43 protein-coding genes, 1 pseudogene and 1 riboswitch are annotated in these 44,466 nt (G+C 49.4%); of the genes and pseudogenes, 13 read left to right on the top strand and 31 right to left on the bottom strand.

All coding sequences use genetic code 11. From position 1 onward, the window contains the following. Positions 1-31: 31 nt before the first annotated feature. Positions 32-493 carry a hypothetical protein gene (locus ACKTSF_RS11940; protein ID WP_407889723.1) on the bottom strand — a complete coding sequence of 154 codons (462 nt, stop codon included), beginning with the start codon at positions 491-493 and terminating at the stop codon, positions 32-34. 269 nt (positions 494-762) lie between these two features. Here ACKTSF_RS11940 and ACKTSF_RS11935 point away from each other — a divergent pair, with 269 nt between their 5' ends. After that, positions 763-2,010 (top strand): DUF5776 domain-containing protein, encoded by a 1,248-nt coding sequence (locus tag ACKTSF_RS11935; RefSeq protein WP_407889721.1) that lies wholly within the window; start codon positions 763-765, stop codon positions 2,008-2,010. Between the two features lie 402 nt (positions 2,011-2,412). On the opposite strand, the gene ACKTSF_RS11930 is transcribed toward ACKTSF_RS11935, so the two are convergent. From ACKTSF_RS11930 to ACKTSF_RS11915, 4 genes are all read right to left on the bottom strand, one after another. After that, on the bottom strand, positions 2,413-2,823 hold the full coding sequence (locus tag ACKTSF_RS11930) for a protein-export chaperone SecB (protein ID WP_407889719.1): 411 nt from the start codon (positions 2,821-2,823) through the stop codon (positions 2,413-2,415). Continuing rightward, the gene (locus tag ACKTSF_RS11925; protein ID WP_407889717.1) at positions 2,823-3,374 is read right to left on the bottom strand and encodes a helix-turn-helix domain-containing protein; all 552 of its coding nucleotides are present in this window, start codon (positions 3,372-3,374) and stop codon (positions 2,823-2,825) included. Before ACKTSF_RS11925 ends, ACKTSF_RS11930 begins: the two co-directional genes overlap by 1 nt. 145 nt (positions 3,375-3,519) lie before the next feature. Next, on the bottom strand, positions 3,520-3,657 hold the full coding sequence (locus tag ACKTSF_RS11920; protein WP_407889715.1) for a hypothetical protein: 138 nt from the start codon (positions 3,655-3,657) through the stop codon (positions 3,520-3,522). 299 nt (positions 3,658-3,956) lie between these two features. After that, positions 3,957-5,171: an aminotransferase-like domain-containing protein gene (locus ACKTSF_RS11915; protein WP_407889713.1), complete on the bottom strand. Its 1,215-nt coding sequence runs from the start codon at positions 5,169-5,171 to the stop codon at positions 3,957-3,959. 600 nt (positions 5,172-5,771) lie between these two features. Here ACKTSF_RS11915 and ACKTSF_RS11910 point away from each other — a divergent pair. Then, the gene (locus tag ACKTSF_RS11910; RefSeq protein ID WP_407889711.1) at positions 5,772-6,680 is read left to right on the top strand and encodes a LysR family transcriptional regulator; all 909 of its coding nucleotides are present in this window, start codon (positions 5,772-5,774) and stop codon (positions 6,678-6,680) included. Between the two features lie 172 nt (positions 6,681-6,852). Here the strand turns inward: ACKTSF_RS11910 and ACKTSF_RS11905 are convergent, their stop codons facing one another. The 5 genes from ACKTSF_RS11905 to ACKTSF_RS11885 all read right to left on the bottom strand — a co-directional run bounded on the left by ACKTSF_RS11905 (position 6,853) and on the right by ACKTSF_RS11885 (position 10,153). Then, a complete protein-coding gene (locus tag ACKTSF_RS11905; RefSeq protein WP_407889709.1) occupies positions 6,853-7,548 on the bottom strand; it encodes an RloB family protein in 696 nt (231 codons plus the stop codon). After that, a complete protein-coding gene (locus ACKTSF_RS11900) occupies positions 7,541-8,797 on the bottom strand; it encodes an AAA family ATPase (RefSeq protein WP_407889707.1) in 1,257 nt (418 codons plus the stop codon). The genes ACKTSF_RS11905 and ACKTSF_RS11900 overlap by 8 nt, the downstream gene beginning before the upstream one ends. A gap of 221 nt (positions 8,798-9,018) precedes the next feature. Continuing rightward, positions 9,019-9,258: a DUF2922 domain-containing protein gene (locus ACKTSF_RS11895; protein WP_407889706.1), complete on the bottom strand. Its 240-nt coding sequence runs from the start codon at positions 9,256-9,258 to the stop codon at positions 9,019-9,021. Positions 9,259-9,291: 33 nt separating this feature from the next. Next, positions 9,292-9,489: a hypothetical protein gene (locus ACKTSF_RS11890; RefSeq protein WP_407889704.1), complete on the bottom strand. Its 198-nt coding sequence runs from the start codon at positions 9,487-9,489 to the stop codon at positions 9,292-9,294. Between the two features lie 103 nt (positions 9,490-9,592). Continuing rightward, a complete protein-coding gene (locus tag ACKTSF_RS11885) occupies positions 9,593-10,153 on the bottom strand; it encodes a sigma-70 RNA polymerase sigma factor region 4 domain-containing protein (protein WP_407889702.1) in 561 nt (186 codons plus the stop codon). 428 nt (positions 10,154-10,581) lie between these two features. Here ACKTSF_RS11885 and ACKTSF_RS11880 point away from each other — a divergent pair, with 428 nt between their 5' ends. After that, positions 10,582-11,685, top strand: a complete 1,104-nt coding sequence (locus ACKTSF_RS11880) for a hypothetical protein (RefSeq protein ID WP_407889700.1) — start codon at positions 10,582-10,584, stop codon at positions 11,683-11,685. A 67-nt stretch (positions 11,686-11,752) separates the two neighbouring features. Here the strand turns inward: ACKTSF_RS11880 and ACKTSF_RS11875 are convergent, their stop codons facing one another. The 13 genes and pseudogenes from ACKTSF_RS11875 to ACKTSF_RS11815 form a co-directional block, all read right to left on the bottom strand. After that, positions 11,753-12,049: a hypothetical protein gene (locus tag ACKTSF_RS11875; protein WP_407889698.1), complete on the bottom strand. Its 297-nt coding sequence runs from the start codon at positions 12,047-12,049 to the stop codon at positions 11,753-11,755. Next, positions 12,042-12,662: a hypothetical protein gene (locus ACKTSF_RS11870; protein WP_407889696.1), complete on the bottom strand. Its 621-nt coding sequence runs from the start codon at positions 12,660-12,662 to the stop codon at positions 12,042-12,044. The genes ACKTSF_RS11875 and ACKTSF_RS11870 overlap by 8 nt, the downstream gene beginning before the upstream one ends. Positions 12,663-12,929: 267 nt before the next feature. Next, on the bottom strand, positions 12,930-13,055 hold the full coding sequence (locus tag ACKTSF_RS11865; protein ID WP_407889694.1) for a hypothetical protein: 126 nt from the start codon (positions 13,053-13,055) through the stop codon (positions 12,930-12,932). Between the two features lie 27 nt (positions 13,056-13,082). Next, entirely contained in the window at positions 13,083-13,466 is a 384-nt protein-coding gene (locus tag ACKTSF_RS11860) for a hypothetical protein (protein WP_407889692.1), read from the bottom strand. A gap of 351 nt (positions 13,467-13,817) precedes the next feature. Further along, positions 13,818-14,198 (bottom strand): hypothetical protein, encoded by a 381-nt coding sequence (locus tag ACKTSF_RS11855; protein WP_407889690.1) that lies wholly within the window; start codon positions 14,196-14,198, stop codon positions 13,818-13,820. A 13-nt stretch (positions 14,199-14,211) separates the two neighbouring features. Then, a complete protein-coding gene (locus ACKTSF_RS11850) occupies positions 14,212-14,511 on the bottom strand; it encodes a hypothetical protein (protein WP_407889725.1) in 300 nt (99 codons plus the stop codon). Between the two features lies 1 nt (position 14,512). Next, positions 14,513-15,811, bottom strand: a complete 1,299-nt coding sequence (locus tag ACKTSF_RS11845; RefSeq protein WP_407889688.1) for a Y-family DNA polymerase — start codon at positions 15,809-15,811, stop codon at positions 14,513-14,515. A gap of 759 nt (positions 15,812-16,570) precedes the next feature. Further along, on the bottom strand, positions 16,571-17,227 hold the full coding sequence (thiE, locus tag ACKTSF_RS11840) for a thiamine phosphate synthase (protein ID WP_407889686.1): 657 nt from the start codon (positions 17,225-17,227) through the stop codon (positions 16,571-16,573). After that, entirely contained in the window at positions 17,227-18,042 is an 816-nt protein-coding gene (thiD, locus tag ACKTSF_RS11835; RefSeq protein ID WP_407889684.1) for a bifunctional hydroxymethylpyrimidine kinase/phosphomethylpyrimidine kinase, read from the bottom strand. Before thiD ends, thiE begins: the two co-directional genes overlap by 1 nt. Positions 18,043-18,059: 17 nt before the next feature. Further along, a complete protein-coding gene (gene thiM / locus ACKTSF_RS11830) occupies positions 18,060-18,848 on the bottom strand; it encodes a hydroxyethylthiazole kinase (protein WP_407889682.1) in 789 nt (262 codons plus the stop codon). 607 nt (positions 18,849-19,455) lie between these two features. Continuing rightward, positions 19,456-20,676 carry an RNA-guided endonuclease InsQ/TnpB family protein gene (locus tag ACKTSF_RS11825; RefSeq protein WP_407889680.1) on the bottom strand — a complete coding sequence of 407 codons (1,221 nt, stop codon included), beginning with the start codon at positions 20,674-20,676 and terminating at the stop codon, positions 19,456-19,458. Positions 20,677-20,856: 180 nt separating this feature from the next. Beyond that, positions 20,857-20,962, bottom strand: a riboswitch (TPP riboswitch). Between the two features lie 47 nt (positions 20,963-21,009). After that, positions 21,010-21,846, bottom strand: a complete 837-nt coding sequence (locus ACKTSF_RS11820) for an oxidoreductase (RefSeq protein ID WP_407889678.1) — start codon at positions 21,844-21,846, stop codon at positions 21,010-21,012. 11 nt (positions 21,847-21,857) lie between these two features. Then, positions 21,858-22,124 (bottom strand): annotated as a pseudogene (locus tag ACKTSF_RS11815) (ABC transporter permease); the annotation flags it as partial. A gap of 334 nt (positions 22,125-22,458) precedes the next feature. Between ACKTSF_RS11815 and rlmD the strand changes: the two are divergent. Both rlmD and ACKTSF_RS11805 read left to right on the top strand, forming a co-directional pair. Then, positions 22,459-23,982 (top strand): 23S rRNA (uracil(1939)-C(5))-methyltransferase RlmD, encoded by a 1,524-nt coding sequence (rlmD, locus tag ACKTSF_RS11810; protein ID WP_407889676.1) that lies wholly within the window; start codon positions 22,459-22,461, stop codon positions 23,980-23,982. A gap of 209 nt (positions 23,983-24,191) precedes the next feature. Continuing rightward, positions 24,192-24,647, top strand: a complete 456-nt coding sequence (locus tag ACKTSF_RS11805) for a hypothetical protein (RefSeq protein ID WP_407889674.1) — start codon at positions 24,192-24,194, stop codon at positions 24,645-24,647. A gap of 120 nt (positions 24,648-24,767) precedes the next feature. Here the strand turns inward: ACKTSF_RS11805 and ACKTSF_RS11800 are convergent, their stop codons facing one another. Continuing rightward, a complete protein-coding gene (locus ACKTSF_RS11800; protein ID WP_407889672.1) occupies positions 24,768-25,511 on the bottom strand; it encodes an SDR family oxidoreductase in 744 nt (247 codons plus the stop codon). A 197-nt stretch (positions 25,512-25,708) separates the two neighbouring features. On the opposite strand from ACKTSF_RS11800, the gene ACKTSF_RS11795 reads away from it, so the two are divergent. After that, positions 25,709-26,566 (top strand): DUF368 domain-containing protein, encoded by an 858-nt coding sequence (locus tag ACKTSF_RS11795; RefSeq protein ID WP_407889670.1) that lies wholly within the window; start codon positions 25,709-25,711, stop codon positions 26,564-26,566. A 233-nt stretch (positions 26,567-26,799) separates the two neighbouring features. Here the strand turns inward: ACKTSF_RS11795 and glpK are convergent, their stop codons facing one another. The 3 genes from glpK to ACKTSF_RS11780 form a co-directional block, all read right to left on the bottom strand. Further along, entirely contained in the window at positions 26,800-28,317 is a 1,518-nt protein-coding gene (gene glpK / locus ACKTSF_RS11790) for a glycerol kinase GlpK (RefSeq protein WP_407889668.1), read from the bottom strand. 198 nt (positions 28,318-28,515) lie between these two features. After that, positions 28,516-29,169 carry an endonuclease III domain-containing protein gene (locus ACKTSF_RS11785; protein WP_407889666.1) on the bottom strand — a complete coding sequence of 218 codons (654 nt, stop codon included), beginning with the start codon at positions 29,167-29,169 and terminating at the stop codon, positions 28,516-28,518. 175 nt (positions 29,170-29,344) lie between these two features. Next, entirely contained in the window at positions 29,345-29,590 is a 246-nt protein-coding gene (locus ACKTSF_RS11780; protein WP_407889664.1) for a hypothetical protein, read from the bottom strand. A gap of 976 nt (positions 29,591-30,566) precedes the next feature. Between ACKTSF_RS11780 and ACKTSF_RS11775 the strand changes: the two genes are divergently transcribed. The 3 genes from ACKTSF_RS11775 (at position 30,567) to ACKTSF_RS11765 (ending at position 34,265) form a co-directional block, all read left to right on the top strand. Then, a complete protein-coding gene (locus ACKTSF_RS11775; RefSeq protein ID WP_407889662.1) occupies positions 30,567-31,301 on the top strand; it encodes a gamma-glutamyl-gamma-aminobutyrate hydrolase family protein in 735 nt (244 codons plus the stop codon). Positions 31,302-31,370: 69 nt separating this feature from the next. Beyond that, positions 31,371-32,027: a YczE/YyaS/YitT family protein gene (locus ACKTSF_RS11770; protein ID WP_407889660.1), complete on the top strand. Its 657-nt coding sequence runs from the start codon at positions 31,371-31,373 to the stop codon at positions 32,025-32,027. Between the two features lie 420 nt (positions 32,028-32,447). Further along, on the top strand, positions 32,448-34,265 hold the full coding sequence (locus ACKTSF_RS11765; RefSeq protein WP_407889658.1) for a DUF5776 domain-containing protein: 1,818 nt from the start codon (positions 32,448-32,450) through the stop codon (positions 34,263-34,265). A gap of 389 nt (positions 34,266-34,654) precedes the next feature. Here the strand turns inward: ACKTSF_RS11765 and ACKTSF_RS11760 are convergent, their stop codons facing one another. Further along, positions 34,655-36,502 carry a S53 family peptidase gene (locus ACKTSF_RS11760; protein ID WP_407889656.1) on the bottom strand — a complete coding sequence of 616 codons (1,848 nt, stop codon included), beginning with the start codon at positions 36,500-36,502 and terminating at the stop codon, positions 34,655-34,657. 221 nt (positions 36,503-36,723) lie between these two features. Further along, complete coding sequence (locus tag ACKTSF_RS11755; protein WP_407889655.1) at positions 36,724-37,611, bottom strand: alpha/beta hydrolase fold domain-containing protein; 888 nt, start codon at positions 37,609-37,611, stop codon at positions 36,724-36,726. A gap of 163 nt (positions 37,612-37,774) precedes the next feature. Between ACKTSF_RS11755 and ACKTSF_RS11750 the strand changes: the two genes are divergently transcribed. Continuing rightward, positions 37,775-38,569: a tyrosine-protein phosphatase gene (locus ACKTSF_RS11750; protein WP_407889653.1), complete on the top strand. Its 795-nt coding sequence runs from the start codon at positions 37,775-37,777 to the stop codon at positions 38,567-38,569. A gap of 302 nt (positions 38,570-38,871) precedes the next feature. Further along, positions 38,872-39,816 (top strand): alpha/beta hydrolase, encoded by a 945-nt coding sequence (locus ACKTSF_RS11745; RefSeq protein WP_407889651.1) that lies wholly within the window; start codon positions 38,872-38,874, stop codon positions 39,814-39,816. Between the two features lie 313 nt (positions 39,817-40,129). On the opposite strand, the gene ACKTSF_RS11740 is transcribed toward ACKTSF_RS11745, so the two are convergent. Together ACKTSF_RS11740 and purB are read right to left on the bottom strand one after the other, a co-directional pair. Further along, positions 40,130-40,360, bottom strand: coding sequence for a hypothetical protein (locus ACKTSF_RS11740; RefSeq protein ID WP_407889649.1), 231 nt, complete (start codon positions 40,358-40,360; stop codon positions 40,130-40,132). Positions 40,361-40,386: 26 nt separating this feature from the next. Beyond that, on the bottom strand, positions 40,387-41,682 hold the full coding sequence (gene purB / locus ACKTSF_RS11735; protein WP_407889647.1) for an adenylosuccinate lyase: 1,296 nt from the start codon (positions 41,680-41,682) through the stop codon (positions 40,387-40,389). Positions 41,683-41,954: 272 nt separating this feature from the next. On the opposite strand from purB, the gene ACKTSF_RS11730 reads away from it, so the two are divergent. Both ACKTSF_RS11730 and ACKTSF_RS11725 read left to right on the top strand, forming a co-directional pair. Then, positions 41,955-43,241 carry an adenylosuccinate synthase gene (locus ACKTSF_RS11730; RefSeq protein WP_407889645.1) on the top strand — a complete coding sequence of 429 codons (1,287 nt, stop codon included), beginning with the start codon at positions 41,955-41,957 and terminating at the stop codon, positions 43,239-43,241. A 24-nt stretch (positions 43,242-43,265) separates the two neighbouring features. Then, positions 43,266-44,252: a GMP reductase gene (locus ACKTSF_RS11725; protein WP_407889643.1), complete on the top strand. Its 987-nt coding sequence runs from the start codon at positions 43,266-43,268 to the stop codon at positions 44,250-44,252. Positions 44,253-44,466 lie beyond the last annotated feature (214 nt).

Below are 44,466 nucleotides of genomic sequence, written 5' to 3'. Positions count from 1 at the left end.
AAAAGCCTTACCTAATAATCTGACCAGATTATTAGGTAAGGCTCGATGATGCCAAATGACTAAATTTACTAACTCCAGTCCAAGCGTCCCAAGGGCTGAAGGCTATTTGAGTACTTTCAACCTTTAGGTCTACATCAGATGTATCAACATATTCAGTGTTCGTAATGCGATAATACGTTTTTTCAGTCGCCAAATTGATTAGAACTTGATTTGTATACCACGCTGACCCTTTTGCGATTCTACGCGTTGGTGCAATCGCGCCAGTTTCATCAAACAATGGCACAGTCTCCGTTAACTCAATTCCCTCACCAGTCGGTGCAGTCCCTGGAACCGCCACTTTAATACCATCAGTAGTATTATCTAGTGACGTCCAAGCCGTATTCCCACTCGCACCGGAATCAGCGTTAGCTATCGGTGGCGCACTCATCAGTCCCAAACCAATCACTAAACTTCCCAGTCCCAGTAACCATTTCAACCTTTTTCGTAATCCCATAAAACCGCCTCCGGTAGTAACCATGTTGGTCCTTACACTTTCCATCATAACACTATTTCAGAAAGCGGTTGCACACGTATTGTCCCTATACAAAACCTGGCAATTCAGAGATCGTCCGCTTGTTCACGTTAGCCTAACCTATATAGCCCTTTCCAAAGGGGGCGGAACAACTACTGACGTTTATCGTATTGGCCACAAACATATATTGCCATTATCTATTTTTCGCCTTATACTTTAGCTATCAAATAAATGTTCTAGGGGTATAAACTATGAAAGCTAAACTTTGGGCAATCCCGTTCCTGCTGTTTTCAACGGTTTTAATCACAGCCGTTAGCCAACCGGCTACGAATGTGAGTGCTGATACTGAAAATTCATCCACTACCACTGCGGATAGTTCCACAAATCAGGCAGTATTCACTGGCAATGTCGTTACTTTAGCACCTTATGATACGATAAAACTGAATGACTTTTTCATTGGTGGTACGGCTAAAGATCAATATCCCCTATATGACGCAACTACCGGCAAGCCATTTGATGGCGCTCTTGGAGGCGGCGACGCTGAATCAGGTATCAAACGTTCGATTGATAATATCCTAATTAATGCAGATAATGGGAATGTTTACTATGGTATTCATGCCCTCACTCATGCCGAAAATGACACATTCTACGTTCAATACGATTCAACCACGATGCGTCTTAATGGCTCTACTGATCCTGTTATCGTCACCTTAAATTTCCACGACTCAGCAACGGGGAAGATTATTCAAGCTCGCACAATTAAATCTGGAATTGGTGCAAGCGATCACTTATTTGATCCCGAGATTGCCGGTTTGTCCGGGCTGAGCATTAAAATCCCCGGCTACACGGCCAACCCTAATTCCACAACGTCTGAAGTCAACACAACTGATAACACAGCAACTATTAATTACTTTTACACCAGCGACAAAGATACCAGTACGCCAAGCAATCCGACGACCGGTACCAGCACCCCAGCCACGACAGCAAGCAGTGCGTCCGAAACAACATCCACCAGTGGCGACAAGGTTAATGCTACGACGAAACCAGTAGCCGCTAAGCACTCTGCCATCTACGCCACCAAGAAGATTGGGTTCTACAGTAACCCGACCTTCTCTAAAGCTACGCGCCTTCATTGGTACACGAAGCAAAGTCGCCCAAATCGGCCACAATTTGTCGTCACCGGCTATGCGCGCTCCAAGGCAGGTACCCTTCGTTACCACGTCCGGGCGGCTAACGGCAAGACGGGATACATCACAACTAAGAGCCAATACGTCAGCAACACCTACTACCAGTCTCAGCCGAAGTCCATCCGGGTTATCGGTAAGCACGGAATTAACGCCTACACCAAGGTGACCTTAAACGGTAAGGTCGTTCGCCACTATAAGCGTGGCACCACGCTGAAAATCAACCGGATTCAGAAACATAATCTGACAACGCGTTTGATCCTATCCAATGGGACTTACATCACTGGGAATAAGACACTGGTGATTCAGAAGTAAATTTAGTTAACTCATCGTTTTACGAAACAGCTGGCACCCGGGACAATTACGTCTCTGGTACCAGCTGTTTTTCGTATGGACCACGCCGTAGTGCCCCATCAACTCACGTTAAGTTCCCTACCAATTGTTGCTGACTAATCCGAGCTACCATCCAATCAATTTAACACGCTTAGCGATACACCTAGTCAATTGTCCCTGAATGAATTCAGAGGCTTGTCGCTCACGTGTCTTACGACACAGTAGTCCAATGAATATACATGAGTACCATTGCCTTTTTATCCTCTGTCACCTGCAAATAATCTAGATTATTTAAATACGCTAGTGTCTTGCTTATCTCAGATTGATTTTGAGAAAGCGCCATTTTCTTATGATGAAATAAATTTGTTATCCCATTCATATTTACTACTTCTCTTGACTCGCCAATACTTTGCTAACGTTTATTGTAGGCATGATATAGCTTGGGTATTCGTTTGACGTAGCTGTGAGCATCGTAATAATTGAACGAACATAAGGGTACAATATAGCCACTGCATTAACTCTAACTAATTGATCTAGTCCTGTCTCTGCTCCATCCTCCTTTGGCCGATAGTCAAAAGTGCCAATTACTGAACAGGTAACTTGAAAGGGTGATTTTTCATCCGCAATTGATCCAACCACTACGTTTAGTGTCACATATATTCTATTTTTATCCACGTTAATTTCCCTAGATATTTGGGGATTCATTACTATCTTCTCATCACTTATCTTATATTTTTCATTTCTTTGATAATCCATATTTTTGACCCTATAACTAGCAAACTCCAATACAGCCACTACGCAACATCTCCCAATTTGCTATTTTTATTAAACGATTTCACTTCTATGCGATGTGATTCGAATGACTCATATACAAAATCCCGAATATCAGTTTCATACAAAACATTTGCTAACCCATCTTCAATATTAGATGCCCATCCATCCGGCAAGCGTCCATTTTTTTCGTAATTATCTCTAGCTGCCTCAAATAAGTTTTCCTGATATTTTGCCTGTACTCTCTGATTGTTCTCAATCTGTGTAAGTGAAGATGACGCAATTCCAAGCGTATCTGCAAATTTTCTAACAGACATATGCAGATCTTCTCTTAGTTTTCGTATTTCATCCGGACGCATGTACCCCTTTACAACTCTATATGCCTTAAAAGCGCGATATGTGTTCTCCATCGGACAATCAAAATCCACCCATAATTCATTATCACTATCCCGCCAGTAATGATTTCTGACTAGCAAATCTTCTTCCTCTCTCACTTTAACTAATTCTAATTTCCATATTTCTGTATATTGTTCTGTCGTTTCCGTCTCAGCATTATAAAAAGTTTTTTTACTCATTTCCATCTCCACCTTCATCTTCACCGTTTAATCTATTGCTTATACGGAAAATTCATTGGAAAAGCAGCAATGTGCAACGAAATCCACATGACCATACCACTTGGTCTGTCCTGAATTTTTAGATAGCAAGGTTCTCCTTCAATTGTTAAACCAAATACCAGACATCCCCACGAACTGGATTGGCCCGATTGTCCGGGGAAGGCCCCGAAATATAATCCTGCCAGCTCAACTCATGATCGATAATATCAAAAGCCATGTCAGCAGAAATTGCTAATTCTGTCAAAGTCTGAAAGTTTTTGGCTCTCCTGCTAAGAACCCACCGATCGCGCCGAGCATGGATGTCTTTGATTATTCTTTTTATATCGTCAACACTTGCCAAAGCTTACACATCCAAACTAACTTGTCTTTTCTAGGGCTCATTATAGCATGCTTGTATCTCTAAAAATACATTTATACCTCAACATCCGATTCTTAAACTTATTATGTCTACTTTCATTATTCCAATTCATAATTAATAAGCATCCACAGCTAGAGCAACATACGCCAGTTGTGGATGCTTACCCGCTCAATTTCAATTCGCCCTCACACCACCGGTTTCACACCCCGCACGGCCCCTTTCACCGCGTTCCCCAGCCGGTGCATGCCGGCATCGATCACGTCTGGCGTCAAGCCGGTAAAGCATAGCCGCAAGCTATTATGCACGTCACGGTTCGGATAGAAGTTAGTGCCCGGCACGTAACTCACGTGAGCCTGCGGAATCACCGTATCTCGTAACAAGGCCGCCGCGTCGATTTCCTCCGGCAAGGTTACCCAGTCGAAGAAGCCCCCGGCCGGCTGCGTGTAGCTGACGTCATCCGGAAAGTAGGCCGCCAACGCCCGAACCATCGCCGCACATTGCTGACAGTAACTGGCCTTCAGTGCCGTAATGTGGGCATCCAAGTCATTAGCGTCCATATAGGCATCAATGGCCGCGTGCACCACGTTACTGGTCTCCAAGTCACTGGCTAGACGCACCCGCATAATCGCCGCCAACAGGTCATGATCGGCCACCAGCCACCCCGTTCGTAGCCCTGGCATCAGAATCTTCGACAGACTCGATACGAAGACCACACGACCCTCGGTATCAAAGCTTTTAATCGCTGGAAGTGGCGCGTGCACGTATCCCAAGTCCCGGTACGGCGAGTCCTCTAAAATGATGAAATTGTAGCGGTTCGCAAGGGCCACGAGCTGTTGTCGCTTGGCCACACTCATGGTAATGCCAGTTGGATTGTGATAGTCCGGCACGGTGTAGAGTAACTTGATCCCGGGGTGGCGTTTTAACGTCGCCTCTAGGACGTCGAGATCCAGCCCATCTGCTTGAAGCGGCACCGCGTGATAAGTTGGCTGATACAGGTCGAACGCTGCCAGTGCGCCTACGTAAGTCGGTACTTCCACGGCTACCTCATCGCCCACGTTCAGCAGGGCCTTGGCCACGAGTTCGATGGCTTGTTGCCCACCAACCGTCAAGACGACGTTGTCGGCGGTCGTCGTGACCTGGCCCCATTTGCCGATCCGGGCCGCTAACTTCGCCCGCAATGCTGGATTGCCCTGCGCCGTTTGGTACTGAAAGAGGTGGGCCCCGGCCTGTGCAATAGCCGTGTCAAACGCCGTCTGCATGGCCGCCACTGGGAAAAGGCTCTCGTTCGGGCTCCCGGCCGCAAAGAAAATCGCGCGCGGATCGTCGTCCTGCGGGAAGAGACCACTGAGTGCGGAGGGAACATCAGGATTAACGCGTTGTGCAAACAAGTCATTTAACATGGAGCTCACACCTTTCTGGGAATTCTTGGAAACTGATTTCGAACTGACTACATTCATGTGCAATTCGCCTTGCCAGATATCGTGACAATCGTCTGAGGCGTGGTGGCGGTCATTCAGAGCTACAGGGCGGCCTCTGAACTTGTTCAATACACATAACCGCCCGCTGACCGTTCAAGCAGGGCCGGTAACATCGCAGTCACGGTTACATCCAGCGCGCAATCCGATGTTGGGTCACCACCATGTCAGCCGCAGGGCTGGTGAAAATGGGGGTAGCCGTGGGAGTTGTCTTAGCGGCGGGTTATGCCGGTTAGACAACTGATGGCGGGGAGACTTGCTTCTCAGAGACTCCCCGCCAAGCCGGAAGACCGCCCTATGGCTTCCGGCGTCCGCCCACAGCGCCCTGCCCATTTTCACCAGTCCGGAGGCGCTGCCGACGTGCTCTGACCCAACAACTAATTGCCACCCCGAATTAACCCAACCACGAATTACCACTACCTGCTTGTCACGGAGTATGATAGAATACCGTTGACAGAAAAACTATTTCAACTATCTAGAAATAGCGTGAATGTAATTCATCTTAACCAATCGGAGGTGCCCACGATGCTACCATTTGCCTACCGCGTCTTTCAAACCATTGTCCAAGAGCGAACCTTTTACCGGGCCGCTCAAACGCTGAACGTGACGCCCTCAGCTATCAGTCACTCGGTCAACCAACTTGAAAAAGAGCTGGGCTTTCCACTATTCATCCGTAACCGGACCGGTGTCGAATTGACCCCCGACGGCCAAACCATTCTGCCCCTGATCCAAGCCATCATTAACGCCGAGGATCGTCTGCAACAAGCCGCCGCGAACATTAACGGTCTGAATGCCGGTTCCGTGCGCATGGGGGCCTTCTCCTCCGTGTGCATCAGCTGGCTGCCCCCTATTATTCGCCAGTTCAAGCAAGATTATCCGCAAATCGCCATTAACATTGAGCAAGCTGACTTTAGCAGTATCGCCTCATCGGTGAAGACCGGTCGGCTAGATCTCGGCTTGTCGGCCCTGCCCGTCGCGGAGAAGTTGACCGTCCTGCCACTGGTCAAGGACGAGATCTACTGCATCACACCCAGCGACTTCATCCCCGCCAACCGCACCACGGTGACGACCGCCGATCTCGCCGATCAGAATTTCATCCTCCAACGGGGCGACTACGATAAGGACACCAAGGCGGCGCTGGATCACTATCAGATTCGGCCCAACGCGCTACGATTCTCCATCGACGACCAGTCCATTCTCGCCATGGTCGAGGCCGGTATGGGCATGGGCATCTTGCCAGAGCTGGCGCTGGAACGGGTCAGCGGAAATGTTAACGTCTACCCGTTCGACACCAAGTTCTTCCGGACCATCTGCCTGGTGGTCAACTCGGAACAGGCCAAGGCCCCCTCAACCGCCAAGATGATTGCGGCCATTACCGCCTACGTCACGGCGAAGTATCCGGATAAGGTGTTGGTTCACCCACATGTGGGGTAATATGCTGGATTGGCCGGCTGCCAGGACGACCACTGCCGGAGCCGCCATTACCAGTGAGTTATATCTTACGGTTTTTTCAAGTCAGCCGATACCATCGCACTTGAGCTGTTCAAAGCAAAAGGTCGCCAGTCGAATCGCCATTAATTTGGCGACTTGACTGGCAACCTTTTAGTCAATTTTTTCCAAACTTTTTTTGCAAAGTGTCTGCCCGCTGTCCCAACATGGTCAGTTCCGCAACCAATTGATACACAGCCGTTCCGGGGTTTCGCTGATGATATGGCGTACTTGTCTGATAATATCCAGCCAATTTCTTTGCGAACCGGATAGCCCGTTGACGCTTCTCCGGTGTAAAAAGTTGAAGAATCCGCGCTGAGTTTTTTTCATACTTGTCTTGAATACCATTTGCCTGCATATGCTGCGTTAACTTCATCTTATATTCTTCACGGTCAATCGCTGCATTGAGAAATTCAAAGTGAAGGAGGTACCACAGTTCGAACGAATCATTACTCCACGCCGCATGCCATCCTAGTTGTTCGGCCGACTTAATCGCATTATCGAATTTGTCTAGCGGAATATCGTCCTTATCGAATACAATCCACACATGTTCAAACAAGTTGGGACTGAGTTGAATAACCTCTGCCACACGCGCAATCAGTGTCAAATTACTAACACCCGTCCCTTTAACAGTTAGACTGGGCACGGTTACTTCAATCCGATTAGCCAAACCGGCATATTTCTGCTTAAGTTCTTCTGCGAGACCTCTAAAGTAAAGAACCTCGGTTTGAATCCCCTCTGTCGCAATCAGATAGCTTCCCGGCAATGGCAATGACCGTTTGTGTTTCTGCTTTTTGCCAATTCGCTTAGACATTCGCATCCCCCAGACGTTTTAGGATCGGTGTTGCCCTGAATTTTCCAAGAATATAGTCTTTTCTATAACTCGCATCGTTACGCACCTTTTTGCCTTCGTCCAGTCGAATCGTATCCAACGAGTACAGGTCAGAACGTCCATTCTCATCCTTATTCACAAACCATACTTCGTCACGCCGGAAATTATCCTTGTCCAACGTAAACAGTTCTTGCGTAGTGAAAATTAACTGCGCGCCCTTAGGGTTAAGGGCCGGATCATGAAACATAATCAGAATGTAGCGGAGTAGTAACGGATGCAATTTAGCATCTAGCTCATCAATCAAGATGGTATTCCCCTGTTCTAAGGCTTGCTTCAGGTCCACGTAAAGCATCAACATTTTTCGTGTACCACTAGATTCCGCCGCAATCGGTGTTTGCATAAGTTTACCAGTTTGCGGATGCCGATGAAACGCGACTACCTGTTGGTGAGACTCGGTATCACTAGCCAAGTTATGATCATCACTCACTACGCCCAACCCCGCGATTCCAACATCGACAGCGCGGATGAACGTTTCAAACCGCGCCTTTTCCGTCTCATCTGTTAGCAAATCAATCAATGGACTCCGGGGGCGACGGGCCTGTAATCGCTGGTTCTTGTTGACCTCGCCTCGTGGGTCCCCGTAATCCAGGACCTGCACACTCCGAAACCAGGCCATGACTTCCTTAATCATCGACAAATTCAATCGAGCCAGTGCCGATAATAGGAGAGTCCCTGGTTCAATCAGTTTTTCTAACGTTTGAACTTCGGCTTGTGTCGTAATCTGCCCTGTAATTCCAGTTGTCGTTCGGTCAAAAATTTCCAGATACTGTTCACCAACGCGCTGTTTATCGCGTTGATACAGATATTCTGCTGTAATCGTCCCCTGCACACAGGAAAATCCATATTGATAGATATTAGTTGCCGTTGAGAAAAGGACACTGAATTCTGTGGGCATCGTCGGATCTTCAAACCAAAAAGGTTTCACCTTACGCAAAGCATCTTCATCGGAAAATGAAGCCAATACAACGTAAGACATTGTTTGAAACGCTTTAAGAACATTACTCTTTCCGGAAGCATTGGCCCCATAGAGTGCTGCTAACTTCAACACGGGTTCGTGCAGGACATCCATCACCACATCTACTGGCAGATCTTTGATGGCAGATGCCGTCAAATCTAGCGTTGCCTCGTCTTGAAAAGATTTAAAGTTTTTAAACGTAAATTGATGGAGCATCGTCATCACCTCTATGTGAAGAATACCTGATATAATAGTGATTTACAAGTAATTGAGACTTTTTCTCAAATATAATATTAATTGTGACTTAACGGTGATTTTTGAGCATGGCTGAACCCACTTTAATCTTATTATGTACCCTAGCCACCAACCACACCTCACAAGGAAGTGGCGGCCGCTGGGGTGTTGCGTTACAGGTGACTAACTACGGGTGGGACGGGCTAGACGGCGGGAACGGGCTGTGGTCCACCCAATAAGGCCGTCTTGGTCGTCTCGACAACTTCGGCACGTAAGGGTTCCGCGTACAGCTCGACATCTCCCTTGGCAAACAGCTTAGCGGCGGCGACTTGTCCCATCAACGCTTCGACCTCCGTTGGGGTGAGGTCGGCGTTGACGTACTTGAGGCGCAGGTGCTTGACGCGTTTGTCGGAACCTTTAAAACTCAATTCTAATGTCTTCATAGAGAGACTTCCTTTCTATTCTGCGAGAGGGACTTAGGCGACAGCACTTTGGCTGGACACGACGGCGTTACGGAACGGTAAGCCGGTCAAACCGGAGAGGACAGCGCCGAAATCTTCGACTTGCTTGGCGGCTGGCGCGTTGACTGCATTCTGTAGCACAATCTTAACGGGCTTGGCGTCGATGGCGCCGAAGATGAAGGTGATCGTTGTTTTCTTCCAATTCGTTTGCATGGGTGGTGCTCCTTCCGTGGTGCGAAATTTTATAAGTGGCTGGCCAACCCTTACACTTATTACTAATGTAAAAAATCGGAAATCAGTCTCACTTATTTTCAAATTATTCCAAAAAACTTTCTGGCGGGGCCAAATGATGGACCAGCCGACGCAGTAACGACCTGCGCCAGCGAAAGACAGTTGCCCGGCCAACGCCATGCTTGGTAGCAATCTCCTCCGGTGTGAGCTGGTCGATCAACGTACCGACCAAGAACCGCCACTCGCCAGTATTCCCGGCGCCACCAATCAACTTGATGAGATACGTTCGAAAGTCATTGAGGCCAATCGCATTCAAAATATCTTCATCACTAACCGCCTCCTCAATAATTGGCGTGTGGTCACCTGCCACCATGGGAATATCCTGACGGCGATTGTTTCGCAGCTGATTGCCCACGTGCCAAGTTATGGCTTGTTGGGTGAATGCCAGTAGCTGATGTGGCTGGCTCTCCGGATCACCGGGAAAGTCCGCGTAGGCCTGGGGAAAGTACAGCCGGGCCTCTTGCAAGTAATCTTCGTAGTCGTCCTGATCCGGTCGTAACCGAAGGCGTTTCAGGGCGGCGTAAATAATGGTCTCGTGATCGCCGGTGTACAAGAAGCGGTACGCGGCGGCATTATCAGTGGTCAATATGGATCATCCCTTCACTTGTGGTGATCCATAGCGCTATGGTCAGCCCCTACTTTACCGGAGTTCGGTAGCAGCGCCTAAGGCGGATTATTTCGCAAAACGGGTGAAAAATTTGGTCGATTTTTACACGATTTTTCCGAAAAATGATCAAAAGGCTGACAGACCGCGATCGGTGCTTTACCCCATTATTTCGGGAATCAGGGCGATTTTTTGATTTCGCAGGCAAAATAAATTTCGGAATTTGTTTCCTCACACTGATTATATTGTGGTATAAATAGTTATGTAATACGAATTTAGTGGGTCTAGCCGGTTTGGGACTGACACGACTGTTTTGGTTGAAAGCGTATTCATCAGCTGATAACGTTCACGACCGGTCGGCTGCCGAGGTCCCCAACCAGACTCACAATTTCAGGAGGAGATTTGTACATATGAAGAAAGCAGTTTTATTGACCACTGTCGCAGCGGCAGCCCTATTATTTGGCGGATCAACCACGCTGGCACAGGCCAAGACGTATAACCAAAAGGGTAACGCGCTGGCAAACTACAACGTCAAGAAGTATAAGACGGTCGCGAATAAGAATTTATTCGTGAAACGCTATACGTTTAAGACCAGCTACAGCGACATTTTCCAGACCAAACCAACCCGTATCACAACGACCAAGGGGAAGAAGGCCACTTTCAAGTCCAACGTCTTCCTACCAGTGACCTACAAGACATCCGCTGATTGGGGCAATCCTCAAGCCGAGGCGCTGTCTAAGGATGGCAACACGCTGTACGAACTGATCACGAAGAACGGCAGTAACCGTGGCTGGATCGTCAAATACAACCTGGGGAAGCTCCGCAGTAAATTTGGTGTCAGCAGCAGTCACATGGACGCCCTGCGTCGGGCTTCTTACGACCATTCCGTGGGTAAGATGACCAGTAAAGACAAGCAGATCATGAAATACGTCAAGGTCGGGCCAACCTTTAATACGGGTCATGGCCAATCACTGGCTATGAATCCGAAGAATGGCCAACTCTGGTTCGTCGGTAAGCCCGTTGCCGTTAACACCAACGTCCAGCGCGTCAGCACCAGCAGCTTGAAGCCCATCACCAAGATCAACTTTAAGCTGAAGAGTACCGTCACGATGGGCTCTAACCTGACATTTGATAAGAGTGGGAACGCCTACTTCTTCACTTACTCAAATGGTGGTTGGGCGCCTAAGGGAGCCGTTAAGATCTACAAGGGGAAGATTGGCAGCACCTCCGTCAAGTTCCACTTGGTCATGCAAGGGCTGCGCAACCGTCCTGGGACCAAGCCACAGTCAATGGCTTACAATGCCAAGCGTAACCGGCTATACTTCGTCTCCGACAGCAGTATCTCATCCGTCCCCGCTTCTAAGCTGGGCAAGCTCAAGGCTAGTCAAGTCGAAGGGTCTAATTTCAGCGGTAAGCGTGAGTTCGAAGGCATTCAATTTGCCAAAAATGGTGCCAGCTACTTATTAGTCAATAAGGGTGCCGAACTGATGCAGGCAACCAATAACAACTTCTAAATTCCCAAATTAAAAAGCCAGTGTCCCATGCGACGGTTAAGTCGTGAGACACTGGCTTTTGTGGGTCTTAGATAGTATTGGATTGTTGGGCGAGGTGGCAGACGACGTCGAGAAATTCATCGAGATCTTCAAAGACTTCGAAATCGTCAAAATAGGGGTCACGCTCTTGTACTGCCTTGAAATCGGAACGCGCCGTTCTTAACACGTGAACGCCATATAAGTAACCTGGAACCCTCGTTTGATCATTGAGAACCCTTTTATGCAAACGAACATCATCAGCATCCTTACTAGCATAATGATAGGCCACCAACTGGTCATCAAACTTAGCGATGGCTACAAAATGAACATATTCATATTCAAACATTCTGACTACCTACCTTCTGCGTTTTCCGCTCTTGAACATGGCGAACGTGCTCAAATTGATTTTGCTTTTCCCGACTTTTATCCCGAATTGGAAGTTCCCAAGGAAAATAGCGATTGTCACTTTGAAAATAACAGTGAGTTGCTCTGTAATTTCCATCACTTCTTGTATAGTATCTGGAAACGATCCGCTTCTCGGACAAACTTCTGAGTAATTCATTCAACTCTGATTGCTCATTTTCAATTTTCGGTAGAATAACCCGACTACCAAAGAAATTATTCAATACTTTAGACACGTACCGATGTCTTCCAATATTATAATTAATCTTAGAAAATACAGTTTCCCGCAATTTAACACGATAACGAAAATCATAACGCATCTCTAACTGGCTAAATACTTCCTTATCTAGCTGACTATCATCTCCCAAGGTCGCCACATAACTTGGAATAATGGTCTCAATAAACTGCCAATGTAAATTTTCCGAGTCCATTTTAATTCTCTTAATGTTTTTTAAGTTCCCTAGCTCCTCGAGATTTGAGTAAAACTCAGCATTAAAGGTATCATACACATCTTTGATCGTAATAGCCACTTCTTCAATTATCACAAGATTATCCATCAGCACCATCATTTCCGGAGTATTTAGGTTACGCTACCTAACTCCGTAAAATATGGCCGAATATTTTTATATTGCGCTACTTTGCCTTTTCTCCAGCATAAATACTGCTCAAACTTGTTCCACAATGTTATACTGAGCCCGAGACGGACCGGCACTTTGATCGGTTCCGCCTGGAATAACTACCATAACTCAATCTCCAACAAAGGGAACATCGACGCCTGCCCGGCGCTGACGTTCCCTTTGCTAACTTCTATTGGGAAACTTTGACTACAATAAAGCGAAAATAACACCAATCATCAATAAGACGGCTAGGCCAATGCCGGCCTCATACTTTCCCCGGCGCGGTGTGCGCTCCAGGCATAAGGTGAGGTGGGGTCCGTCGACTAATTTCATGATGGTTCTCCTTTCACGAGTCCAGAGTTACTGCCATCTGCCTAAATAGTGAAAGTCTGGATCACGACCGACCGTATAACAGGCAAATGCCTTGGTCAATTCGTTGTGAAATGTGACCAGGATTGCGGGGGTGGCCCATGTCGATGCCGCCCAGAAGACAGTGTCGTCGGGTTCCCGCGGATCATTGGGATACCGATAATAGCCCTGCTGCTCATCCCAAATCGTCCCTTGCGTATTCAACCAATCCTCGGCAAGCCCCGCTTGCACCACCGCCATGACATCGTGATTATCACGAATCAGGGCCGCCAACGTTGCCCAGTCCAATTGCCAGTCATGTTGTTTCGGCAACTGCGCACGGGTTCCCAGCGGCGTGTGACGGAGCGCAATCGGTGTTAAATCAATAAAGTCCATGATTGCGACCTCCTAGCTTCTACCCTTATCATAACGCATCGCTAGGTAATTGGCCGGTAACGGGGTTGGGTGATCCCAACCCTACAGGAGTTTGTCGAAAATAGCGATCTTTATCGTACCCATCGGCTTACTGAGTAATGCCCTGTGCAATCCAGTCGGTTGTTCATCCAGCTTCACAATCGTTAGAATCAAACGGACCTCAGATAATCAGTTATCTGGGGTCCATTTTTCACTGCCTATCATACATGAAAGCGCTTAAAAATGCGACACTTATCACATAGATACATTAAGTCGGTTAACCATCAGCCTATCTTTCTCATTAGCTAGCTGCCGTGAGGTTCAACCTATCTGTCATGCCCACGCCACCCAACGAATTTCAGCTAAAGCTAAATAACGGAACCGGTCACTCGCCAATTGCAACACAATTTGGTCTTCGTTGACCCCAGCAACGATACCATCCACCGTCGTTAAAACCTGATCATCATCCAAAATATTTAATTGCAGGTGAACCGGCTGTTGCGCGTGCCACGCTGCCGCCAACTCACGGCTGATCTCCGGCAGCGGTTGTTGCGGGCGGGCCTGTTCGACCTGCTCCGCAGCGTGCATTTTAGCCAATGCACTGGTATGGTCGGACAGGTAAAAACCGCCCCACTTCAGCATCCCCCGGTCGTGATAGTCCCGGTGGAAAAATTCAGTTGCTAACTTATCATCAGGGGCCTGGTGTAAGATCATGACCCATCACTTCCTAGTGCACCCAGTGCTGGCTCTCCGGCCAACGCACGTGCCCAAAGTTAATAAAGTTCAGGGACAACTGGGTCTGCGCCTTGAGTGCCCCAATAACTTGTTCCAAAGTTGCGAGATCGGTCGTTTGCAGCGTGTGTAGCGGAATTGACCGTTCTCGGTGTCCCTTACGCTGAATGTCTATGAAAAAATTGGTCGTCTGTGCATACTGGTCATGAACAACATCAATACGATACCGACAGTGCCATTGCGCCGCAAACAGCTTGTCTGCTCGCGCATAGATCAGGTTGGCTTCCTTCTGCACATCAATCAAAGCTATTTCCTCCGTTATGACCCCCAACCAGCGCCGCGCGCCGGAGCATCGTTCCCCCAGGCATCAAGCTACTAGCTGGAATAACCGCGGTCTTGCCGAACCTATCCCGAAGTTCGTCAATGACCCGGTCGAAACGCTCATCCTTAATTTGACGATGTGGGTCCTGAAAAATATCGAGTTGCAACCCACGACTCGTATTTAGCCGCGATAGGCCCACACCGATGTTGCGAATAGATTGGCCCTCCCAATGTTGGCGAAACAACCGTAATAATGTAGCGATAATCGTCTGCGCGTTATCGGATGGATCAATGCGACAACTGTGATGGAAACCGCTCCGTCCATCATCCGCCTCACCCGCACGGGCAAACCCAATAGACAAGCTGACGCAACCGGCCTGCTGCCGGTGGTGGCGCATCCGCGAAGTCGTCTGCTGGCCGATCTCCCGGATCACCAGCTCAATCTCCTGCTGCACCTTGTAATCACGTGGCAAAACTTGCGAGTTACTCCAGCTCTTTTCCTTAGCTGGTCGAAGCTCGTGTAGGTGACTGCGGTCAATTCCCCAGGCCAATGCAAACAACTGAGCACCAATCATCCCCATTTCCGCGCGTAACTCATAAGGATTGACCATGGCCAAGTCATGCATGCTATGAATCCCCAGATGTTGCAGATGGGCCGCCGTGCGATGACCAATGCTCCAGACCTTCTCGAGGTCGGTGATTGGCCATATTTTCTGCGGAAAGGTCTCGTAAGTCAGCCGACCAATCAGTTCGTGGTCGTGTTTGGCCTGCAGGTCAAGGGCCAGCTTGGCCTGTACCGGATTCTCACCAATCCCTACAGTCGTGTAGAGTCCCAGCTCCCGGCGAATGCGAAGTTGAATCCGCCGTGCCACGATCTCGGGGGTCGGTCCAAACAACCGCCAGGACTTGGTCATATCCAGGATAGATTCATCAATCGAGTATGGAAAGAGGTCGTTATCGGCCACATACTCCCGGAAAATTTTATTGATTTTCAAATTCTCCTGAATATACAGGTTCATCCGTGGCGGCACGACCAGAATTCGGGGGTCATCGGGCACCTCATATTGGCGTGAAACGTTGCTGATGCCGAAGAGTTTCTTAGCCATAGGCGAAGCAGCCAACACCAAGCCACTTCCCGTATTGTCGGCCTCAGACATCACCACAATCACCGAACGCAATGGATTCAGTCCTCGCGCAGCGCTCTCGACACTGGCATAGAAGGACTTATTGTCAATCATAAAAAACAAGCCATGTGGTTCATTCTGATAATCCATCACCGCAACCCCCTCTGCTGATGTTTTTATTATACGAACATTTGTTCGGCAATGCAAGCTTGATTTTAAAAAAATTAAGTCTTCTACCTAAGGGTTGAAAGATCTAAAATACCCATTATGATTGTTGCAACAACGATAGTGATCCTAACATTAGGTAGCGTCGTCTAAACCAGCCGACTTACCGTTCGCTAAATTCAGGCTGGAACGCTGTGGGCAGGACGCTGTCAGCCTGAGAAGCGATAAGGGGAATTTTCTGATAGTCGATGCCTATTCTAATTGTCCAACTTCAAAACCAATCTCACTATTTTCCGGTATACTTAGTGTACGGTTTAAACGCAAAAATGTGTTATTTAGTAAACTAGTTCACCTAACAAATCGCCATCTACCAACATTAGTTATGTCAATTAACCCCTTATATGACAAATTAATAAAGTTCGCCATTTAGGTAGCTTTTCTTAAATATCCGTGTTATTATGTACTTGTGAAGTTAGCCCTAGTCAACTAGCTTCCTCAACTTTAAATGCGAAATCAGCCTTACCGTCACTTAAACGCGGTTAGACTGATTTTGTTTTTTATGGCTAAATTTATGTCTTTTGACGATGTTACATCATCAATAAATCGTTACAAACCGGTCGGAAGCGTTTTCACAAGCCACTGACTGGCCACATTAAACTATTAAATAAGCTGCTGACGCAGGTGGGTGTTCCCTCGCTGTGTCAGCAGCTTTTGTGATTCTTCGATATTAGACTTTTAATAGCTCTACACTGCCGCAAAAGCCATCCGCATGGCTGTGGTATCCGCTTCTGGGTCGCTACTCTGCGTCAACAACGTAATCACTGCAACCCCGGCCGCACCAGTACCCGCGATGGCCGGTAAGCTTGCCACCGTCACACCGCCAATCGCGACGATGGGTACGGTCGCCTGTTCAACGAGTGCCTTCAAACCACTCACGCCCATGACGGGATCAGCATCGTCCTTAGACGTTGTCGGGTAGATTGGGCCACTTCCAATGTAGGAAATACCCTTGATCTGATTTGCCTTGGCCACCTGTTCCGCAGTGTTGCAGGACAAGCCCACGAACATATCGCGATCAGCGACCACGTTAAGGACCTTTGTGATCTTTTCGTCACTCTGACCGACGTGAATGCCATCAGCCTGTAGCAACACTGCCAAGTCCACATCGTCATCCACGATAAACGGCACACTGGCCTCGTGACACTGATCGCGCAAATCGCTGCCCAATGTCACCCGCTGTTCGGGTGTTAATTGGCTAGTGCCCTTGTCTCTGAACTGAAACGCGGTAATACCGGCCTTTAACATGGTCGCCAATACATCTCGCAAGTCCTGACCGGGAACATCTTGGCTCCCCGCTACAAAGTATGCCCGTAATAGACCGGGCTCAAAAGTTACTGACATTAGTGCGCACCTCCCTGGCCGTAAGCCCAATGATTCAGCGGGCCGTGGCCGTTTCCAACTGCAATGGGATTGGCAATGGCTGCCGTCACGTAGTCCTTACCAATGCGAATGGCCGACTCGAAGTCCTGGCCCTTCGCCAATTCTGCTGTGATACATGATGATAACGTATCCCCCGTGCCATGAGTTCGCACGGTGTCAACGCGCGGTGCCGACAGCCAGAATGACCGGCCGTCCGCTAACAAGACAAAGTCGCTGGCCTTGTCCGGCGTCGCCTCGTGACCCCCTTTGATGATCACGTTCTTGGCGCCCAAGTCCTGTAAGACGACTGCAGCCGACTCCATGTCCTTGGCATCGGTGATCGTAACGTTAGTCAGTCGCTCAGCCTCAGGTAAATTAGGGGTTAACACGTCAGCCAACGGGACCAATTCATCCCGCACCGTTGCCACGGCATCGTCAGCCAGCAACGCAGCCCCACCCTTGGCAATCATTACCGGATCCACTGTAAGTGGGCCAAAATCAACTTTCTTCAAATTCTCTACCACACCGTGGACGTGTTCCGCATCCGCTAGCATCCCCGTCTTGCAAGCCCGAATTTTAAAATCAGCTGCCAACGAGGCAAATTGTTCATCGACCAGTTTCTGTGGTAAGGCCATGAAGTCCTGAACGCCCAACGTGTTCTGCGCGGTGACTGCGACAACCACCGCCGTCCCAAAGACATTACGTTCCTGCATCGTCTTCAAGTCGGCCATGACCCCGGCGCCGCCACCGCTATCAGTCCCCGCGATCGTTAACGTTTGTGGAAATTCATTTGCCATCCTTACTCATCCCTTCTCTACTGATAGACCGCGATTGCATTGATCTGAGCAGTCGTCGTCAATTGTAAGCCGTCCATTAACTGGACGCTGAAGCTGCCAGCACCGAGGTTCGGCGTGGCCTGCGCCACCCGTTCACCGATTGCCGCAAAGACCAGACAAGCTGTCTGGGCCGCTTCAAAATAATCCGTTTCAACGGCGCAAAATGCCGCCACGATACTTGATAACATGTCACCCGACCCAACGTGGACCTGGAATAGCGGTGTGCCATTCATCACCTTGACGACTCGGGTGCCATCAGTGATGACATCAGTCGGTCCGGATAAGATAACAACACAGTTTAATTTTTGGGCACACGCCTGGGCAATCGCAACTAGGTCGCCGGTCCCCTCACCGGCATCGATGCCCTTCGCTTGCCAATCCACATCGGCCAATGCCGCAATTTCGCCAGCATTTCCGCGGATCACATCCGGGTGAAAATGGGTTAGGAGGTCGGTCGCAACCGTCTTACGGTAGGCCACTGCCCCAACAGCCACGGGATCGATCACTAGCGGCTTATGTTGCTGGTTAGCGACCTCGCCGACCTTGCGAATCTGGACAACCTGCGTCTGGGTAAATGCGCCCAGGTTGAGGCACACGGCGCTGGATAAGCCGACCATTTCCTCGGCCTCAGCGACTTCCTCGGACATGATGGGTGACGCACCCAACGCGTTGAGCCCATTTGCCACATCCTGGACCGTGACAAAGTTGGAGATGTTAAAGACGATTGGGTTCTGGTGGCGCAAGGTATCTAACAAGTCTACTTTCATTTTTCTTCCCCCTTAGGAATATCCGATGCATTCGCTCAGTCTGTTTTAGGGTAGAGCACCAACCTCGCCTTACCGGGCGGTCAAAATAGACTGGTTCGCGGTGGGCGGACGCCCGGAGCCACAGAGCGGTCTCCGAGCTTGGATTTAAGCCGCTGAGAATCGCGTCTCAAATCCACCAATATTCTAAGTGGTAAACCACTAAGAATATTCCCACAGCTGAGTCTATTTTAACCGCCCTCACGACTAATATTGGAAGCTCCTAAACCAAGACTGCTCCCCCAAAACACACTAATTTCTAATACATCGCTTTCACTGCAACTGAAACTTCACACTTACTCTTTACCAAAATGTCATAGCAACTCGATTAAGCTACCATTATTTACCAACCCTACACTAAAGTCATGTTCCCCAACGTTTCGCGTGTCTTGACCGATCAGATTGGCTATTCATCCAACATTACAACGCCCAAGTCAATTGCCCTGAATGAATTCAGAGGCTTGTCGCTCACGTGTCTGGCGACACAGTAGTCCAACATGCCTATTAGACACTCCTACTCGTAGTGGCAACATCGTCGGGTAATTGACGGCTACCCGTTTAACTACCAGGTTTACCCGGTAGTTGTTAGCTTTTGAATCTTGGGTCGTTTGACACCGCTCAACCATTCATGTCCAAGCATCTCAATATTCATTGCGCCCAATCGATCATCATTGCAACGATACTGGCACTGCACACACCAATACTCGTGCGTGTCATGATGGCGATTAGTCTTCACAATCAGCCCACACTTTGGACAGCGTTGCGAGGTATATGCTGGTGATACCTTCACGACGGCACTCTGAACCGCTTGCGCTTTATACGTTAGGAATGCTTCCAGTTGGAAAAAAGCCCAAGAACGATGGCTGTTACGTGAGGATTTTGGTAAGTCTTCGGTATTGAAGGTCACGTTGGTTAAGTCTTCCAAAACAAAAACCGTATGTGAACCGTATAATGCAACGAGTGTCTTAGCCAACCGATGATTCACATCGGCCATCCAGCGGTTCTCTCGTTGGGCCAGTTGCTTCAGCTTCTTCTTGGCTGACTTGGACCCTTTACTTTGGAGACGGCGCCGATTCTCCAAGAACTTCTTCCGCCGAAGTAGGATCTTCTGACCATCGAAAAAAGTAGTCTTTCCCAGATGGTCATATGCGGTGGCCAAGAAGCGCACGCCACGGTCAATACCGACAATCTGAGGACTATTTCCTTTGTCAAAATCAGTGATATCCTTAGTGATGCCAATATGTAGGAACCATTTTCCTTGGTTGTGGACCAGTTTGCCAGTCCCTAACTTCCAGTCGCCCTGAAAGTAGTCTTCAAAACCTTTATTGGTAAAAGCTAGCTTCGTTCGCTTCCCAAGAGTGGTGATGGAGATCTGGGTCATGCCATTGACGAAAGAATAATTACTCTGACGAACCAAATCGGCTTGAGGCCGGCGAAAATAAATCGGTTTTTCCAGCCACGTCAAGTCTCGCGGAATTTGAATCCACTTATTATCGGTTGCCTTGTAGCGATAAGCATGTTGTTTCATTTGTTCCTGAACCGTCTTGTAACGAGCGACAACCGTGCGAAAGACCGATTGCACCATTTGACTATTGAGCGCCGATTCTTGTCTAAACTTTTTATACAGATGGTTATTTATTTTCAACCAACTCAGTGGAAAGTCGTGGTCAAAGACCCACTGGCTGACAATGTTCGCTAATCGCTGATATTCTTGGGTCATAGCTAGAAATTCACCGGCTTGAATCGTGTCTAGATAGAGTCGCAACTTAATCGTACGTCCTAGTTTAACCATCGGCTACCTCCCCTGTAGGTTGGACTTAGTATACCATATCCGGTAGTCCAATAGGGGAACGTATGTTTAAGGAGGGTTTAAGTTCTGACATTCATCCAGCGATTGAAATCGTGGGTTTTCTGCCTTAGTTTTAATAAAAACGGGCCGCTAGCTCACAAAGTTAGTGAACTGGCGGCCCGTTGCCGTGCCACGACACATTCCCTTCGCAAGTTTGAGCTTGACAGGTTCCAAGGGATTGCGGAGTTCGCCGCATCTCAGCCCGTCGTGGACACCCCTAGTGTACTGGTTAATTTAAGCATAACAGGTTTTACCGCCACGTCAACGGTTCTCGCGTTACCGGGTAATCTGTTCAGCCGCTTTACCAATGACTTGCCACATGCGGTCAATCATCTTATCGGACAGGAAACGCCGCACCCACAAGATTTGACTCCCCGCGCCCGCCGAGTAACGGGTCTTGGGCCGCCGAGACAGTGCCGCCTTGTCCACCAACCGGGCAACGACCTTGGGCTTACTGGAGAACTTCTTGACAGCCTTTAGAATCGCCGCTGCTCGGCCAGCATCCTTCTCATACGGGCCATTCGCGGACAGTTCCTGCAAATGGTCAGCCGCAATATCTGCCCATTCTGATTGGATTGCTCCCGGTTCAATCACCGCCACGTGGATGCCCTGAGGGTCGAGTTCCAAGCGTAGCGCATCTGATAGCCCTTCCAAGGCAAATTTAGAGGCCACATACCACGCGCCAAAGGGCTGGGCCACCTTGCCATCGACCGATGTCACGTTGATGATCCGACCGGCGTGCTGTTGGCGCATCATGGGCAGAACCGACTGAATCAGCCGTGCCGCCCCAAAGAGGTTCACGTTGAATTGGTCCTCTGCCTGTGCCATGGGAACGTCTTCGACCGCACCCATCAAGCCATACCCGGCATTGTTGACCAAGATATCCACCCGACCAGTCTCGTTGACGATCCGGTCGACCGCGCTTTCCACGCTAGCCGGATCGGTAATATCAAGTGCCAGCGTCGTGATGCCTAGGTCGTCGAGATCATTCATCCGGCCGACCCGCCGCGCCCCGGCGTACACCGTAACCCCGTTTCGATGTAAACTCCGTGCAATCGCATTGCCAATTCCTGACGATGCACCTGTAACCAACGCAACTTTTCGATGTGCCATATATTTTCCTCCTAATTTGACGAACCAACTAATTGTTTACGTTCATTATAGAACTCTCGGTAGGCCCAGTAACAGGCCAATACCGAGCCAATACTCGTCGCCGACATTAACATGAAGGTGACCATGATCTGATACTTAATTGCTCGAACCGGGTCCACACCAGCAAAAATCACCCCGGACATCATTCCCGGCAGACTCACAATCCCCACGGTCTTGGCGGAGTCGATGGTTGGCTGCATGCCCGTCTTGATACTGGCCCGGATCATGTCGCGAGAAGCGTCCTTCGTCGCTTAGAGAATTGGTGCCTTTGAAACTCGGTTCTCAGAGGTTCAAAGCAAGCTTCGAGACCGCCCTTTGGCTCGGAGCGTCCGCCCGCAGCGCCACAGCCAATTTGCGACCCGCGATAAGGCGCAATCAACCGCCGGTGTGAGCGATAAACGCATATAAGCTTATTGTACCCAAACGGGGCCACCTTGCCTATGGAAACGGCTTCAATTTGGTAAAAAAAGCTCACGGCCCCGGTATGCTCTAAAGTTTGGTATACTATTCAAGACCGTAACTGTTCGGAATTAAGAATTTAACTTAACTAACGTCAACCTAGTAGGAGAAAATATGCCAAATTATGAGTCAAAGAATCACCGCGGCTATAACGACCGCAATGACCGCAATGACCGCAACGACCGGCGCCAACACGGTGCTGGAAACCATTACCAGCCCAACACTAACCACCGGCCAACGAACCGGCGACCACGCCAAGAAACGCCCCAAATTCAAGTCGAAGTTGGCCAGCGTTTCCCACTAACCATCAAGCGCATGGGCATCAACGGTGAAGGTATCGGCTACTACAAGCGGATGGCCGTGTTCATCCCCGGTGCCTTAACGGATGAAGAAGTCGTTGCCGAGGTCACCAGTGTGGCAACGCGTTACCTGCGGGCCAAGATTCACCGCGTCCGTAAGACCAGTCCTCACCGCGTGGAACCCCGCGACAGCTACGCCGATCAAGTCGGTGGTTTTGAGCTGGAACATTTAGACTATCCTGGTCAATTGGCCTTCAAGCGAGATGTCGTTGCCCAATCTCTCGAACGCTACAAGCCCGAGGGCTACCGCCACTACGATTTACGACCAACCTTGGGGATGGACGACCCTTACGGCTACCGGAACAAGGCCCAATTCCAGGTTCGTCGCAATGCAGAGGGGAAGGTCGAAGCCGGCCTTTACGCTGAGCGCAGCCACGACCTGGTTGACCTAGAGACCTGTTCCGTCCAGATGCCCGTGACCATGACTGTCATGCGTGCCGTAGTGCAGATGCTCCAGGATTTAGATATGCCGATCTACGACGAAGAAGCTGAATCCGGTATCGTTAAAACGCTGGTAGTTCGCGCCGCAGCTCATACTGACGATGTCCAACTGGTAGTCATCACCAATTCGCCAAAATTACCACACAAGCATGACCTGTTGACGCGGATTGCAGATGAACTGCCCCAAGTCACTTCCGTCATGCAAAACATCAACCCTGGCAAGACTTCCCTCATCTGGGGTGACGAAACGGTTCATCTGGCAGGCGCTGAAGCCATTACGGAAAAGCTCGACGGTCTTGCCTTCAAGCTCTCCGCACGGGCCTTTCTCCAGCTGAACCCGTCACAAATGGAAGTTCTCTACGGTGAAGCCAAGAAGGCACTGAACTTACAGCCCGGCGAGACCGTTGTCGATGCTTACTCTGGTATCGGAACAATTGGTCTCTCCCTAGCAGATGTTGCCGAGGAAGTACGTGGTATGGATGTGATCCCAGAAGCTGTGGCGGATTCCAATGAGAACGCCGCTGCTAATGGTATCACCAACACCCACTATGAACTTGGTACGGCCGAAGAACTCCTACCAAAGTGGATTATGACTGGTTTCCATCCGGATGCCATTGTGGTCGATCCACCCCGTACTGGCTTGGATGACACGTTGATTGAAACCTTGTTAGCGGTGCGACCACCAAAATTGGTCTACATCTCCTGCAACCCCTCAACGTTGGCCAAGGACTTGGTTGAATTGACGCACGACTATCAAGTTGACTACATTCAGTCCGTGGACATGATGCCCCAGACGGCCCGGTGTGAAGCCGTCGTTAAATTAAGTCGCCGTCATTAATTAGCACTTCTCAGATCTTTTGAGGGATTCAATCGTCGTTTAACGTGGTGCTTGTTATCCGGTAGGTACTCTGTCTTGGTGACGTGTAGTCACCACTTAACCCGCACCAAATAATCGCAACCAATAGATTAATAGGCAGACACGTCTTTTCGTGTTAGACTTTTATTTAACGTAATAACACTGAATTCTGTAGAAAGTTGGCAAATGACATGCAAGATCCTTTCAAGGGCTTTAACAACGACGATGATCCTGATAACCAAAATGGTGACGGCCCTCAAGGTCTGCCGTTACCGCCAAACTACGCTACCGTTGTTAATCCCGAAACGGGGAATATGCGTATCGCCAAGGTCGGATTTTCCTGGACGATGTTTCTTTTCCCCCCGTTTCCAACCCTTTTCCGGGCTGACTGGTACAATTTATTTTGTATCATGGGTGTGGAATTAAGTCTCATGATGGTACTCTCCATGATGGTTCCCGTCAATCAGCTCGCCCAGTTCTTCGCGGTCGGCGGCTGGGAAATGTTACGCGGCTTCCTGTGGGGATTCCTCTACAACATGATGTACTTCAAGCATCTGTTCACCAAGGGCTTCGTCCCAGCAGATGACCGGTCTAAGGAAATTCTGACCCACGCCCGCTACTGGTCTCAACCTAAGGACAACGACTAACTGAAACGTGGCCTGTTTGGTCAGGACGTGTTTCGACAATAACTATTAAGCGCATAAAAAGCGTTCAGAACAGGTTATGTTCTGAACGTTTTTTGATAGGGATTGTAGCTGACTCTCGTCTTATGCCTGCTTCGTTGGGTAAATGGTGAACTCGTTAACGTTAACTTCGGCGGGTTGGTCAATAGCGAAGTTGACGACCCGTGCGATAGCGTCCGGCGTGATACCGACTGCATCGTAGAGTTGATCCATCCCCTGCTTGGCCCCCTCATCGGTAATCGTGTGGAGTAACTCCGTGTTGATGGCGGCTGGATACAACGTGGCCGTCCGAATATTGGTCCCCTCCTGAGCGCTTTCTGTCCGGATAACTTCCATCAGATTTCGTACGGCAAATTTCGTGGCGCCGTAGACACCGGAACCTGGGAAACTCTTGATACCAGCAACGGAGGAGGTCGTGACGATTTGACCATGCTTTTGCTTGGTAAAGTCGGGCATGACCGCAGCCACCCCGTTCAGCACACCATACAGGTTGATGTCAATCATGTCCCGCCACTCCTTCACGTGCAACGCACTGATGGGCGACGTTGGCATGATACCTGCGTTATTGAAGATAACGTCGATACCGCCAAATTGCGACTTAGCCAAGTCAACCAGGCCTTGGACCTCGGCGGCTTCCCGGACATCAGTCACTTGGTAAGCGGCCTGACCGCCAGCAGCCTTGATCTCACCGACGAGTTCTTGGAGACGAGACTCACGCCGAGCACCCAACACAACCTTCGCGCCATTGCTGGCTAATAACTTTGCGGTGGCAGCACCGATACCGGAAGAGGCCCCCGTAATCACAACAACTTTATCTTTAACCGTCATATTGAATCGCTCCTATACATTATTTGATGAAGCAAGCATACCCGGTTAGAGTAACTCGAAGTCAAGGCCACAGTTGAACTTTTTTAAATTAATTCCTAAGATAGCTCACGCTTAGCCGGTTTTAGTTGCGCCACTGCGTGGGATTTGGTAAATTGAGGACTACGACTATGACGGTTAAGCAAAAAAAGGAGAAACGCATGCAAACGACGCGATCCGATGGCCCACTGAAACGCTTTTTCAAAGGCGTGATCATTGCACTAGGCTTCATTCTTCCAGGTGTCTCCGGCGGGGTTCTTGCCGCCATTCTGGGCATCTACGAACGACTACTGGGCTTCATGGCCCATTTCCGACAGAACTTTAAACGCGACTTCTGGTACTTTGTGCCGGTCGGCCTCGGAGGCATCGTGGGGATTGCCCTGCTTTCGGCCCCCTTGGAATACCTGTTGGCCCACTGGCAAGTTGTCGTCCTGTGGGGCTTTGCTGGCGCAATCGTGGGAACACTGCCCGCGCTGATGCAGACGGCCAGCTCTCAAACACCCCGTGACGCTGCGGACTACGGCTGGTTCTTCGGCACCCTATTGATCAGTAGTGGTCTGTTGTACTTCATGAGCGATATTTTCGGCACCCTTCCCGCCAACTTCTGGGGATTCATGGTGGCCGGTATCCTGATCGCTCTGGGTGTGCTGGTACCCGGCTTAAGCCCGTCCAACCTCCTATTGATTCTGGGGCTATTCACGCCCATGCTGACCGGCTTTAAGAACTTTGATTTGCTAGGTGTCTACCTGCCAATTGCGCTGGGGGGGCTATTATCCATGATTCTCTTCTCCAAGGGAATGGACTACCTGATTCACCGTTTCCACTCGCGCGTGTACCACTTCATCTTGGGGATTGTGGTCGCCAGTACCGTCTTGATTCTGGTGCCGAATTCTCACGCCGCCGAAAGCATTTCTTACGCCGGAGCGACCTGGAGCACCCTATTATTCAGTGCACTGGCGCTGGTCGTTGGGGTGGGCCTAGGCTATTGGATGAGCCGACTCGAAATTAAATACAAGTAAATTCTAAACGCCGCGAAAAACTAGCTTTTTTTCGCGGCGTTAGTCTATAAGTGGCGTCGGTTGAGAGAATTCGACATTTCACTGCCGAACGGGTTAACCCAATTGTTCGTTTCTCTTTGCAAAAAAAGTGAGACTAAAACCGCAATTTTTACATTAGTTATAAATAGGGGGGCCATTCCATCCGGAACGGTCCCCCCTTAGAAATTCAATGATTTAATGACAGCACAAATCGGCTACAGATTATTTGGCTTGAACGCCCGCGTCGCCTTCACCGCTTGTTTCCACCCAGCATAGAGGTGCTCGCGACGATCCGGCAACATGTTGGGCGTAAATAACCGCCCGGCGGTCCGAATTTGTTTGATCTCATCCAGATCCTTCCAGTACCCCACGGCCAGTCCCGCCGTAATGGCCGCCCCCATCGCTGTAGTCTCTTCATCAGCCGCCCGTTGCACCGGCGTGTCGAGAATATCAGCCTGGAACTGCATCAGGTAGCGATTCCGGGAGGCCCCACCATCGGCCATTAGTTCGGAAATATCGATGCCAGTATCCTGCTTCATGGTTCGCAAGACATCACGGGTCTGGTAGGCAATTGACTGTAGCGTCGCCTTCACGAAGTCGTTACGATTCGTCCCCCGTGACAGGCCAAAGACGGCCCCCTTTGCATCGGGATCCCAGTACGGTGCCCCCAATCCGTTAAAGGCCGGCACCACGTAGACTTCATCCTCATCTGTCGAGGCCATGGCAGCCTGACGGGATTCGGGGACGTTGTCAATAATCTTCATACTCTCATGAAGCCAAGCCAGCGCGGTTCCAGCCACTAGGATCGACCCTTCGAGCGCGTAGGTCACCTTACCATCCATTTTATACGCAATCGTCGTCAGTAGATTGTGCTCGGATGTCTGCGGTTCATCACCGGTATTCATCATGACGAAGGCCCCATCGCCATACGTGTTCTTGACGGTACCGGGTGCCAAGGCCAGTTGCCCCAGCAAGGCGGCCGATTGGTCCCCAATCAGACCAGCAATTGGGACTTCCACCCCATAAAATTGGAAATTTTGCGTGACGCCGTAGACTTCGGAACTCGACTTCACCTCAGGCAGCATCGCTGAAGGAATGTTGAGCCAGCTGAGAATGTCCTGATCCCATTTGAGCTCGTGAATGTTGAAGAGCATGGTCCGACTGGCGTTACTGTAGTCGGTCACGTGAATCTTCCCACCAGAGAGCTTCCAGGCCAGCCAACTGTCGACCGTCCCAAAGAGCAGATCACCATTCTCGGCGCGCTCTTGGGCGCCCGGCACGTGATCCAAAATCCAGCGAATCTTGGTTGCACTGAAGTAGGCATCCAGCACCAGTCCGGTTTTATCCTTAATGGCCTTGGTTCGGCCATCTGCAGCCAACTTTTTCGCCAAGCTCGCCGTTTGTTGACTTTGCCAACCGATGGCGTGATAAATCGGTTCGCCAGTAATTTTATCCCACACAATGGTGGTTTCTCGTTGACTACTGATACCAATGGCTTGAATGTTTTCTGGATGAATCGAGGCATCGATGAGCGCACTGGCGATCACCGAGAGCACACTGTTCCAAATCTCGTTGGCGTCGGATTCGACCCAGCCCGCATGCGGGTAATACTGGGGAACATCCTTGAAGCCCTCGATAACCTTGCGCCCGGTGTGATCAAAAATCATGGCCCGGGTACTACTGGTCCCTTGATCGACCGCCAAAATATAATCTTCCGGTTGTTTAAGTGCCATATGTATTTACTCCCTCCATAACTGCTTTCAAATCGGAAGCGGTTCCAATTTCACTTCACTCATCATAGCACGACCCCGGTTGAAAACACCAGATTTTGTATCGGGTTCCAATCACTTTGCCACTTCCTTAAGCTTTTAAATCCATGTCGGTTTCGCCTTACCGGCCGGCAGAATCCCTAGCAGTCGCGAATGACAATCTTAGTCTGTAACCTTCAGTTGTTTCCCCGCTAAGAATGATTGCGCAAAATCAGTGTCATTTTTGACCTGCTTGCCGAACTCATCGATCAAGGCATGGAATTCTTGGTAGTCAGTCAAACCAAAATCGAGTTGGCGCATGACCGTTTTCTGAAAAGCCGGATACGTCTTGGGCATAGTTGCACCTAGCCAGCTGAATAACCGCCGCGCATAGGTGTCGACCATGAAGGTGCCGTGATCCAGCGTGTACATTAAGATATAGTCGGCAGTTTCGTTGCCAATGCCCGTAATGCCGAGCAATTCTGCGCGTAGACTAGCCCCATCACGTTGCTTCAACGCGGCCAAATCATCGTTGGCCTCGCCCAACCAAGTCGCCAGCGCAAGAATAGCCGCACTCTTGCGTTGGTAGAAGCCACTGCTGCGAATTACTGGAATCAGCGTATCTTGTGTGTAGTCCCGCAACTTGGCTGGGTCAAAGCCAGTTTGTGCCTTGAGCGCGATCAGTGACGGCTCCACGTTGCGCCAATTAGTGTTCTGAACCAGGATCGCCCCTAGCATGATTTCCACGGGTGTTTCGGCCCACGGTGTGCCGGGCTTTAACCAGGGCTGCGGCCCCATCTCCTTCGCCATCGTGTGATACAGTTCATCTAGCGTCACCTTGCTTGCCTCCATTTCGAAAAAATCAGTCCCATCTATTTTACCGAAATCGCCAAAAATCCGCCAGCGAACGCACTTTAATGACACTAAAAAGAGCCCGAGGTCAGCCCCAAGCTCCAGTAAGTCTAAAATTTGTTACGCCCTATTCACTACCATAACTGCGAATATGTAAAGATTAAACCCGTTTGATGACTAAGCGGATATCGCCTTCGCCTTCGGGATTCAACTCTTCTTTGTACTCGAAGTCAGCGCTTTCGAAATACTTTTTGATTTCGTCGTTTAACTCCTCAACGGGCCGAACATCCTTATCTTGGCGTTGCAACAAAAGCGTGTATTCCTTCGAATCCTCATCGACGTTTTCAAAACTGTAAAGAATCGCTTCAGAATTCAAAATCTCTTGAATCACTTGACGTTCTGTCATCATGTTTACCTCGCTTTATTTTTTTGTCTACTATTCTATTGTAGGGTTATTCAAAATAATTGTGAACTATTTTGTCAAAATATTTTTCACAAATTAGGTAGCGTTTCCAAATCAATTATATTAAGGTTTTCAACAACTACATAGATTCCGAAAATTGCCATTAATCGTCGCCGCCAGTCCCCAAATAAAGCGCTATTCCTAAAGCCATTTCACCCCCGATTACGACCCGGTCTACCAGAAATTCCAATTCGCCAAATAAGCGTGACAAAGGCGTCGCACGACGGGTATACTGAGCAGTATCATCATATTACCTGAAGGTTGAAAGTTCCAAATACTCATTATGACCGTTGTCACAACGATACAGAGGCTAAAATTAGGCAACATTGTCCAACCATCGCCTTACCGGCCGGCAGATATGGGCTGGATCGGTGCGAACACAACTTGAAGCCTCGAAAGGACCGAGTCTACAAGCTTGGTTTTCTACTAAGCCAGCGGGGAAATCACCCCCTGACTAAGTAGAACGACGCGCCTGAGCCCATATCTGCCGACTTCTCGGCTGACGTAGTTGGTTTGAGGTAACGTGGATTACGCCTATAGAAACGTTATTGTTTTATGCTTAACCCCTAACAACCATCTGAAATTCGGTGTTTGAAATTGATGTACACAATCAAAGCCGGAGGCGGTCAGGGATGGAGCTAGCCGTGTCGACGATGTTAGACCGGGCGATTTTCTCCCGGCCTTACATCGTGGGACGACCTGAGAGACGCCTGAACTTGGCGGCTTTCAGGCGAGTCGGAAGCCCGCCTTTTGGCTGGAGGCGTTCCCCACAGCAAGCGGAATTCCTGACAGCCGGAGTGCGACCATTAGCATGTTACTGATAAATCACAACCAAGCTTCTAGATAAGACAGTTAGCTGTCAAAACTTCATTGCAGATTAAATCTGTATGAGTCGCAAACATTGAAAGGAAGCGACGCTATGCGCCCACGCATTGCTTTACCCGCCGACACTCTCGACGAAGCCACCAATATCATTAACGAACGAAACGCTGCGTTTGCCCCTCGCCCCGCAGTGGAGGCCATCGTCAAAGCCGGCGGCCTCCCCATCATCCTGCCGAGCGTCGACCCATCCGACGTTGCGGACTACCTGCCCCTCTTCGATGGTGTCCTCTTTCTCGGCGGGGCCGATGTCGACCCGACCTTCTTTAATGAAGAACCCCACATCCGATTGGGCAAGACCTACCGCAAACGCGACCTCTTTGAAATCGAATTATTGAAACAGGCCGTCGCCAATAATAAGGCGATTCTCGGCATTTGCCGGGGCTTGCAACTGATCAATGTTGGTCTGGGTGGCACCCTGTATCAGGATCTCAGCGAAGATGCGACCGCCTACATCAAGCACAGCCAGGCGGCCATGGGCAACCAGCCCAGCCATCATATCACCGTCACGCCCGGTAGTATGCTGAGTACGCTGGTAGGCTCTCGGCCTTACGTTAATTCGCGGCACCACCAAGCTGTCAAAGACGTCGCACCAAGCCTCCAAGTAACTGCGATCGCTGATGATCACGTCGTCGAAGCTTTGGAATCACCAGACAGCGATCAGATCCTGGCTGTGCAGTGGCATCCCGAAAACATGTATAAACATCACGAAGACTCGCGTCAGATCTTCGCAAACTTTGTCCAGCGGGCAGCTAAGCGGACGACAACTTTGTGAAAAAGCTTTTCATTGCTCCCAAAGTAAACTACACTAGGGAGTAGACGAAAGAAAGTAGGGTGACTCACGGTGGCGAAGATGCAGGATTTTGGACAACGCATGCGTTTTTTAGTGTTCTCCATCTTTTTAAATTCCGCCGCTAATGCCCTGACAATTTCAACCAACCTCGGGAGTGCTGTTTGGACCGGGTCATCCGTTAACTTGGCGAATTGGATTCACGTCCCTCTGGGAACAACCCTGTTTGGCTACGGGATTGTCGTCACCATCATGAACCAACTGTTTCTGGGTCACTTCGATCGCAAACGGTTCGTCTCCAACATCCTCTACATCATCCCCTTCAGTTACTTGGTCGAGTGGATTGGCTACTTCTGGAACTGGATTGGCGTCAACACGCTGAATCTAACCGGACGCGTCATTGTTGATATCATCGGGTTATTCGGTGTTGCCGTCGCCGTGTCCATCTACCAGCGCTGCAACATCATCATGCACCCCAATGATGACTTGGCCTACATTCTGCGTTTCCGATTCCTCAAAGGTTCTGCCATCATCGCCCAGTGGACTAGCTACATTCCGCCGGTCACGATTATCGTGTTATCCTACATCTTTACTGGTCAGTTACACGCCATCGGCTTCGGAACGATATTGGCACTGGTCGCTCAGGGTGCCGTCATGGGCTGGTCCGACTACCACGTTTTCCCAAAGTTGAAACACCACGTGGATGTTTAAATTATTCTTCAAATAAAAAAATTTGTGAGCTATTTGAGGTTAGAACCCTATCGTCCTAACCTCTTTTTAATTTAAAAAATATTAACGGACTGTCATCATTGGGTAGGTAATTCGAACATACCAAAAACCAATTTGACCTGAGACAAAGCGTGTCTTAATCACTTGATATGTCTATCATTAGCACAAGCAAATTTTAAACTAGAACCATCGTATGAACTATTTTCTCGTTTGTAAATCATGTGATTACCCCATTTCAGTTCTCGTGTGCAACTAGTTTTTTTGCCTATTATTCATCTCATTTCATTTTAACTGGATAGGCTATAATCGCCCGTCTGCCAGCGGTAGCCCCCTTATATTATATATTTAATTATGGTATACTGCTTTCAAATAAAGAAGCGAAAAGTATACGGGGTGAGCTAAATGTTAAAGATGACTAGAAAAATTGCGATTGCCGGCTTATCATTAATTCTCTTCGGAGGCGTCGTCAGTCCCAGCGTGGTTCACGCTGACAGCACCGGCACTTCAAACAATGCGAACGCAGCCACGACTAAGGCTAGCGATGACGCAAAAACAACAATTAAATTTGGATCAATCGGTATGCCATATACCTTAATTAGTGACAAAGACGGTATTACAAAGTATTATACCTACCCGAATGCGCCTGCCGTTTTAACTGCGGACGAGATTAACAATGATGACTATATGAATAAACTCGTCGCTGACAATCCCCTTCTCCCTTCGGATACACAAAGCACCCTTCAGCAACAGCTTGCGACACCTGTCACGGTCGACTTAAATGAATCCTACCTCGATTACATTTACGACGCTTCGGCACTACCAGGCGTTACGAAAGATGAACTCCGCGAACAACAAACACTTTCTCCATATACAATGGTATGGCTGGCTAATCACGTTGCCCAAAAGAGCACGGGCGCTATTACTTTTGATCAGCTTCAAACCGACTACAGAGACTCACTTCAAAAGAAATTGAAGGCTGCTCCCATTGCAGCAGGTCTCCTATCGCTAACGGATCAAATGTTCAGCGATGAAGCCACCTATGATGCTGTTGGGGAAGTCATTTATACCAGCCTAATCGGAAACACTGTCTTGAGTAACTATTCAGACGATAAGTTAATGACCCTTGATCCAGATGCTACCGCTCGTCAAATGCTCTCACTGATCAATAAGCCGATGTCTGACTATTATCTAAAACAAGCTGACGGCACTTATCAGATGAGTGGTTTACTTTTGAGCGGTCTAATGGCCTACAGCTTCTGGTTTGAAGAAAAACCCACGATCCCCGCCCCAACACCAGCTACCAGTCAGCCCGTCACCGTCCACTACGTCGATGACCAAGGAAACACGCTGAAGCCGGACAAGACCTTAACTGGTAATCTGGGCAGTAGCTACAAGACTGATCCCCTCGACATCGATGGCTACGCCCTTACCAAGACGACGGGCGACGAAACGGGAACCTTTAGTTCTACGGCCAAGTCCGTGACCTACACCTACGCCGCCGTCATCACCACTGGTGGAGACGCCGATACAATTGCACCCGAGGGCACTGTGATCTACGCCACAAAGAAGCTCGGTCTCTACAAAAATGCCACCTTCACCAACAAGGCCCGTAAACAATGGTACGCGAAGAAGGCCCGCATCAACCGTCCCATGTTTGTGGTCACAGGGTATGCCAAGTCCAAGAACGGTGTCAAGCGTTACCAAGTCAAGGATGTCAATCATCACAGCAAGACTAATGGCAAGACTGGTTACGTCACAGCTAACGCCAAGTACACGAGCCGCGTTTACTACGCGACTAAGCACAAGATCATTACCGTCATCAATCCTAAGGGCGTCAACGCCTACAGCAAGAAGAACCTGACCAACAAGAAGGCCCACTACAAGCAAGGCCAAGTTCTGAAGGTCAAGAAGATCGTGAACCAAAACTTAACGACCCGCTTCGTCCTGACCAACGGCCGCTACATCACCGCCAACAAGATGCTCGTTCAGTCCGGGAAGCAAACCATGCCGAAACGCGTTCAAGCTAAGACTGCATTGAACCGCTACGGGACGGCTAACCTCACGAACCTGAACAAACATTTCTCCGCACACACTATTCTCAAAGTGACTGGCTGGACTTATTCAAATGCCAATAACTTTAGTAAACGTGACACGTTGCGGTACCAAGTTACCGGTGGCTATATTACCGGGAATAAGCAGCTTGTCCGTACATTTAGGTAAGAATTAAGACATGAAGAACCGCCTTCCAGCTGGACTGGGAGACGGTTCTTTTTTGATTTTGAATTGATTAGTTTAGAAATTTTGGAGTTGAGACTGTTTTTTGGGGGAGTTACTTTGTAGATTTGTTACGACCGCTTGGGATTGCGCGCGAGTTTTAACATTGCCGAAACGTGCGCCACAAGGCAGACTCCTGCGCTTAACCCCAATAAGGGCAAAAGCCAGGTTCATTGCCATTCTACTTGTTCAAAGACTTCCTCTAAGTCTACGTTGCCGAAACGTGCTCCGAAAGGCAGGTCCCTGCGCTTAACCCCATTAAGTCAAAAAGCCAGGCCCGGGCTTTTTACCTTAATGACGTTAATGCTCAGGACCTAACCGCCTTTCTCCGCACTCTATTTATATTCTCCCGCCAGCTTTCCAAAATCAACCGTCCCCAACCCCGCTGCCTGGTTATAGATCTTGCCCGGTTGGCCGACGTAGTAGAGATTGCCGTTGTCGGTCGATGCATCTAGCTTGGTGAACGGTGATTTCGCCGTCTGTGCTAACTTGTAGATTTGTGGATTCCACAGCCCCATGCGCTTGCTGCGATTGCTGTTGATAACCGCCGTCATCGCCGCAAACTGTGGCGCTACCACGCTGGTTCCGCCAATGACATTCCAGCCATCCGAACCCGTATAGGAATCGTAACCCGTCAGTGGGTCCGCATCCGCGACAACATCCGGATAGTTTCGGCCGCTCGCCGTGCCGTGAATCAGACTGGTTGTCAAGTTAGGCAGACCACTCGCCGTCAGATACTGCCGGGCATTGTAAGTATTTATCCCGGATACGCCCTTTTGATATTTCGGCGTACTGTATAGTGTGGAAATGCCCCCACCACTACCAGCTTGGAGCATCCCCATCAGATCATCGTTTTTGGTGAAGAATGTCTTGTCCTTCTGGTACGCTGCGAAAAGATAGTCGCCACCCCAGGTTCGTTCTCGATCGACCTTAACTGTGATATCGTTAGCTAACGTTCCTTCAACAGGAAGCGTCGTTCCACCAGTTGCAGTGACCCACGGGTTGTTCGCTGGAAAATTGGCGTAAATCCCCTCGTTAGTTGACCCATCACGATTCAGGCTCTCCCCATAGGCACCGGTATCGCCGGACGCCGCAAAGGTTGAAATTCCCTGCGTCGCCCCCTGTGCAAGCAGCGTACTCATAATGCTCCCGTACAGTGGTGTCAGCAGATGATATTTATTAAGACTCTGGAGCACACCTTCCGACAGGCCCCAGCTCAACGATAGCGAGCTGGCCTTGTTCTCGGCAAAGGCGCTGGCAAACGAGTTGATCCAACCGACATCACTCAAAGATGCCGTGTACACGCGGATCTTGGCCTTCGGTGCAATCGCCCCAGCCTGTTCAACATCCAGCGCCGTCTCGTCATTGCCGGGGTCCACATCGCCCCAAATGTTATCGCCCCCGGTTGCTTTCACGCTGATACGCGCCGCTGAGGACGCCACACCCTCGGCCGACCAGAAGTGGGTAATGTCAGACTTGACCACCTTGCTAAAGCTAATGATACCAATGGTCTGACCCTTGCCTTCTTGTCCCTGGGTCGCCTTAGTTGTCGCATTATATTGCGTCAAGAAGTTCTGTGGCGCGCCATCACTCGTCGGTCCCGTGGTGCTCGTAGCTGATGTATCCGCTAAGCTACTGAGCTTGACCATGTTGGTAATCCCCACGACAGCCTTGATAGGCTTCGCCACATTCTTGGGTAGTTTAGGCGTCTTCTTGGCATACTGAATCTTCTCACCATGATAACGGGCCGTCTTCAGCTTGGTTGCAAACGTCTTGTTCACCGCGGAAGCAGACCCCTTTAACTGCATGATCAACCCATTGTTATAGGTCGTCACCTTTAAATGATGGGCCTTGAAGTAAGTTGCCAGCCGCTTCGTCGTGGTCGTTGACTGTCCAAATTTTTGTCGGAATTGCTTAGGCGTCAGGTACTTCTTGAATTGCTTACTGCCTGTGGTGTTGACCGCCAAAGCAGTCGATGTCAGCTTACTGCCGTTACGAGTCTTCAAGACCAGGTCCAAGGTGATCGTCTTGCCGGCCGACACCTGCTTAGCTTGTTTCAAATTACGCAATTCGCTCTCCCGATAAGGTGTTGCCACCGTAGTGGTCGCGGCCGCTTGGGCCTGCACGCCACCACAACCAACCAACCCCACTAACAGGCTGGCTAAAATCAATCGTCCCTTCATCCAATCCCTCCTACGACTCTATGTAACATCTAATTAATGGGTAACAATTGTCGCCTATTAGTTAGGGCCATTATACCCCGCTACCAGTGAATTTGCGGGGTCAGTTACCCATGATTGACACAATTAGTTACCCTATCAAACAGAACCCCTATCCACCGTTTTTCGGGATAAGCAAACGGGTAGCCGCAACCATTTAGCGTTGCGACTACCCATTTTGTGACTTATTCTAGTTCACCGGTTAAGATAAACTGTTTGATTTCTTTGAAAGTTTTTTTAGATTCCGGCAATTCTGGCCACAGAATGTAGTCATGAAGCATCGATTTCATCACGTGTGCCGTGAACGGCGTGCCACTGGCCGTCTCCAACTTTTGGAGTAGCCGCTGGTCGTCGGCCCATAACAATTCATTGGTGCCATAATACAGCATGATTGGTCCCAGGTCGTCAAAGTTACCATAGATGGGACTGACGATGGGGTCCGTCACCGGATGATTCCCCGCGTATTTAAAGCCAATCTTTTTTAACGTTGTCAGCGTGAGGAACGGATCGTGTTTAGCAGCCACGTTAAGATCGGGATTCATCATACTGAGATCGGTCCACGGCGAGACGAGAACGGTTCCAGCCGGTAATGGTTCTTGATTTTCCTGTAACTGCTGGAGTACGGTCAGCGCCAGCCCCCCGCCGGCCGAATCCCCCATTAAGAAGAATTGGTCATCCGGATACTGTGCTCGCAGATATTCGTAAGCATTCATCGCGAACGTCACCGTCTGATCCACGGTGGCCTCAGGAACTAACGGGTAATCAACATAGGATACACGCAGATTAGCTTGCTGGACCATCGCCACCATTAATTTCCGGTGACCTGTCGTCCCTTGCATGGTATAGGCCCCGCCGTGAAATAAGATCACGTGCTGGGGCAACGGCGCACCTGAACCCGCGGTGAGAATCCGGCCACCAAAGACTTCACGTTCCCTAGTCACAATGGCTTCCGGGAATCTCTGAGGCACCACGGCGCGGTTTTGCCGACTGGGTTGTAAAAATGCTTGCTGCATCTGCTGCTTGAGCTGACTATGCTGGGTCTTGAAGAGTAACCATTTCCCACGCAAACTCACGACTATCACCCTATCTTTTTGCCTTCTTCATTCTCTTTACCCTTATGCCAGTATACAGCGTTTCGCGAAAAAGCGCTTCCCCCAGAAGCAATTACTAGGTAATTTTTGCAAAAACCGTTAAAATAGAACGCGTAGCAACTGACAGGAAAGGGTGGAAATAGTAATGACAAACAACCGAATTATCGCTGTGACTGGGGGCCTCAACTTCAGAGAATTAGGGGGTTATCCCACGATCGACGGGCAAACAGTAAAGTGGCATAAGCTGATTCGGACTGCCGGTTTGGCTGACCTCACCCCCGCAGATCAACAGCATCTTACTGACTACGGTGTTGTCGCTGACGTCGACTTTCGTTCTAAGGACGAACAACGCCAGTCACCTGACAAGGTTCCAGCTGGCGTCAACTATCACTTTCTTCCGGTCTTCCCTGCCGACGATGAGACGGATGCCTCGGCATCACAGGAACAGTTGGTGGAACGCTTCTCGACTGACGACCAATCCGGCCACAATCATATGCTGGATGTTTATCAGCAGATGATGACGCTGCGTTCCGCGCAAGTTGCCTACCACGACTTCTTTGAAACCTTATTGGCAAATGACCAACCGGACAAAGCTGTGCTATTCCACTGTACTGCTGGCAAGGATCGCACCGGAATGGGTGCCTACTTTGCCTTGAGTGCCTTGGGTGTTGATCCCCAAGTGATTCGCCAAGATTACCTGATGACTAATGACGTGATTGCACCAAAGATTGCGCAACAGAGCGCGGCGGCTAAGGACCGTGGCCTGAGCCAGACGTTCATCACCAATATGCGGGCTCTCTACACGGTTAGCCCGGATTACTTTGACGCAGCCACTAAGATTGTGAATACCCAATATGGTGGCGCCCAGGACTATCTACGTGATGTATTGGGCCTCTCTGGTCACGATATTACTGACCTGAAACGACTTTACTTGGATTAAAATGGATTGACAAATCGCCGAATGACTGCCAGACTAATCGCTTATTGGTTAGTCTGGCTTTTAACCACAAGGAACTCGGATAGCTATTGATTATCGTCTACGGTGGCTAGGAATTCCACCTGCTGTGAGGCCAAAGAGTGGGCTTCCAACTTGCGGTACACGTTCATTGTGGGTAAATGCCCTTCGTTCCCTCAGTAGTATTAAATTTGTCGCTGTCACCTGACAATTATTCAAAAACACTTCTTACAACCAATTCGATCAAAAAACACAATCAATCTCAAAATATGAAAGGACCTGATTAATTGAAAAAGAAAACGTTGACTTGGACTCTCCCTCTGGTTGGTATTGCGGCGACCTCGTTATTTGCTAGTGAACGACTCTTTAACTTTGCTTTTAAGCGGGTCAATTATGTTCCCGAAACTTCTGCCGATAAGCAAAAATACGCCGACGCCTACTACGCTTATGTGGACTGGTACCAAGCCGTTCCTAAGGAAAAATGGTACCTCCACGAGCACGATGCGAAGAACCGGATGGTAGCAGAATATATTCCTGCTGAGACACCGAGTGCCAAGACCGTCATCATTTCTCACGGGTATAAAGGCAACGGAGAAACCATGGCCAACTTTGCTCAGATGTACCACCGTCTAGGATTTAACGTTCTCTTACCCGATGATCGCGGTCACGGCGAGAGTGCTGGCAAATACATCAGCTTTGGTTGGCTAGACCGGCTAGACTATCTTCAGTGGATTCAACAGGTTATTGACCGAGCCAATGCCGACGTGAAGATTCTCCTGTTCGGCGTTAGCATGGGTGGCGCCACCATGGAAATGCTATCCGGTGAAAGTTTGCCGCCCCAAGTCAAAGCCATCATCGCCGACTGTGGATACTCCAGCATCGAAGCTGAGCTGACCTATCTGCTCAAACGGCAATTTCATTTGCCAAAGTACCCAATTGAACCGCTTGTCAGCACTATTTCTAAGCGGCGGTTGGGTTACTATCTGGGCGATGTGACGGCGACCGACCAGCTCAAGAAAAATAAGCGACCCATTCTCTTCATCCACGGGGAAAAGGACGTCTACGTGCCAGTCGGCATGGCCTATGAGAATTACGCAGCGACCCATGCCGCTAAACAACTGTGGATCGTGAAAAATGCCTCACACGCTGAGAGTTTCTGGATCAATCCTAACCGCTATCAAGCCCATGTTGAAGAGTTCCTGGAAACCTACTTTGATGCGAATGACGCATAAAGCTTCACACGTTTAGAATTCCTTTAATAAATTGTCAAAAAGTCGTCACAGATTTCCCCCGTTTCTATTCACAAACTCCGGGTATAGTAATAATCATAGTAATTAGCCAATAACTGTTACTAGTCAAATTCTATATATCCAATCCCTTTAAGATTCTCTCCCCCTAAGAGAATCGCATCCTGGTTAGGTTCCCTCAAGCCTAACCAACTCCTCTAAACTGAGTGTCACTCCCCCTAAGTGACCTCACTCCTCATAAAAAAGAACCGCACTGTTCTCTCCCCGAGACGGTGCGGTTCTTTTCGTTTATACGGATTTACAGTCGGCCCCACGCCCGGTAAAAGTCTTGGCGGTGGTGCAGTTCATCCTGTGGTTCTTGACTGGCAAGCTGTTGCTGAATGGCTTCCCAGCGCGCTTCACTGAGGAGAACGGCGCCTTGCTGCTTACCCACTGTGGTTTCAATCTTAACGGGTGTCCCCGTGCTGGCTGCTTGCATGAGTGCTTGTAAGTTCTGCTGTGCGTCAGTCACTGAATAAGTCGTCTTCATGTGTGCCATTCCCCCTAGAGTGTGCGCTAGTCTAAAGCTAACCGGTGAAAAATGTAAGCCACGCGACGTAGGTGATAGTGATAGTCAAAAGCATCTTCAATTTGATCTGGTGTCAGGCGCGCCGTAATTTTGGCGTTTGCTTCTACCAATGGTCGGAACTGTACCTGTTGGTCCCAGGCCTGTGCCGTCAACGGTTGAACCAGGTCGTAAGCGTCCTCACGACTAAGACCTGATTCGATCAACTTTAACAGTAACCGCTGGCTGTAGATCAGGCCGTACGTCCGGTTCATGTTCGTCTTCATCGTCTCCGGGAAAACATCCAAGTTGCTTAAGATCCGGTTGATTCGATGCAGCATGTAATCCAACAGCGTCGTACTTTCTGGTAGAATCATCCGTTCAGCCGAAGAGTGAGAAATATCCCGTTCGTGCCAGAGGCTCACGTCTTCATATGCTGTGACCATCGTCCCGCGCAGAACTCGCGCCAACCCGGTCACATTTTCTGATCCTATCGGGTTTCGCTTATGTGGCATTGCTGAAGACCCCTTCTGCCCAGGGTTAAAGTGTTCCTCGACTTCATGAATTTCCGAACGCTGTAGCCCACGAATCTCGGTCGCAATATTTTCCACGCTGGTTCCGATCAAGGCCAGGGTTGCCACGTAATCTGCATGAAGATCGCGGGGGAGCACCTGTGTGGCAATGGGCTGTGCCGTAATGCCGAGTTGCTTACAGACGAATGCTTCCACTTCAGGGGGTACGTTGGCAAAGGTTCCCACCGCCCCACTGATTTTTCCGGTCTCAACTTCAGCAGCCGCCCGATCGAAGCGAGCCAAGTTCCGTTGCATTTCTTCATAGAAACGCGCCATCTTCAACCCAAACGTGGTGGGCTCGGCCTGAACCCCATGGGTCCGACCAATCATGACAGTCGTCTTATACCGTAGTGCTAGCTTCTTTAAGGTCGCAATCAACGCCGTTAAACTCTGACGGATCACGGCATTCGCCTGCTTGAGTCGGTAGCCCTGCGCTGTATCCACCACATCGGTACTCGTCACACCAAAGTGAATCCACTTCCGCTCATCACCCAGCGACTCCGAGACATTGCGCGTAAAGGCAACCATATCGTGATGGGTCACGGCTTCAATCTCAGCAATACGCTCCACGTCAAAGGTAGCGTTGTCCCGAATCTTCTGAGCATCTGCGGTAGGGATCTCTCCCAATTGCGCCCAAGCTTCATCAATGGCAATTTCAACGGCCAACCAAGATTTGTATTGATTCTCTAATGACCAGATCTGACCCATTTCCGGTCGGGTATAACGTTCTAACATGCGTTTCCTCCTATAAATACGGACTAAAACCCGAACATTATTTAATTATAGCTCATGTAGCTCCAAAAGTAATCATACCATAGATCATCCTATTTTAGCCAGCAATTTTGTATGCATCTACCGGATAATTAGTTTTATATAGAAATAAATAGAACTTTATCAACTATAAATATAAAAATTGTTCGCTTTTTAGTTGATTTTTATTTCCGAACTTGTTACACTTATTCTTGCTGGGTGTTCGGCTCAGTAAAATAAAGTAATGAGGTGTTGTTATGTCATCAACAGTAGTAGTTGGTAGTCAATGGGGCGACGAAGGTAAAGGAAAAATCACAGATTTTCTAAGTGAGAAGGCTGATGTCATCGCCCGCTACCAAGGTGGTGACAACGCCGGTCATACCATTGTTTTTAATGGTCAAACGTTTAAACTGCGGTTGATTCCTTCAGGGATCTTCTACGCGGACAAGACCAGCGTCATCGGTAACGGTGTCGTTTTAAACCCACAATCATTGGTTCAAGAGCTCGCCTACCTGCACGAAAACGGCGTGGCTACGGATAATCTCCGGATTTCCGACCGCGCTCACGTCATTCTGCCTTACCACATCTTGCTGGATCAAGCGCAAGAAAAGATGAAGGAGAATAAGATTGGGACGACCAACAAGGGGATCGGCCCCGCCTACATGGATAAGGCCGAACGAATCGGGATTCGGGTGGCCGACCTGCTTGATCACGACATCTTTGCCGACAAGCTCCGGCAAAACTTAATTGAAAAGAACAACGTTTTAACGAAACTCTATAATGAAGAACCGCTAGACTTTAACGAGATTTTTGAAAAATACTACGCGCTCGGTCAACAGATTAAAGATCACGTGACCGACACATCCGTCGTCATCAACGACGCATTAGATGCCGGCAAAAACGTGCTGTTTGAAGGTGCACAAGGTGTCATGTTAGATATCGACCATGGGACATATCCCTTCGTTACGTCTTCAAACCCCGTTGCCGGTGGCGTGACCATCGGTGCTGGTGTGGGTCCCACTAAGATCGACCACGTTGTCGGCGTTTGCAAGGCCTACACGTCTCGGGTCGGCGATGGCCCATTCCCAACTGAACTGTTCGACGAGATTGGCGATACCATTCGCGAAACCGGTCACGAATACGGGACTGTTACGAAACGCCCGCGTCGGATTGGCTGGTTCGACAGTGTTGTTCTTCGTCACGCCAAGCGTGTTTCTGGTTTGACCACCCTGTCACTGAACTGCCTGGACGTCCTGACTGGTCTGAAGACCGTCAAAATCTGTAAAGCCTACGAACTCAACGGCGAAACAATTTACCACTACCCCGCTAGTCTGGTTGACCTTGATGCTTGCCAGCCCATTTACGATGAATTCCCAGGTTGGACTGAAGATATCACCCAGTGCCACGCGGTAGAAGACCTACCCGTTAATGCGCAAAACTATGTTAAACGATTAGCTGAATTAGTCGGCGTCGAGATCGCAACGCTTTCCGTCGGTCCAGACCGCGAGCAAACGAACATTTTGCAAGACGTCTGGAACGCCTAATTCACGAATAAGGAGTGACCTTACATGCACCCTGCCGAAGTATTTGATTACGAAGATATTCAATTGATTCCCAACAAATGTATCATTGAAAGCCGTCACGATGCCGATACTAGCATCGAATTTGGCCCCCACCGGTTCAAGATTCCGGTGGTCCCTGCCAACATGGAAACGGTCATTAACGAGCCGCTAGCTATCTGGCTTGCCCAAAACGACTACTTCTACGTCATGCACCGTTTCCAACCCCAAGAGCGGCGGGGGTTCATCGAACGGATGCACGAAAAGTCATTGTTTGCCTCCATTAGCGTCGGCGTTAAGGCTGACGAACACGCCTTTATCGACGAATTAGCTGCCGCTGACCTAGTGCCAGAATACATCACAATCGATATTGCCCATGGCCACAGCGATGCGGTCATTCGCATGATCAAGCAGATCAAGGACAAACTTCCTGACAGTTTCGTCATTGCCGGGAACGTCGGCACCCCTGAAGCCGTCCGTGAGCTCGAAAACGCTGGTGTTGACGCGACCAAGGTCGGTATCGGTCCTGGTAAAGCCTGCATCACCAAGCTCAAGACTGGGTTCGGGACCGGTGGCTGGCAACTAGCCGCCCTCCGACTCTGTGCCAAGGCTGCCCGGAAGCCAATCATTGCCGACGGTGGGATTCGCTACAACGGTGACATTGCCAAGTCCGTTCGTTTCGGCGCCAGCATGGTCATGATTGGCTCAATGCTCGCCGGTCACCAACAATCACCTGGTAACCTGCTAACCATCGACGGCCGGACCTTCAAGCAATATTGGGGTTCCGCATCCGAAAAGCAAAAAGGGGCCTACCGAAACGTTGAGGGTAAGCAGATGTTGGTGCCATTCCGTGGCAACATCGCTGACACGCTCAACGCGATGCAAGAAGACCTCCAATCTTCAATCTCCTACGCCGGCGGTCGCAACTTGTTAGACATCCGGACCGTGGATTACGTCATCGTCAAGAGCTCCATCATGAACGGTGATAGCTACTAACCGCCGTCTCACTTAATCCAGTGCGCCATTGAAATACTCTGAAACACACCTAAAGTTACCCCTAAAAATCAGCTAGACGCTGATTTTGGTTCTAAAATATCTGTTGTTGGTAATCAAATGAATTTGATTACTGGCAACGGATATTTTTGTATAATCAAAGAATGTAAAAAAATGTACAAAAAAGGGATATAGTCGCAGACCTATATCCATCCAC

This window comes from Levilactobacillus muriae, from assembly GCF_045862015.1.
GTDB classification, from domain to species: Bacteria; Bacillota; Bacilli; order Lactobacillales; family Lactobacillaceae; genus Levilactobacillus; species Levilactobacillus muriae.
The sequence above is the reverse complement of the archived record's forward strand: the minus strand, read 5'-3'. Positions and strand labels throughout refer to the sequence as shown.

Bases quoted from the DNA above. Each gene is read 5' to 3' on its own strand.
- ACKTSF_RS11940 (WP_407889723.1), bottom strand. From the start codon at position 493: ATGGGATTACGAAAAAGGTTGAAATGGTTACTGGGACTGGGAAGTTTA.
- ACKTSF_RS11935 (WP_407889721.1), top strand. From the start codon at position 763: ATGAAAGCTAAACTTTGGGCAATCCCGTTCCTGCTGTTTTCAACGGTT.
- ACKTSF_RS11925 (WP_407889717.1), bottom strand. From the start codon at position 3,374: ATGAGTAAAAAAACTTTTTATAATGCTGAGACGGAAACGACAGAACAA.
- ACKTSF_RS11915 (WP_407889713.1), bottom strand. From the start codon at position 5,171: ATGTTAAATGACTTGTTTGCACAACGCGTTAATCCTGATGTTCCCTCC.
- ACKTSF_RS11910 (WP_407889711.1), top strand. From the start codon at position 5,772: ATGCTACCATTTGCCTACCGCGTCTTTCAAACCATTGTCCAAGAGCGA.
- ACKTSF_RS11905 (WP_407889709.1), bottom strand. From the start codon at position 7,548: ATGTCTAAGCGAATTGGCAAAAAGCAGAAACACAAACGGTCATTGCCA.
- ACKTSF_RS11900 (WP_407889707.1), bottom strand. From the start codon at position 8,797: ATGCTCCATCAATTTACGTTTAAAAACTTTAAATCTTTTCAAGACGAG.
- ACKTSF_RS11895 (WP_407889706.1), bottom strand. From the start codon at position 9,258: ATGAAGACATTAGAATTGAGTTTTAAAGGTTCCGACAAACGCGTCAAG.
- ACKTSF_RS11890 (WP_407889704.1), bottom strand. From the start codon at position 9,489: ATGCAAACGAATTGGAAGAAAACAACGATCACCTTCATCTTCGGCGCC.
- ACKTSF_RS11880 (WP_407889700.1), top strand. From the start codon at position 10,582: ATGAAGAAAGCAGTTTTATTGACCACTGTCGCAGCGGCAGCCCTATTA.
- ACKTSF_RS11875 (WP_407889698.1), bottom strand. From the start codon at position 12,049: ATGTTTGAATATGAATATGTTCATTTTGTAGCCATCGCTAAGTTTGAT.
- ACKTSF_RS11870 (WP_407889696.1), bottom strand. From the start codon at position 12,662: ATGGATAATCTTGTGATAATTGAAGAAGTGGCTATTACGATCAAAGAT.
- ACKTSF_RS11865 (WP_407889694.1), bottom strand. From the start codon at position 13,055: ATGAAATTAGTCGACGGACCCCACCTCACCTTATGCCTGGAGCGCACA.
- ACKTSF_RS11860 (WP_407889692.1), bottom strand. From the start codon at position 13,466: ATGGACTTTATTGATTTAACACCGATTGCGCTCCGTCACACGCCGCTG.
- ACKTSF_RS11855 (WP_407889690.1), bottom strand. From the start codon at position 14,198: ATGATCTTACACCAGGCCCCTGATGATAAGTTAGCAACTGAATTTTTC.
- ACKTSF_RS11845 (WP_407889688.1), bottom strand. From the start codon at position 15,811: ATGGATTATCAGAATGAACCACATGGCTTGTTTTTTATGATTGACAAT.
- thiE (WP_407889686.1), bottom strand. From the start codon at position 17,227: ATGTCAGTAACTTTTGAGCCCGGTCTATTACGGGCATACTTTGTAGCG.
- thiD (WP_407889684.1), bottom strand. From the start codon at position 18,042: ATGGCAAATGAATTTCCACAAACGTTAACGATCGCGGGGACTGATAGC.
- thiM (WP_407889682.1), bottom strand. From the start codon at position 18,848: ATGAAAGTAGACTTGTTAGATACCTTGCGCCACCAGAACCCAATCGTC.
- ACKTSF_RS11825 (WP_407889680.1), bottom strand. From the start codon at position 20,676: ATGGTTAAACTAGGACGTACGATTAAGTTGCGACTCTATCTAGACACG.
- ACKTSF_RS11820 (WP_407889678.1), bottom strand. From the start codon at position 21,846: ATGGCACATCGAAAAGTTGCGTTGGTTACAGGTGCATCGTCAGGAATT.
- rlmD (WP_407889676.1), top strand. From the start codon at position 22,459: ATGCCAAATTATGAGTCAAAGAATCACCGCGGCTATAACGACCGCAAT.
- ACKTSF_RS11805 (WP_407889674.1), top strand. From the start codon at position 24,192: ATGCAAGATCCTTTCAAGGGCTTTAACAACGACGATGATCCTGATAAC.
- ACKTSF_RS11800 (WP_407889672.1), bottom strand. From the start codon at position 25,511: ATGACGGTTAAAGATAAAGTTGTTGTGATTACGGGGGCCTCTTCCGGT.
- ACKTSF_RS11795 (WP_407889670.1), top strand. From the start codon at position 25,709: ATGCAAACGACGCGATCCGATGGCCCACTGAAACGCTTTTTCAAAGGC.
- glpK (WP_407889668.1), bottom strand. From the start codon at position 28,317: ATGGCACTTAAACAACCGGAAGATTATATTTTGGCGGTCGATCAAGGG.
- ACKTSF_RS11780 (WP_407889664.1), bottom strand. From the start codon at position 29,590: ATGACAGAACGTCAAGTGATTCAAGAGATTTTGAATTCTGAAGCGATT.
- ACKTSF_RS11775 (WP_407889662.1), top strand. From the start codon at position 30,567: ATGCGCCCACGCATTGCTTTACCCGCCGACACTCTCGACGAAGCCACC.
- ACKTSF_RS11765 (WP_407889658.1), top strand. From the start codon at position 32,448: ATGTTAAAGATGACTAGAAAAATTGCGATTGCCGGCTTATCATTAATT.
- ACKTSF_RS11760 (WP_407889656.1), bottom strand. From the start codon at position 36,502: ATGAAGGGACGATTGATTTTAGCCAGCCTGTTAGTGGGGTTGGTTGGT.
- ACKTSF_RS11750 (WP_407889653.1), top strand. From the start codon at position 37,775: ATGACAAACAACCGAATTATCGCTGTGACTGGGGGCCTCAACTTCAGA.
- ACKTSF_RS11740 (WP_407889649.1), bottom strand. From the start codon at position 40,360: ATGAAGACGACTTATTCAGTGACTGACGCACAGCAGAACTTACAAGCA.
- purB (WP_407889647.1), bottom strand. From the start codon at position 41,682: ATGTTAGAACGTTATACCCGACCGGAAATGGGTCAGATCTGGTCATTA.
- ACKTSF_RS11730 (WP_407889645.1), top strand. From the start codon at position 41,955: ATGTCATCAACAGTAGTAGTTGGTAGTCAATGGGGCGACGAAGGTAAA.
- ACKTSF_RS11725 (WP_407889643.1), top strand. From the start codon at position 43,266: ATGCACCCTGCCGAAGTATTTGATTACGAAGATATTCAATTGATTCCC.